This is a genomic window from Streptomyces sp. NPDC057099, assembly GCF_042671245.1.
GTDB classification, from domain to species: domain Bacteria; phylum Actinomycetota; class Actinomycetes; order Streptomycetales; family Streptomycetaceae; genus Streptomyces; species Streptomyces purpurascens.
Map to the genome: position 1 here is coordinate 1 of NZ_JBHUTX010000005.1, position 55,939 is coordinate 55,939.

At 70.8% G+C, this 55,939-nt stretch carries 51 protein-coding genes (1 of these 51 cut by a window edge); 25 read left to right on the plus strand and 26 right to left on the minus strand.

Annotated features, from left to right (window positions below; translation table 11 throughout):
- Positions 1-24: 24 nt before the first annotated feature.
- The 3 genes from ACFT4A_RS08540 to ACFT4A_RS08550 form a co-directional block, all read right to left on the minus strand.
- A complete protein-coding gene (locus tag ACFT4A_RS08540; protein WP_382827172.1) occupies positions 25-1,269 on the minus strand; it encodes a DUF5667 domain-containing protein in 1,245 nt (414 codons plus the stop codon).
- Positions 1,270-1,505: 236 nt separating this feature from the next.
- Positions 1,506-2,276 (minus strand): ECF subfamily RNA polymerase sigma factor, BldN family, encoded by a 771-nt coding sequence (locus tag ACFT4A_RS08545; protein WP_193482582.1) that lies wholly within the window; start codon positions 2,274-2,276, stop codon positions 1,506-1,508.
- Between the two features lie 349 nt (positions 2,277-2,625).
- Positions 2,626-3,543: an HAD family hydrolase gene (locus ACFT4A_RS08550; RefSeq protein WP_382827174.1), complete on the minus strand. Its 918-nt coding sequence runs from the start codon at positions 3,541-3,543 to the stop codon at positions 2,626-2,628.
- Positions 3,544-3,672: 129 nt separating this feature from the next.
- Between ACFT4A_RS08550 and ACFT4A_RS08555 the strand changes: the two genes are divergently transcribed.
- The 5 genes from ACFT4A_RS08555 (at position 3,673) to ACFT4A_RS08575 (ending at position 9,478) form a co-directional block, all read left to right on the plus strand.
- Positions 3,673-3,951 (plus strand): glutaredoxin family protein, encoded by a 279-nt coding sequence (locus tag ACFT4A_RS08555; protein WP_174569452.1) that lies wholly within the window; start codon positions 3,673-3,675, stop codon positions 3,949-3,951.
- Positions 3,952-4,264: 313 nt separating this feature from the next.
- Entirely contained in the window at positions 4,265-5,029 is a 765-nt protein-coding gene (locus ACFT4A_RS08560) for a redox-sensing transcriptional repressor Rex (RefSeq protein WP_382827176.1), read from the plus strand.
- Positions 5,026-6,798, plus strand: coding sequence for a glutamyl-tRNA reductase (locus tag ACFT4A_RS08565; protein ID WP_382827177.1), 1,773 nt, complete (start codon positions 5,026-5,028; stop codon positions 6,796-6,798). Before ACFT4A_RS08560 ends, ACFT4A_RS08565 begins: the two co-directional genes overlap by 4 nt.
- The gene (hemC, locus tag ACFT4A_RS08570; RefSeq protein ID WP_382827179.1) at positions 6,795-7,775 is read left to right on the plus strand and encodes a hydroxymethylbilane synthase; all 981 of its coding nucleotides are present in this window, start codon (positions 6,795-6,797) and stop codon (positions 7,773-7,775) included. The genes ACFT4A_RS08565 and hemC overlap by 4 nt, the downstream gene beginning before the upstream one ends.
- Positions 7,772-9,478, plus strand: coding sequence for a uroporphyrinogen-III synthase (locus ACFT4A_RS08575; RefSeq protein WP_382827181.1), 1,707 nt, complete (start codon positions 7,772-7,774; stop codon positions 9,476-9,478). The genes hemC and ACFT4A_RS08575 overlap by 4 nt, the downstream gene beginning before the upstream one ends.
- A gap of 181 nt (positions 9,479-9,659) precedes the next feature.
- Here ACFT4A_RS08575 and ACFT4A_RS08580 read toward each other — a convergent pair whose 3' ends face one another.
- A complete protein-coding gene (locus ACFT4A_RS08580) occupies positions 9,660-11,096 on the minus strand; it encodes an FAD-binding oxidoreductase (RefSeq protein ID WP_382827182.1) in 1,437 nt (478 codons plus the stop codon).
- Positions 11,097-11,418: 322 nt separating this feature from the next.
- Between ACFT4A_RS08580 and hemB the strand changes: the two genes are divergently transcribed.
- Positions 11,419-12,417 (plus strand): porphobilinogen synthase, encoded by a 999-nt coding sequence (hemB, locus tag ACFT4A_RS08585; RefSeq protein WP_382827184.1) that lies wholly within the window; start codon positions 11,419-11,421, stop codon positions 12,415-12,417.
- Between the two features lie 38 nt (positions 12,418-12,455).
- Here hemB and ACFT4A_RS08590 read toward each other — a convergent pair whose 3' ends face one another.
- Complete coding sequence (locus ACFT4A_RS08590) at positions 12,456-13,127, minus strand: DUF4232 domain-containing protein (protein WP_382827186.1); 672 nt, start codon at positions 13,125-13,127, stop codon at positions 12,456-12,458.
- A 226-nt stretch (positions 13,128-13,353) separates the two neighbouring features.
- Between ACFT4A_RS08590 and ACFT4A_RS08595 the strand changes: the two genes are divergently transcribed.
- Both ACFT4A_RS08595 and ACFT4A_RS08600 read left to right on the plus strand, forming a co-directional pair.
- Positions 13,354-14,736, plus strand: coding sequence for a helix-turn-helix domain-containing protein (locus tag ACFT4A_RS08595; RefSeq protein ID WP_382827188.1), 1,383 nt, complete (start codon positions 13,354-13,356; stop codon positions 14,734-14,736).
- Between the two features lie 213 nt (positions 14,737-14,949).
- Positions 14,950-15,852 carry an SAM-dependent methyltransferase gene (locus tag ACFT4A_RS08600; RefSeq protein WP_382827189.1) on the plus strand — a complete coding sequence of 301 codons (903 nt, stop codon included), beginning with the start codon at positions 14,950-14,952 and terminating at the stop codon, positions 15,850-15,852.
- A 22-nt stretch (positions 15,853-15,874) separates the two neighbouring features.
- Here the strand turns inward: ACFT4A_RS08600 and ACFT4A_RS08605 are convergent, their stop codons facing one another.
- Positions 15,875-16,660, minus strand: coding sequence for a DUF4253 domain-containing protein (locus ACFT4A_RS08605; protein WP_382827191.1), 786 nt, complete (start codon positions 16,658-16,660; stop codon positions 15,875-15,877).
- Between the two features lie 80 nt (positions 16,661-16,740).
- Here ACFT4A_RS08605 and ACFT4A_RS08610 point away from each other — a divergent pair, with 80 nt between their 5' ends.
- Entirely contained in the window at positions 16,741-17,241 is a 501-nt protein-coding gene (locus tag ACFT4A_RS08610) for a DinB family protein (RefSeq protein ID WP_382827193.1), read from the plus strand.
- Positions 17,242-17,378: 137 nt separating this feature from the next.
- On the opposite strand, the gene argS is transcribed toward ACFT4A_RS08610, so the two are convergent.
- Positions 17,379-19,133: an arginine--tRNA ligase gene (argS, locus tag ACFT4A_RS08615; RefSeq protein WP_382827195.1), complete on the minus strand. Its 1,755-nt coding sequence runs from the start codon at positions 19,131-19,133 to the stop codon at positions 17,379-17,381.
- Between the two features lie 141 nt (positions 19,134-19,274).
- Here argS and lysS point away from each other — a divergent pair, with 141 nt between their 5' ends.
- Entirely contained in the window at positions 19,275-21,017 is a 1,743-nt protein-coding gene (lysS, locus tag ACFT4A_RS08620; protein WP_382827196.1) for a lysine--tRNA ligase, read from the plus strand.
- 43 nt (positions 21,018-21,060) lie between these two features.
- Here the strand turns inward: lysS and ACFT4A_RS08625 are convergent, their stop codons facing one another.
- The 3 genes from ACFT4A_RS08625 to ACFT4A_RS08635 all read right to left on the minus strand — a co-directional run bounded on the left by ACFT4A_RS08625 (position 21,061) and on the right by ACFT4A_RS08635 (position 24,267).
- A complete protein-coding gene (locus ACFT4A_RS08625; protein ID WP_382827198.1) occupies positions 21,061-22,299 on the minus strand; it encodes a DUF2637 domain-containing protein in 1,239 nt (412 codons plus the stop codon).
- A gap of 112 nt (positions 22,300-22,411) precedes the next feature.
- Positions 22,412-23,293: a DUF3558 family protein gene (locus ACFT4A_RS08630; protein WP_382827199.1), complete on the minus strand. Its 882-nt coding sequence runs from the start codon at positions 23,291-23,293 to the stop codon at positions 22,412-22,414.
- 119 nt (positions 23,294-23,412) lie between these two features.
- On the minus strand, positions 23,413-24,267 hold the full coding sequence (locus tag ACFT4A_RS08635) for a DUF3558 domain-containing protein (RefSeq protein ID WP_382827201.1): 855 nt from the start codon (positions 24,265-24,267) through the stop codon (positions 23,413-23,415).
- 171 nt (positions 24,268-24,438) lie between these two features.
- On the opposite strand from ACFT4A_RS08635, the gene ACFT4A_RS08640 reads away from it, so the two are divergent.
- Positions 24,439-25,632, plus strand: coding sequence for an RtcB family protein (locus tag ACFT4A_RS08640; protein ID WP_382827202.1), 1,194 nt, complete (start codon positions 24,439-24,441; stop codon positions 25,630-25,632).
- 19 nt (positions 25,633-25,651) lie between these two features.
- Here the strand turns inward: ACFT4A_RS08640 and ACFT4A_RS08645 are convergent, their stop codons facing one another.
- A complete protein-coding gene (locus ACFT4A_RS08645) occupies positions 25,652-26,428 on the minus strand; it encodes an SDR family NAD(P)-dependent oxidoreductase (protein ID WP_382827204.1) in 777 nt (258 codons plus the stop codon).
- A 139-nt stretch (positions 26,429-26,567) separates the two neighbouring features.
- Here ACFT4A_RS08645 and ACFT4A_RS08650 point away from each other — a divergent pair, with 139 nt between their 5' ends.
- The gene (locus ACFT4A_RS08650; protein ID WP_382827206.1) at positions 26,568-27,005 is read left to right on the plus strand and encodes an ester cyclase; all 438 of its coding nucleotides are present in this window, start codon (positions 26,568-26,570) and stop codon (positions 27,003-27,005) included.
- A 20-nt stretch (positions 27,006-27,025) separates the two neighbouring features.
- Here the strand turns inward: ACFT4A_RS08650 and ACFT4A_RS08655 are convergent, their stop codons facing one another.
- Positions 27,026-27,361 (minus strand): YnfA family protein, encoded by a 336-nt coding sequence (locus ACFT4A_RS08655; RefSeq protein WP_328342006.1) that lies wholly within the window; start codon positions 27,359-27,361, stop codon positions 27,026-27,028.
- Positions 27,362-27,383: 22 nt separating this feature from the next.
- Complete coding sequence (locus ACFT4A_RS08660; RefSeq protein ID WP_382827209.1) at positions 27,384-28,208, minus strand: DUF6597 domain-containing transcriptional factor; 825 nt, start codon at positions 28,206-28,208, stop codon at positions 27,384-27,386.
- A 62-nt stretch (positions 28,209-28,270) separates the two neighbouring features.
- On the opposite strand from ACFT4A_RS08660, the gene ACFT4A_RS08665 reads away from it, so the two are divergent.
- The 4 genes from ACFT4A_RS08665 to ACFT4A_RS08680 all read left to right on the plus strand — a co-directional run bounded on the left by ACFT4A_RS08665 (position 28,271) and on the right by ACFT4A_RS08680 (position 32,346).
- Entirely contained in the window at positions 28,271-28,927 is a 657-nt protein-coding gene (locus tag ACFT4A_RS08665) for a TIGR03086 family metal-binding protein (protein ID WP_382827210.1), read from the plus strand.
- 22 nt (positions 28,928-28,949) lie between these two features.
- Complete coding sequence (locus ACFT4A_RS08670; RefSeq protein WP_382827212.1) at positions 28,950-30,026, plus strand: LLM class flavin-dependent oxidoreductase; 1,077 nt, start codon at positions 28,950-28,952, stop codon at positions 30,024-30,026.
- A gap of 73 nt (positions 30,027-30,099) precedes the next feature.
- Positions 30,100-30,909, plus strand: a complete 810-nt coding sequence (locus ACFT4A_RS08675; protein WP_382827215.1) for a response regulator — start codon at positions 30,100-30,102, stop codon at positions 30,907-30,909.
- A complete protein-coding gene (locus ACFT4A_RS08680) occupies positions 30,910-32,346 on the plus strand; it encodes an ATP-binding protein (protein WP_382827217.1) in 1,437 nt (478 codons plus the stop codon). It abuts the gene before it with no gap.
- 7 nt (positions 32,347-32,353) lie between these two features.
- Here ACFT4A_RS08680 and ACFT4A_RS08685 read toward each other — a convergent pair whose 3' ends face one another.
- The 5 genes from ACFT4A_RS08685 to ACFT4A_RS08705 all read right to left on the minus strand — a co-directional run bounded on the left by ACFT4A_RS08685 (position 32,354) and on the right by ACFT4A_RS08705 (position 37,485).
- On the minus strand, positions 32,354-32,587 hold the full coding sequence (locus ACFT4A_RS08685; protein WP_382827219.1) for a hypothetical protein: 234 nt from the start codon (positions 32,585-32,587) through the stop codon (positions 32,354-32,356).
- 131 nt (positions 32,588-32,718) lie between these two features.
- A complete protein-coding gene (locus ACFT4A_RS08690) occupies positions 32,719-34,359 on the minus strand; it encodes an alpha-amylase family glycosyl hydrolase (protein ID WP_382827221.1) in 1,641 nt (546 codons plus the stop codon).
- A gap of 26 nt (positions 34,360-34,385) precedes the next feature.
- Complete coding sequence (locus ACFT4A_RS08695) at positions 34,386-35,219, minus strand: carbohydrate ABC transporter permease (RefSeq protein ID WP_382827223.1); 834 nt, start codon at positions 35,217-35,219, stop codon at positions 34,386-34,388.
- Positions 35,216-36,199, minus strand: coding sequence for a carbohydrate ABC transporter permease (locus tag ACFT4A_RS08700; RefSeq protein WP_382827225.1), 984 nt, complete (start codon positions 36,197-36,199; stop codon positions 35,216-35,218). Before ACFT4A_RS08700 ends, ACFT4A_RS08695 begins: the two co-directional genes overlap by 4 nt.
- Positions 36,200-36,210: 11 nt before the next feature.
- Entirely contained in the window at positions 36,211-37,485 is a 1,275-nt protein-coding gene (locus ACFT4A_RS08705) for an ABC transporter substrate-binding protein (protein WP_382827226.1), read from the minus strand.
- 302 nt (positions 37,486-37,787) lie between these two features.
- Here ACFT4A_RS08705 and ACFT4A_RS08710 point away from each other — a divergent pair, with 302 nt between their 5' ends.
- A complete protein-coding gene (locus ACFT4A_RS08710) occupies positions 37,788-38,810 on the plus strand; it encodes a LacI family DNA-binding transcriptional regulator (protein ID WP_382827697.1) in 1,023 nt (340 codons plus the stop codon).
- Here the strand turns inward: ACFT4A_RS08710 and ACFT4A_RS08715 are convergent.
- On the minus strand, positions 38,792-39,592 hold the full coding sequence (locus tag ACFT4A_RS08715; protein ID WP_382827699.1) for a GNAT family N-acetyltransferase: 801 nt from the start codon (positions 39,590-39,592) through the stop codon (positions 38,792-38,794). The two genes, ACFT4A_RS08710 and ACFT4A_RS08715, sit on opposite strands and share 19 nt — an antisense overlap.
- A gap of 179 nt (positions 39,593-39,771) precedes the next feature.
- Between ACFT4A_RS08715 and ACFT4A_RS08720 the strand changes: the two genes are divergently transcribed.
- The gene (locus ACFT4A_RS08720; protein ID WP_031102696.1) at positions 39,772-40,008 is read left to right on the plus strand and encodes a hypothetical protein; all 237 of its coding nucleotides are present in this window, start codon (positions 39,772-39,774) and stop codon (positions 40,006-40,008) included.
- Between the two features lie 13 nt (positions 40,009-40,021).
- Here the strand turns inward: ACFT4A_RS08720 and ACFT4A_RS08725 are convergent, their stop codons facing one another.
- The 4 genes from ACFT4A_RS08725 to ACFT4A_RS08740 all read right to left on the minus strand — a co-directional run bounded on the left by ACFT4A_RS08725 (position 40,022) and on the right by ACFT4A_RS08740 (position 43,554).
- Positions 40,022-40,648, minus strand: coding sequence for an NADPH-dependent F420 reductase (locus ACFT4A_RS08725; RefSeq protein WP_382827228.1), 627 nt, complete (start codon positions 40,646-40,648; stop codon positions 40,022-40,024).
- A gap of 101 nt (positions 40,649-40,749) precedes the next feature.
- A complete protein-coding gene (locus ACFT4A_RS08730; protein WP_382827229.1) occupies positions 40,750-42,114 on the minus strand; it encodes a cation:proton antiporter in 1,365 nt (454 codons plus the stop codon).
- Positions 42,115-42,144: 30 nt separating this feature from the next.
- Entirely contained in the window at positions 42,145-42,336 is a 192-nt protein-coding gene (locus ACFT4A_RS08735) for an SHOCT domain-containing protein (RefSeq protein ID WP_382827231.1), read from the minus strand.
- Between the two features lie 183 nt (positions 42,337-42,519).
- Positions 42,520-43,554, minus strand: a complete 1,035-nt coding sequence (locus ACFT4A_RS08740) for an Lrp/AsnC ligand binding domain-containing protein (protein WP_382827233.1) — start codon at positions 43,552-43,554, stop codon at positions 42,520-42,522.
- Positions 43,555-43,758: 204 nt separating this feature from the next.
- Between ACFT4A_RS08740 and ACFT4A_RS08745 the strand changes: the two genes are divergently transcribed.
- The 3 genes from ACFT4A_RS08745 (at position 43,759) to ACFT4A_RS08755 (ending at position 47,124) form a co-directional block, all read left to right on the plus strand.
- Positions 43,759-45,312, plus strand: a complete 1,554-nt coding sequence (locus ACFT4A_RS08745; protein ID WP_382827234.1) for an AbgT family transporter — start codon at positions 43,759-43,761, stop codon at positions 45,310-45,312.
- Between the two features lie 69 nt (positions 45,313-45,381).
- Positions 45,382-46,569 (plus strand): M20 family metallopeptidase, encoded by a 1,188-nt coding sequence (locus tag ACFT4A_RS08750; RefSeq protein ID WP_382827236.1) that lies wholly within the window; start codon positions 45,382-45,384, stop codon positions 46,567-46,569.
- Positions 46,570-46,632: 63 nt separating this feature from the next.
- On the plus strand, positions 46,633-47,124 hold the full coding sequence (locus ACFT4A_RS08755; protein ID WP_382827238.1) for a hemerythrin domain-containing protein: 492 nt from the start codon (positions 46,633-46,635) through the stop codon (positions 47,122-47,124).
- Positions 47,125-47,136: 12 nt separating this feature from the next.
- Here ACFT4A_RS08755 and ACFT4A_RS08760 read toward each other — a convergent pair whose 3' ends face one another.
- On the minus strand, positions 47,137-48,105 hold the full coding sequence (locus ACFT4A_RS08760) for a LysR family transcriptional regulator (protein ID WP_382827240.1): 969 nt from the start codon (positions 48,103-48,105) through the stop codon (positions 47,137-47,139).
- Positions 48,106-48,277: 172 nt separating this feature from the next.
- On the opposite strand from ACFT4A_RS08760, the gene ACFT4A_RS08765 reads away from it, so the two are divergent.
- The 3 genes from ACFT4A_RS08765 (at position 48,278) to ACFT4A_RS08775 (ending at position 52,929) form a co-directional block, all read left to right on the plus strand.
- Positions 48,278-49,399 (plus strand): PrpF domain-containing protein, encoded by a 1,122-nt coding sequence (locus ACFT4A_RS08765; RefSeq protein ID WP_382827242.1) that lies wholly within the window; start codon positions 48,278-48,280, stop codon positions 49,397-49,399.
- Between the two features lie 106 nt (positions 49,400-49,505).
- Positions 49,506-50,759, plus strand: a complete 1,254-nt coding sequence (locus ACFT4A_RS08770; RefSeq protein WP_382827243.1) for an SLC13 family permease — start codon at positions 49,506-49,508, stop codon at positions 50,757-50,759.
- Between the two features lie 223 nt (positions 50,760-50,982).
- Positions 50,983-52,929, plus strand: coding sequence for an RICIN domain-containing protein (locus ACFT4A_RS08775; protein WP_382827245.1), 1,947 nt, complete (start codon positions 50,983-50,985; stop codon positions 52,927-52,929).
- An 18-nt stretch (positions 52,930-52,947) separates the two neighbouring features.
- On the opposite strand, the gene ACFT4A_RS08780 is transcribed toward ACFT4A_RS08775, so the two are convergent.
- Complete coding sequence (locus ACFT4A_RS08780) at positions 52,948-53,412, minus strand: GNAT family N-acetyltransferase (protein ID WP_382827247.1); 465 nt, start codon at positions 53,410-53,412, stop codon at positions 52,948-52,950.
- A 122-nt stretch (positions 53,413-53,534) separates the two neighbouring features.
- Positions 53,535-53,972, minus strand: a complete 438-nt coding sequence (locus ACFT4A_RS08785; protein WP_003974483.1) for a hypothetical protein — start codon at positions 53,970-53,972, stop codon at positions 53,535-53,537.
- Between the two features lie 673 nt (positions 53,973-54,645).
- Here ACFT4A_RS08785 and hemL point away from each other — a divergent pair.
- Positions 54,646-55,939, plus strand: partial view of a glutamate-1-semialdehyde 2,1-aminomutase gene (gene hemL, locus ACFT4A_RS08790; protein ID WP_382827249.1) — the 5' portion only. 23 nt of this gene lie beyond the right edge of the window; only the first 1,294 of its 1,317 coding nucleotides appear in the window; its start codon is at positions 54,646-54,648; the stop codon falls past the right edge of the window.

The following is a 55,939-nucleotide window of genomic DNA, read 5'->3' on the forward strand; positions in this document are numbered from 1 at the left end:
CCTCACAGGGGCGCCCAGCGCCGTCTAGTGCGCGTCCTCGCCGTCGATGCCCAGGCCGGGCAGCAGGCCGGGCAGCAGCGGTGGGAGCGTCACGTCCGGCTTGGGGACGGTCGGGCTGCCCTCCGCGGACGGTGAGGTGCTCGCCTCGCTGTCCTTCGGCGGGTCGAGGAGGCCGCCGGTGCTGCCGCCGAGCAGGCCGTCGCTGTCGCTGCCGGAGCCCGCCGAGCGGCTGGGGCTGCCACTGGTTCCGCCGGTGCCGCCCTTGTCGGTGCGCCCGCCGCCGCTCTTGCCGGGCTGGGCCGACCGGTCGGTGGCGGAGGAGCCGGTGGAGGCCGACTCGGAGGCGCCTCGGTGCTTGCCTTCGCCGCCGTTCTTCGCCGGGGGCTCGGGGAGCAGGGAGCGCAGCGGGGCGACATCCTCCTCTATGGCGTCGAACACCGACGACACCTGGTCACTGACGTCCCCGAGCTGGACGGGGAGCTTCTCACGCAGTTCGCCCCAGGCCTCGCGGTGGGAGCGGGAGAACGCCGACAGGGCCTGGATGGGGCCCAGGGAGTCCGGGTCGTGCTCGTACGCCTCGCTGAGCAGCCGGTGGCCTTCCGACGCGTCGTGCCGCATGCCGGACAGGGCGCGGCGGATCTCGCCCAGGGACTCGTGGTCCAGGGGGCCGCTGCGGCCGCGCTCCATCAGGCGGCGGGCTTCGCTGAGCCGGGTGGAGGCGTGGTCGAGGTAGACCCGGCCGCGCTCGTCGGCGCTGTCGGCGAGGCCGAGTTTCACGTCCTCGATGCCGCGCTTGAGGCCGTAGAGCGAATCGCCGGGCAGGGCGTCGGAGCTGGCGGCGGAGACTCCGCCGAAGGCGCTCGCGGCCACACCGACGCTGAGCCCGCCCGCGGTGAGGCCCTTGGCGAGCCGGGAACGCGGCCGGAACTTCTTCAGTGAGTCGGCGCGGTGGGCGCCACGGGAGCGCTGTCCGGGAACCGCTCGGTCCGTCGCCCCGCCTCCTGCGGTGCCCTCCTGGAGCATGGCCTCGAAGGCGGCCACCAGCTGGGCCCGCTGGACGACCTTGACCTCCGGGTCGAGCTCCGGCTTGGGCAGCGCGTCGAGACCGGAGGCCAGCGCCGTCAGGCGTGCCGGTTCGGTCTGTTCCGCGGGTGCCGGGGCCGGTGCCGAACCTTCGGGCTGCTCGGCCGCCGTGCCCTGCTCGGACTGCTCCTCCAGGGCCTGGGCGAAGGCGTTCGCCCGCCGGTGTGCCGATACGTTCGCGATCACTGGCGGCACCTCCTCTCGTCATGACGGTCGACTCCCCAGGGGGTCCTGAGGGTTGCACACCCTGACCTCAACCACCTGATCGAGTGATCGGGGTCGGCCAGGGGGTGACCACAGGGAGCCTGCATCCCTCACAACGAGCGGCGCGGCACTTGGGTTACGGACCCCGGCTGATCGGATGCCGAAGCCAACGAACCGTCACGGAACGTGAGTTGGATGTCGCCGAGCGTGCGGGCCGGTCAGCGGGCGTCTTCCGGGAGGAGCCGGGCGAGAGTGCGGACGGCCCGGTACTGGAGGGTCTTGATGGCGCCCTCGTTCTTGCCCATCACGCGGGCGGTCTCGGCGACGGAGAGGCCCTGGAGGAAGCGGAGTGTCACGCACTCCTGCTGCTGGGGGTTGAGCCGCCGTACGGCGTCGAGCAGGGCGGCGTTGGAGAGGGACTCCAGGACGGAGTCCTCGGGGGAGCGCTCGACCTCGTTGGCGTCGAGCATCTCGCCGGTGGTGACCTCGAGGCGGAAGCGGCTGGACTTGAAGTGGTCCGCCACGAGGTTGCGGGCGATGGTCACGAGCCAGGCGCCGAAGTCGCGGCCCTGCCAGGTGAACGTGCCGATGCGGCGCAGGGCTCGCAGGAAGGTCTCGCTGGTGAGGTCCTCGGCTGTCGCCTTTCCTCCGACCCGGTAGTAGATGTACCGGTACACGGTGTCGCTGTACTGGTCGTAGAGACGGCCGAAGGCGTCGGCCTCGCCGGCCTGGGCGCGCTCCACCAGGTCCATCATGCGGGCGCTGTCGCTGTCCGCCGCGGGCCGACGGGCGGTGGCCCCGCCGGACGGGCGCCCTCGTCTGCCGACCGCGGCGCTGCCGTCGGCCAGTGCATAGCAAGGGCCTACGGGTGCGGCGGTGGCGAATGCGGGGACGGCGTACGCGGTGGGGACGAAGCCGCGCAACAGGTCGAGGACCGTTGCGCGCAGCGTAGCCAGGCCCGAGGCGTCAACCCCGACGTGTGGGTACACGGGACTCCCAGAGGCAGAGCTTCCATCACGTGCAGTGCGGGACCTTTCACCCGTCGTAGCGACGGAGGGGTACCGGTTTGCGTCTGAGGAGAATAACGCTTCGTGCAGGCTCTGCTACACCGAGTTGCTCAAATCATCGATTACGTCGCTTCCGTAACCGATTGACGCCGGATCAAGTGCCGGATTGTGAACAGCTGTTGATCGGAAGGGTTCGGATTGCGGCGGAGTGCAGGGCGTGTTGTGGCCGTGTCCAGCCAAGAGGACTGGATACGAGGTTTTGGGGGTACGCCAGTTGGATTTACGGGCGTTGTCATCCCGCAAACGATGGTGTCCCGGATTGATCGGGTCGTCAGCGACGGCGGCGGTGCAGGGCGATCGCGGCCGCCGTGCCGCCCGCCACGGCCCCCACGCCGGCCGCCGCGGGGATGCCGACCTTGGCCGCCTTGCGGCCCGTGCGGTAGTCGCGCAGGCGCCAGTCCAGCTGGCGGGCGTGCCTGCGCAGCTTGGAGTCCGGGTTGATGGCGTAGGGGTGGCCGACCAGGGACAGCATCGGGATGTCGTTGTGCGAGTCGCTGTAGGCGGCGCAGCGGGTCAGGTCCAGGCCCTCCGCCGCGGCGAGCGCGCGGACCGCCTCGGCCTTCGCGGGGCCGTGCAGCGGTTCGCCGACGAGCTTGCCGGTGTAGACGCCGTCGACCGACTCGGCGACCGTGCCCAGGGCGCCGGTCAGGCCCAGGCGGCGGGCGATGACCTGGGCGATCTCGACGGGGGCCGCCGTCACCAGCCAGACCTTCTGGCCCGCGTCCAGGTGGGCCTCGGCGAGGGCGCGGGTGCCGGGCCAGATGCGCTCGGCCATGTACTCGTCGTAGATCTCCTCGCCGATCGACTGGAGTTCGGCGACGCGGTGGCCCTTGACGATCGACAGGGCCGAGTCGCGGGCCTCCTGCATGTGCTCGGGGTCCTCGACGCCGGCCAGCCGGAACCACGCCTGCTGCCAGGCGAACTTCGCGAGGTCGCGGGTCTCGAAGAACTTCCGCTTGTACAGGCCCCGCCCGAAGTGGAAGAGCGCGGCGCCCTGCATGACGGTGTTGTCCAGGTCGAAGAAGGCGGCGGCCCGGTCGTCGCCGTGGACCGGGAACTGCGGTTCCTCGGTCGTGGCGGAAGCTTCCTGCGTGGATTTGCGGGCTGCCTCCGCCGAGGCCTCGCCTGCCAAAACGCTCCGCGCCGTGGCGGAGCGCCTACGGGGAGTGAGCCATCCGAGAGCGGCCATGGCGTGAGCATAGCCAGTTTGTTCGGGGGTTCCGGAGTCGAGAGGTTTGGAGCCTGTGAACTCTCGGCGAGCGTGTCGTTAAAGACGCCGTTGGAAGAGCGGGGGCCGGCGTGTCGCGGGCGCGCGACAATGGCCGACATGAGTCCCCTCTTTCGCCGCACGCCCCCTCGGGACCGGCTCGTCACCCTGATCCGCAAGCCCGGATGTCATCTGTGTGATGACGCACAGGTCGTTGTGGAGAAGGTGTGTGGTGATCTCGGAGTCCCCTGGGAGCAGAAGGACATCACCGAGGATCGGGAACTGCACGACCAGTACTGGGAGCAGATCCCGGTTGTGCTGGTGGACGGCAGGCAGCACACGTTCTGGCGTGTGGACGAGGGCCGTCTGCGCAAGGCCCTGACCGACTGAGTCCGGCCGTCGGGCGACTGACCGAGCAGTCCAAAGCGGCCGTAAGGGTCGCTTAGGATCGAGGGTGACTGGTCTCGGGGGCGGGATACACAGAGGAGAGTGTGCGGTTTTGCCCCCAGAAGCGAAGGAACGGCGGCGCTTGTGCGCCGGTTCCCCGGGAGTGCGCCGGGGGCGCGTGAGCCCGGTCACGTTGGGCGGGCAAATCGGACACCATCTTTGTGCACGCGTTCACAAAGACATAGCCTGCTTTCGACGGGGCGGTCATGTAGGGACGTATGACCGCCTACAGCCCCGCTCTACCCGCAGGAGCACCGTGGCAACTGGCCGAACTCACCGACCGGCGACCCGCAGCCGAGGGATTCCCGAGGCCACCGTCGCCCGGCTTCCGCTGTATCTCCGCGCTCTGACCGCGCTGTCGGAGCGCTCGGTACCCACGGTCTCCTCCGAGGAGCTCGCGGCCGCCGCGGGGGTCAACTCCGCGAAGCTGCGCAAGGACTTCTCGTACCTCGGCTCCTACGGGACCCGGGGTGTGGGCTACGACGTCGAGTATCTCGTCTACCAGATCTCCCGCGAACTGGGCCTCACCCAGGACTGGCCGGTTGTGATCGTCGGTATCGGTAACCTCGGCGCCGCCCTCGCCAACTACGGAGGGTTCGCCTCCCGTGGCTTCCGGGTCGCCGCGCTCATCGACGCCGACCCGGCCATGGCGGGCAAGCCCGTCGCCGGTATCCCGGTGCAGCACTCCGACGACCTGGAGAAGATCATCCAGGACAACGGCGTGTCGATCGGTGTCATCGCCACCCCCGCCGGTGCCGCCCAGGCGGTCTGCGAGCGGCTCGTGGCCGCCGGTGTCACCTCCATCCTGAACTTCGCGCCGACCGTGCTGTCCGTGCCCGAGGGCGTCGACGTGCGCAAGGTCGACCTCTCCATCGAGCTGCAGATCCTCGCCTTCCACGAGCAGCGCAAGGCCGGCGAGGAGGCCGCCGCCTCCGACGGGGGCGCCCCGGCCGTCGCCGCCCGTAACCAGTCCGCCGATCAGGGGCCTGACGGGGACATGCCCGCCGTGATGCCGGCATGAGCCTTCTCGTCGTCGGACTCAGCCACCGCAGCGCCCCGGTCAGCGTCCTGGAGCGGGCCTCGCTGAACGCGGACGCGCAGGTCAAGCTGCTGCAGGACACGGTCGCCGCCGAGCCGGCCACCGAGGCCGCGGTGCTCGCCACCTGCAACCGCATCGAGCTCTACGCCGACGTGGACAAGTTCCACGCCGGTGTCGCCGAGCTGTCCACGCTGCTCGCCCAGCACAGCGGGGTCGGCCTCGAGGAGCTCACCCCCTATCTCTACGTGCACTACGAGGACCGGGCCGTCCACCATCTGTTCTCGGTGGCCTGCGGGCTGGACTCGATGGTCGTCGGCGAGGGGCAGATCCTCGGCCAGATCAAGGACTCCCTGGCCCGCGCCCAGGACCTGCACTCCGCGGGCCGCCTGCTGAACGACCTGTTCCAGCAGGCCCTCAGGGTCGGCAAGCGGGCCCACTCCGAGACCGGCATCGACCGCGCGGGGCAGTCCCTGGTCACCTTCGGCCTGGAGCAGCTGGCGCAGGGCGGTGACATACGGGAATGGGCCCGGGGCAAGAAGGCCCTGGTCATCGGGGCCGGATCGATGTCCTCCCTGGCGGCGGCCACGCTCGCGCGTGCCGGTGTCGCCGAGGTCGTCGTCGCCAACCGGACCTTCGACCGGGCCGAGCGCCTGGCCCACCTGCTCGAAGAGCAGTATGGACAACGCCTGATGGAGGGCGACGACACGGACGTGGCGGCCCGCGCGGTCCCGATGGAATCGGTGCCGGCCGAGCTGACACGTGCCGACGTCGCCGTCTCCTGTACCGGCGCGACCGGCCTCGTCCTGACGGCCGAGGCGGTCGCCACCGCGGCCGAGGGTCGTACGGCCGTGCTGTGGGCCGACGCCGACGGCGAGGAGCCGGACCGCACGGCGGGGCCCGACGGGCAGCGGGGCAACCTGCCGGCCACCAGCCTCGGCAACGAGGACGGCTGTCCGCTGGACCTGACCTCCGTGCAGAACACCGCCGGATTCTCCGTACTCGGTGAGGCGGCCGTGGCCGGGATGGCCGCCGCCGATCTCGAACAGCACGCGGCGTGGGTGGACAACGGCGCCGTGGGCGGCGCCCAGCGCACGGCGGGCGCAAGGCCTACGACGATCGACCCGCTCGACCCCGCCCCGGACGCCGACGCCATCGCCGCGCTCGCCGCGACCGTGGCCACCGTCGGCCGGATCCCCGAGCGGCGCCGGCCCGAGCCGGTCGAGGAGCCGCCGCGGCCGCAGCCCGTGCTCTTCCTGCTGGACCTGGCGATGCCGCGCGACATAGACGCGGCCGTGCACCGGCTCGCCGGCGTGCGGCTGGTGGACATCGAGTCGCTGGCGGAGGCCTCCGCGGGCGCTCCGATGGCTGCCGATGTGGACCAGGTCCGGCGTATCGTCTCCGACGAGGTCGCGGCCTTCGGGGCAGCACTGCGGGCCGCGCACATCACGCCGACCGTGGTCGCCCTGCGCACCATGGCCGCCGATGTGGTGGCAGGCGAGATCGCCCGGCTGGACGGGAGGCTGCCCGGCCTCGACGACAAGCACCGTGCGGAGATCACCCAGACCGTGCGGCGCGTGGTCGACAAACTGCTGCACGCGCCGACCGTACGGGTCAAGCAGCTCGCGGCCGAGCCCGGCGGCGCCGGGTACGCGGACGCGCTGCGGACCCTGTTCGACCTCGACCCCGAGACGGTGGCCGCCGTCTCCCGCGCCGAGGACAGCACTACCGAGAAGAACCGAGGGTCGGCATGAACGACACGCGGGGAGCGAACGAAACAGGGGCACTGCGGCTCGGTACCCGCCGCAGCAGGCTCGCCATGGCCCAGTCCGGGCAGGTGGCCGAGGCCGTGACCCGGGTGACCGGGCGGCCCGTGGAGCTCGTCGAGATCACCACGTACGGCGACACCTCGCGCGAGCAGCTCGCCCAGATCGGCGGCACCGGCGTCTTCGTGACCGCCCTGCGCGACGCGCTGCTCAAGGGCGAGGTCGACTTCGCGGTGCACTCGCTGAAGGACCTGCCGACCGCGCAGCCCGACGACCTGGTCGTGGCGGCCGTACCCGTGCGGGAGGACCCGCGGGACGTGATCGTCGCCCGGGACGCGCTGAAGTTCACCGACCTGCCGAGCGGGGCCCGCATCGGTACGGGTTCGCCGCGCCGCATGGCCCAGCTCAACTCGTACGCCCGCAGCCACGGACTGGACATAGCGACGGTCCCGATCCGCGGCAACGTCGACACCCGGATCGGATACGTGCGGGGCGGTGAGCTCGACGCCGTCGTGCTGGCCGCCGCCGGACTGAACCGGATCGGCCGCGGTGACGAGGTGACCGACTTCCTGTCGGTCGACACGGTTTTGCCCGCCCCCGGCCAGGGGGCACTCGCGATCGAGTGTGCCGCGGAAAACGCGGACCTCGTCGCCGCGCTCGCCGAGCTCGACGACCCGTTCACGCGGGTCGCCGTGACGGCCGAGCGGTCACTGCTCGCCGCCCTGGAGGCCGGCTGCAGCGCTCCCGTGGGCGCTTTGGCCGACTTGCTGGCCGACGGGCAGATTGTCAAGGAAATGCGCCTGCGCGCCGTCGTCGGTACGACCGACGGCACGCGCATGGTGCAGCTGTCCACCACCGGTCCCGTGCCCGAGACGCACGACGGGGCAATGGCGCTCGGTCGCGAACTCGCGGCCGAGATGCTCGCCCAGGGCGCGGCCGGTCTGATGGGGGAGCGAGCACATTGAGCCCCACCACCCTTTCCGCCGGTCCTGAACACGGGCACGTCACCTTCCTGGGTGCCGGACCCGGAGATCCGGGACTGCTAACTCTGCGCGCCGTAGAGGCGCTGGCGAGCGCGGACGTTCTCGTCGCCGAGCACGAGGTGCTCGACGTCGTACGTCAGCACGCCAGGCAGGGCGTCTCCGAAGTGCACACGGATTCGGATCCTTCCCAGGATCCGGCGCCGGGCACAGGAACGCCCCAGCTGACGGTAGTTGACGGCACGTCAACCACCGCCGCGGTCCCCGCGGTGCGGGATGCCGCACATCTTGTCATGGAGGCCGCGCGGGGCGGCAGGCGGGTCGTGCGTGCGGTGTCCGGTGACCCGGGCCTCGACACGTACGCCGCCGAGGAGATGCTGGCGTGCGCCGCCGCCGGGGTGCCTTTCGAGGTGGTCCCCGGTATCGCGAGCGCCGTCGGTGTGCCCGCGTACGCCGGTGTGCCGCTGCGCGACGCGCAGGGCGCGGACGTGCGGTTCGTGGACGCGCGGACGGCGTCGGACCGGTGCTGGACGGAGGTCGGGGCGTCGGACGGCACGGTGGTCGTGTCCACCACGCTGGACTCCGTCGCCGCGGCCGCCGGCGAGCTGGTCTCCGCGGGCCGCAAGCCGGACACCCCGATGACGGTCACCGTCGCCGGTACGACCACCCGGCAGCGCACCTGGACCGCCACGCTCGGCACGATCGCGCAGACGCTGAAGCAGGCCAAGGTGCTGCCCTCGCCGGACGGCGGCCGGCCGGTGATAGCCGTGGTCGGTGAGCGTTCCGCCGCCGCCCAGCGCGACCAGCTCGCGTGGTTCGAGTCCAAGCCGATGTTCGGCTGGAAGGTGCTCGTGCCGCGCACGAAGGAGCAGGCGGCGTCGCTCTCCGACCAGCTGCGCTCGTACGGGGCCGTGCCGCACGAGGTGCCGACCATCGCCGTCGAGCCGCCGCGCACGCCCCAGCAGATGGAGCGTGCGGTCAAGGGGCTCGTCACGGGCCGCTACGAGTGGATCGCCTTCACCTCGGTGAACGCGGTCAAGGCCGTGCGGGAGAAGTTCGAGGAGTACGGGCTCGACGCCCGGGCCTTCGCCGGGATCAAGGTCGCGGCGGTCGGCGAGCAGACGGCCAACGCGCTGATCGCCTTCGGTGTGAAGCCGGACCTGGTGCCGAGCGGGGAGCAGAGCGCCGCCGGTCTGCTGGAGGACTGGCCGCCGTACGACCCGGTCTTCGACCCGATCGACCGGGTGTTCCTGCCGCGGGCCGACATCGCCACGGAGACGCTGGTCGCCGGGCTGATCGAGCTGGGCTGGGAGGTCGACGACGTCACGGCCTACCGGACCGTGCGGGCCTCGCCGCCGCCGGCGGAGACGCGCGAGGCGATCAAGGGCGGTGGGTTCGACGCCGTGCTGTTCACGTCGTCGTCGACCGTGCGGAACCTGGTCGGTATCGCCGGCAAGCCGCACAACGTGACCGTGATCGCGTGTATCGGCCCGGCCACGGCGAAGACCGCCGAGGAGCACGGGCTGCGGGTGGACGTCATGGCGCCGGAGCCGTCCGTGCACAAGCTGGCCGAGGCGCTGGCCGACTTCGGCGCGAAGCGGAGAGCTGCCGCTGTCGAGGCCGGGGATGCGGTGACCCGGCCCAGCGAGCGGCGGCCGGGGGCTCGGCGGAGGCGGTCTACGACCTGAGGCGGGCTGGGGCGAGCCGGCCCGTAGGGCTTGGCCGGGCTTGATGGTGCTCGGCGTTGGGGCTGAGGGCGGGTGGGTGCGCAGCCCGGCGGAGCGGGGTGCCTCCCCCACTCTCGGCTTCGCTCGAGCGGGGGGACCCCCACCGCCCACCCGTGCCGCCCTGGGGGCACCTCCCAGGCCCTTAAGGCACTTGGGGAGGCACGCATGCCCGCAGCTGGGGTGGGTGTGGCAATGCGGGTGTTACCGCGTGGCCGTAGCGCAGTAGGTTCGTCGGGTCGTAGGTGGCCTTGTCGTGGCGTAGGCGGTCGTAGACCTCCGGGGTCCAGGCGCGGGCGATGTCCTGTTCGTCGCCCGGGGTGCCGTGGATGTTGACCATGGTGCGGCCCGTGCCGTAGGGGGCCATCGCGGTGTAGAGCCGGGCCGTCGCCTGTTCGAGGGCCTCGGCGACGGGCGGGGCGGCCAGGATGCCGACCGATTCGAGGAAGTACCGGGCGTCGCGGGCGCAGACGGCGTCCTCGACGGCGGACGCGCGGGCCATCGCGCCGCCCATGTGCCGCAGCGAGACGACCAGGAGCGGGTAGTCGACGCCGGCCGCGGGGCCGGCCTGCGCCAGGAGCGTGCTGATGGCCTCCGGGGACAGGTCGCGCAGGAGCAGACAGCACTCCCGTGCCGGGAGCGGGTCCTGGGGTTCCATGTGGATGCGGTCCAGGGCCGCGTAGTCCATTTCCTCGACCGTGTCGACGGCCACGGGGGCGGCTTCGCGGAGTGGGGCGATCAGGGACTCGCCCTCGGCCGTGTCGCCCGGCCAGGCGATCGCGACCCGGGCCCAGAAGCCGCCGCGCAGGGGCTCCGGGATCTGGGGGATGGGCGGCAGGCGCAGGACCGAGAACATGCTGCACATCTCGTCCGGGACGGTGCGGGTCCAGTCCGTCCAGGTTCGCAGCAGGGTCTCGGTGTGTTCGCCCGGGGTGTAGATGCCGCCGCCGTAGAGGCGGGCCAGCGGGATCAGGTCGGTCACGAGTGAGGTGACGACGCCTACGTTGCCCTTGCCGCCGCGCAGGGCCCAGAACAGTTCCGGTTCGTGCCGGGAGTCCGTCTCGCGCAGCAGGCCGTCCGGGGTGACGACCTGGAAGGAGCGGACCAGGTCGGCGGCATAGCCGTAGGCCCGGCCGAGGACGGGGAGTCCGCCGCCGAGGGTGTAGCCGGTGACGCCCGCGTCCGTGGAGGTGCCGCAGAGGCCGGCCAGGCCGTGCGGGGCGGCCGCGGCCATGACGTGGCTCCACTTCGCGCCCGCGGCGATGGTGGCCGAGCGGGCGGTGGGGTCGATCCGTACGTCGGTCATGCGGGCGGTGTTGATCAACAGGCCGTGGTCGATGGGGAAGTTGGCGCCGTGGCCGGTCCCCTGGACGGCCACGGGGGTGTCGGTGGCCTTCGCCCAGCGCATGGCGGTGACGATGTCGTCGGGGCCGGTGGCGCCTATGACGATGTCGGGGGTGTGGAGGGCGGCCAGGTTGAAGCCGGTGACTTCGTCGGCGTAGGCGGGGTCGCCGGGGCGTAGGACCGGGCCGTTTATCTCTGACAGGGCGAAGAGGTCGGGGGTGTGGTGGGGGGCGGTCATCGCGTCCTCCGTGGATGGGCGTACGGAGGGACGGCGGCGGCGATGGGGTTTGGCCGTCGGGGTCCTTGTCCTTTGGTTTCAGGATGGACCTGGGTGGGTGGGGGCGCATTGTGGGGCTGTGGGGTTCAAGGTGCTCGGCGTTGGGGCTGAGGGCGGGTGGGTGCGCAGCCCGGCGGAGCGGGGTGCCTCCCCCACTCTCGGCTTCGCTCGAGCGGGGGGACCCCCACCGCCCGCCCGTGCCGCCCTTAGCGGCACGATTGCCCGCAGTTACGCGACAGGGCGTCGGCATCGGGGCGTTTGGTGCGGGCGTAGCGTAGGTGGCATGACGACGTACGGTTCTTTTCCCGGTACTCGGCCGCGGCGTTTGCGGAGTAGCCCCGTCATGCGTCGGATGGTTGCCGAGACCCGTCTGCATCCCGCCGATCTCATTCTTCCGGCCTTCGTGCGCGAGGGCGTCAGTGAGCCGGTGCCGATCGGGGCCATGCCCGGGGTCGTGCAGCACACGCGCGACAGTCTGAAGAAGGCCGCCGCCGAGGCGGTCGCGGCGGGGGTCTCCGGGATCATGCTGTTCGGCGTGCCGGAGGAGTCGAAGAAGGACGGTCTCGGGACGCCGGGCACCGACCCGGACGGGATTCTGCAGGTCGCCCTCCGGGACGTGCGGGCCGAAGTCGGGGACGACCTGCTGGTCATGGCCGATCTGTGCCTCGACGAGACGACCGACCACGGGCACTGCGGGGTGCTGGACTCCGAGGGGCGGGTCGACAACGACGCGACCCTGGAGCGGTACGCCGAGATGGCCCAGGTCCAGGCCGACGCCGGAGCCCATGTGGTCGGCCCCAGCGGGATGATGGACGGGCAGGTCGGGGTCATCCGTGACGCCCTCGACCAGATCGGGCGGGAGGATGTCGCCATCCTCGCCTACACCGTGAAGTACGCCTCCGCGTTCTACGGGCCGTTCCGGGAGGCCGTCGGCTCGTCCCTGCAGGGGGACCGGAAGACGTATCAGCAGGACCCCGGCAATGTGCGGGAGTCCCTGAGGGAGCTGGCCCTCGACATCGAGGAGGGCGCCGACATGGTGATGGTCAAGCCGGCCGGGCCCTACCTGGACATTCTCGCCCGGGTCGCGGACGCCTCGGACGTGCCCGTCGCCGCGTATCAGATCTCCGGCGAGTACTCGATGATCGAGGCCGCCGCCGAGCGGGGCTGGATCGACCGGGACCGGGCGATCATGGAGTCCCTGACCGGCATCCGGCGGGCCGGTGCGCGGAACATCCTCACCTACTGGGCCACCGAAGCGGCCCAGAAGCTCAAGGAGCAGTAGGTCAGGGAGCAGCAGCTCAGGGATCAGTAGGTCAGGGATCAGTAGGTCAGGGCCTCGTCCATGTCCCGCAGCCAGTACGTGGCCGTCAGCGAGCTGTCGTAGTACATGCCCTTGGCCGGGAGGGTCGGGAGTGCGGAGGGGCCGCCGTTGCTGTTCGGCGTGCGGCCCTGGAAGCCCACCTCGAGCTTGCGGCCGGTGGTGCCGCCGTCGCCGCTGCCGTCGGCCGCCGACAGCGTCACGCCCGCGTATCCGGACTCGCCCGGGGCCAGGGTCGTGACCGCCTGCGGCTTGGAGTCCTCGATCGGCCGCGGCGCCCACTGCATCTCGTCGAAGCGCAGCACCGGGTAGTAGGTGAGGTCGCAGTACTTCGAGCCGGTGTTCTTGACCGTGATCAGCATGTGGTTGACGGGGCGGCGGACCGGCTGGGCGGTGACGGTGGTGTTGCTGCCGTTGCAGGAGACGCGGTTGGCCGGGTCGGCGGGGTCGGTGGGCTTCGCGGCCCCGGAGTTTCCGCCCTGCGCCTTGCCGGTCGTCCCGGACTGCGTGCCCTTCGCGTCGGTGGACGTCTGCTGGGGCGCGGTGGCAGCCGTCGTCGATGACGTCATCTGGGGCTTGGCCGCGCCCTCGTCCTGTGTGCCCGTGCCGTCCTCGCACGCCGTGAGGGCGAGGGCGGCCAGGAGGGCTACGGGGAGGGCGTGGTACTTGCGCATGAGTGGGTTCCCTTTCGGACAAAGGCGGTTGGCGAGAAGGCCCGAGCGAGCCGCCGACCGGTCGGCCGGGAGCGGCTGCTTGGATGACCAGAGCTTGTGCGGTGATCCGTCCCGGCCGCCACACCCGGCGGACCATCAGGGACGCTGGAACGCTCGTACGCGCGGTGACCTGGGGAAACGTCCCTGCCCTGGAACGGGTGAACGGGACATGGGGGATGGAGGAAGGGTGTCGGAAGGCACGGCCGCGGCGGAGTTCGCCGCGCTGCTGGGGGAGTTGAAGGAGCGTTCCGGGCTGAGCTACGGGGTGCTCGCCAAGCGGCTCCACATGAGTACGTCGACGCTGCACCGGTACTGCAACGGGGATGCCGTGCCCGCCGACTACGCGCCGGTGGAGAGGCTCGCCAGGCTGTGCAAGGCGTCGCCCGGGGAGCTCGTCGAGCTGCATCGGCGGTGGGTGCTGGCGGATGCCGGGCGGGGGCGCAAGGGGGGTGGGGGCTCGGCCGAGCCTGTGGGGGCAGAGGCAGAGGCAGAGGCAGAGGCAGAGGCAGAGGCAGAGGCAGAGGCAGAGGCAGAGGCTGCGATTGCTGACGCTCCGGCTTCGGTTGCCGACGCTCCGGCTTCGGAGGCGGTGCCCGTGGAGAAGCCCCGGTCACGGCGTCCTCGGCCCGCCCTCCTCGCCGGTATCGCCTTGGCGGTCGTACTCGGCGGGGTCGGGCTCGCCGTGGCCGTTCCCTCCGGCGGGGCGGACGACGACGGGCGTCGGGGTGCTGCTGCCGTGTCCGACGATGGCCGGACGCCGGACGGGGACACGGTCGCCTCGGCGTCGCCCTCGGGCAGTTCCTCCGCCGACACCGGCAAGGACAAGGACAAGGACAAGGACAAGGGGAAGAGCAAGGGCGAGGGGAAGGAGTCCGCCTCCGCGACCCCTGCCTCGCGCGCCCCCGCCGCCGGCGGTGACAGCGACCGGCCCGGTCGTGACGGCGCCCCCGCCGCCGGAGCTGTCCCCCTCACCGTGAACACCACCCCGCACGCCTGGGAAGACCCCTGTTCCCAGCGCTACCTGGTGAACCGTCCGCCGGGGCAGGTCGGGCCGCCGCCGCTGGAGCAGGACGCGCCCGCCTGGGTGGCGGCGAACGGGGCCGTTCCGTCGGGGAAGCAGTTTCTGAAGCTCACCGTGCAGGGCACCGGCAAGGAGACGGTGGTCGTCGACGGGCTGACGGTCCGTATGGCCGGCAAGCGGACGCCGCTCGCCTGGAACGACTACGCCATGGGCTATCCGGGCGTCGGCTGCGGCGGTGGCGTCCCGACGCGCTTCTTCACGGTCGCCCTCGACGCCGCGCGTCCCTCCGTCGTCCCGGAGGCGGGCCATGACGACTTCCCGTTCTCGGTGAGCCAGTCCGACCCGGAGGTCTACTACATCCGGGCCGACGCCTCCGCCTACGACGTCAGCTGGTACCTGGAGCTGAGCTGGTCCAGCGGCAGCCGGCAGGGCACGCTGACGGTGGACGACAAGGGCCGGCCCTTCCGCACGAGCGGGAACAACGGCCGTCCGGCGTACGAGTTCCCGCTGGGCGGCGACCAGTGGGTCGAGGAGGGGACCACCGAGTGATGGACGGACGGGGGTTCGTCGAGTTCCTCGGCCGGGATCCACAGTTTCGAGGATCGTCCGTCCGCCGGCCTGCTGGACCGGGTAGAAGATCGGCTGCTCGGGGAGCCGGGGCGGCCAAGCTCTCCACGGGCACCATCAAATCACTTGAGGCGTTAGGTTGTTGACCGTCGTAGTGGTTGCTGATTGAACCACCTACTCTTCAGGGAGACGTCCATGTCCGGTGACGCGCTCAGCCAGGATCCCGCCGAGCTGCAGAGGAGGATCGACAGCGGCAAGGCGCACCCGGCGCGGGTCTACGACGTCTTCCTCGGGGGCAAGGACCACTACCCGGCCGACCGGGCGGCGGCCGCCGCCGGGCTCGCCGCCAATCCGCGCGGGTACCTCGACGTCCGGCACAACCGCGACTTCCTGCGGCGCGCGGTGACCACGCTGGTGGAGCAGGACGGCATCCGGCAGTTCCTCGACATCGGCACGGGGCTGCCGACCGCCGAGAACGTGCACCAGATCGCGCAGCGCGTCGCCCCCGAGTCGCGGGTCGTGTACGTCGACAACGACCCGGTCGTGCTCGCGCACGCGCGGGCTCTGCTGACCAGTGGCCCCGAGGGTCGTACGGACTACATCGACGCCGATCTGCGGGACCCGGCCCGCATCCTCGAACAGGCCGCCAAGACACTGGACTTCGACCAGCCGGTCGCGCTGTGCCTGGTCGCGATCCTGCACTTCGTCGAGGACGGCGAGGCGTATCCGCTGGTGCGCGAGTTGCTCGACGCGCTGCCCGTCGGCAGCCGGCTGGTGCTCAGCCATCTCACCGAGGACCTCAACCCCGAGAAGATCCGCGCGGTCCAGCGGACCTACACCGAGCGGGGGTTCACCTTCGTGCTGCGGACCCGGGCGGACGTCGAGCGGTTCTTCACGGACAACTTCCTGGAGATCGCCGACCCGGGCGTCGTCCCGGCGCACCACTGGCGGCCCGACCACGCGGCCCCCGTCCCCGAGCAGCCGGAGGAGTCCTTCCTCGCCGGCCTCGACGACATCGAGCGGGTCCGCTACCGCGACATCAACGACGTCACGGACGCGGACATCAACGTGTACGCGGGGATCGGGGCCAAGGGCTGAGCCGGGGCCGCCGGGGGCGGGCTCAGTCCCACCAGAAGTGCCAGGTCGTCTGGTCGACGACCTGGCGCTCGGCGTAGGACCGCAGGGTGGAGTCGGTGCTCTGCCAGAAGTTGTCCGGGCAGAACGCGAAGTGCTCGGCGGCGACGGCCTCCGCCTCGGCGAGGGTGGTGGGCGGGGCGGCGACCGACACCAGCAGATGGTCGAAGGCGAGGGCCACGACCCGTATGCCGAAGCGGTCCTCCCAGGAGCGCAGCACCGCGCTGATACGGGCCGTGTCGCCCTCGTGGTTCGCCGGGCCCGTCCAGCCGATCGCGGTCGGGATGTCGGCGCTGCGGCGGGCCGGGACCAGGGCGAGGCGGGGGTCCTTGAGCGGAGCGCCGTCCTCGAGCAGCGAGTCCGCGACGCGCGCGGCGACCGCGTCCGGGTCCTGACCCCGAGCGGCCGGCGTGGCCGGCCCGGGCCATACGTCGTCCTCCGCCGCGCACTCCTCCCAGTACTCCGCCAGCACCTCCTCGGCGTCGTGATCCCCGGGGTAGGACACCTCGCCGGGCATCAACTCCCAGCTGTCCGGCCCGCCGTGCCCGTCCCCCACGTCGAGCACGACCGGCAGCAGCCCGACCCGCCGCGTCGGCTCCAGCGCCGACCAGCCACCCGGCAGCGCCCGTTCCTGCGCGCACCACAGCAACGGCTCGTGCCAGGGGCCCTCGTCGGTGCTGTCGACCAGCGTCCCGGCGGGCAGTCGAAGTCCCTGGGCGCGGCCGCTCGGGTCTGCCGCCAGGGTCGGAAGCGGGTTCGGAAGTGTCGCCATGGTGGTGACTGTAAATCCGACCACTGACAAGGGGACATCAGCGGACGCGAGCTGACCTAATTGCTCCGTACGGTCCTTCCATGACCACTTCCTCGGAGAAGACCGACCTGTCGTACGCACTCGCCGAGCAGCGGGAACTGCTGCTGATCACCGTGCGCGGACTCGACGACGAGCGGGCCGCCCGGCGTACGACCGTGAGCGAGCTGACCCTGGGCGGGATCGTGAAGCATCTCGCTCAAGGGGAGGCGGCGTGGACGCGGGTCATGGTCAAGGGCGACGGTGAACTGCCGGACGGGATGCTCGACATGGGGCAGTACCGGATGGCCGAGGGCGACACGCTCGACGGGCTGCTGGAGGCGTACACCGCGGCCGCGCGGGCGACCGACGAGGCCCTGGCCGGGCTGCCGGACCTGGACCACCGCGTGCCCCTGCCGATGACTCCCTGGTCGCCGCCGGAGCGCGAGTACTGGTCGGCGCGCCGGATCCTGCTGCATCTGATCCAGGAGACGGCCCAGCACGCCGGGCACGCGGACATCATCCGGGAGGCACTGGACGGGGCGAACAGCACGGCTCAGCGCTGAGGCCGGGGACCGGCGACACCGTCCGGGCCCAGGGGTCCAACCCGTGGGTCGGCTGCCGGTGACCAGCAGTCCGTCACAACGCCCGAGGGCGGCACTCCACGGGGGAGTGCCGCCCTCGGCCTGTCGTCACGGCCCGGTCAGAGCCGCTCGGGCGTCCGGATGCCCAGCAGGCCCATGCCTTGGTGCAGCGTCCGGGCCGTCACGTCGCACAGGAACAGGCGGTTCTCCACCTGCTCGGGCGTCTCGGCCTTCAGCACCGGGCACTTGTCGTAGAACGACGTGTACAGCGAAGCCAACTGGTACAGATACGCGGCCAGCTTGTGCGGGGCGTACTCCGCGGCGGCTTCGAAGACCGTGTCGCCGAACGCGTCCAGGTGCAGACCGAGCGCCCGCTCCGCCGGGGCGAGTTCGAGCTCCGGGTGGGCGGCCGGCTTCGTCTCGCCCGCCTTGCGCAGGATCGACTGGATCCGGGCGTACGCGTACTGGAGGTAGACGGACGTGTCGCCGTTCAGCGACACCATCTGGTCCAGGTCGAACTTGTAGTCCCGGTTCGGCGACGTCGACAGGTCGGCGTACTTCACGGCGCCGATGCCGACCTGCGCGGCCCGCTCCTGGATCTCGTCCTCGGTGAGGTCCTGCGCCTTCTCCCGCACGACCTCGGCGGCCCGCTGCACCGCCTCGTCCAGCAGGTCCTCAAGACGTACGGTCTCGCCCTCACGCGTCTTGAACGGCTTGCCGTCCGCGCCGAGCACCGTGCCGTAGCCCATGTTGTGCGCGGTGACGCCGTCGCTCAGCCAGCCTGCCCGGCGTGCCGTCTCGAAGACCATCTTGAAGTGCAGCGACTGACGGACGTCCACGACGTACAGCAGGGACGAGGCGTGCAGGTCCTGGACCCGGTTGCGGATCGCGGTCAGGTCGGAGGCCGCGTAGCCGAAGCCGCCGTCGGCCTTCTGCACGATCAGCGGGACCGGCTGGTCGTCCTTGCCGCGGATCTCGTCGAAGAACACCACGAGCGCGCCCTCGGAGCGCACCGCGACACCCGTCTCCTCCAGGAGGCGGGCGGTCTCGGGCATGCCCTCGTTGTAGGCGGACTCGCCGACGATCTCCTCGTCGCGGATCTCCATGTCGAGCTTCTCGAAGACGGAGTAGAAGTACACCTTCGACTCGTCCACGAACTGCTGCCACAGCTCGAGTGTCTCCTTGTCACCGGACTGCAGGGCGACGACCCGCTTGCGGGCCCGCTCCTTGAACTCCTCGTCCGCGTCGAAGAGCACACGCGACGCCTTGTACACCCGGTTCAGGTTGCTCATCGCCTGCTCGCCGTCGACGTCGGCCGCGGGGGCCAGCTCGCCGGGGTGCTCGAACAGGTACTGGATGAGCATGCCGAACTGGGTGCCCCAGTCGCCGATGTGGTGCCGGCCGATCGTCTTCTCGCCGGTGAAGTCGAGCATGCCGCGCAGGGCGTCACCGATGACCGCCGACCGCAGGTGACCGACGTGCATCTCCTTCGCCACGTTCGGCTGGGCGTAGTCGACGACCGTGATGCCCGCGTTCTCCTTCAGCGGCACGCCGAGACGCTCGCCGTCCGCGTGCCGCGCGGCGAGGTTCTCGGTGATCGCCCGGTCGGCGATCGTGATGTTGAGGAAGCCGGGGCCGGAGACCTCGACGTCCTTGATCACGTCACCGGTGACGATGTTGCCGACGACCTCCGTCGCCAGCTCCCGGGGGTTCGACTTGGCCTTCTTGGCGAGGGCCAGGATCCCGTTGGCCTGGTAGTCGGCCCGGTCGCTACGTCGCAGCAGCGGGTCGGCGTCGGCCTCCGGCCGGGTGGCCGACAGGGCGTTCGCGAGACGCTGCTGGACTTGATCGGTGAGCGACGTGACCGAGGTCATGGGATGGATGCCGTTCTCCTCGTGGATCGATAGACCCGCTCAGTATCCCACGGGGGGTAAAGCGGTTTTCCCGGGCGGGATGCCGTCTGGGAGAATGGGCACCGGCCGTTGACCGTACGGCTGCCCTGGAGAAAGAAGGACGTGCCGATCGTGGCTCAGAGCACCGAGACCACCGACTGGGTCTCCCGTTTCGCGGATGAGGTCATCGAGGAGTCGGAGCGTCGGGCCCCGGGCAAACCCGTCGTCGTCGCGTCCGGGCTCTCACCGTCCGGCCCCATCCACCTCGGGAACCTGCGCGAGGTCATGACCCCGCATCTCGTCGCCGACGAGATCCGCCGCCGGGGCCACCAGGTGCGGCACCTGATCTCGTGGGACGACTACGACCGGTACCGCAAGGTCCCGGCCGGTATCGCGGGCGTCGACGAGTCGTGGGCCGAGCACATCGGCAAGCCGCTGACGTCCGTCCCGGCGCCGGAGGGCTCCCCGTACGCGAACTGGGCCGAGCACTTCAAGGCCGCGATGGTCGAGTCGCTGGCCGAGCTGGGCGTGGAGTTCGACGGGATCAGCCAGACCGCGCAGTACACCTCCGGGGTGTACCGCGAGCAGATCCTGCACGCCATCAAGCACCGCGGCGACATCGACGCGATCCTCGGCCAGTACCGGACGAAGAAGGCCCCGGCCAAGAAGCAGCAGCAGAAGCCGCTCGACGAGGCCGAGCTGGAGGCCGCCGAGGGCTCGGGCGCGGCCGGTGAGGACGACGGCAGCTCCGGCACCGCCGGCTACTTCCCGTACAAGCCGTACTGCGGCAACTGCGAGAAGGACCTCACCACCGTCACGTCCTACGACGACGACTCCACCGAGCTGACGTACGCCTGCACCGCGTGCGGCTTCTCGGAGACGGTCCGGCTGAACGAGTTCAACCGCGGCAAGCTGGTCTGGAAGGTCGACTGGCCGATGCGGTGGGCGTACGAGGGCGTCGTCTTCGAGCCCAGCGGTGTCGATCACTCGTCCCCCGGGTCGTCGTTCCAGGTCGGCGGGCAGATCGTCGGGATCTTCGGCGGGCAGCAGCCCATCGGGCCGATGTACGCCTTCGTGGGCATCAGCGGGATGGCGAAGATGTCGTCCTCGCGCGGTGGCGTGCCGACCCCGGCGGACGCCCTGAAGATCATGGAACCGCAGCTGCTGCGCTGGCTGTACGCGCGGCGCCGGCCCAACCAGTCCTTCAAGGTCGCCTTCGACCAGGAGATCCAGCGGCTGTACGACGAGTGGGACCGGCTGGACGCCAAGGTCGCCGACGGCAGCGTCCTGCCGGCCGACGCCGCCGCGCACGCGCGTGCGGTGGGTACGGCCGCCGGTGAGCTGCCCCGGACGCCGCGGCCGCTGCCGTACCGGACGCTGGCGTCCGTCGCGGACATCACCGCCGGGCACGCGGACCAGGCGCTGCGCATCCTCAGCGAGCTGGACCCGGAGCAGCCGCTGACCTCGATCGACGAGGCGCGGCCGCGGTACGACAAGGCCGAGGCCTGGATCAACACGCACGTGCCCGCCGACCAGCGGACGATCGTGCGCGACGAGGCCGACGCCGAGTTGCTGAAGTCCCTCGACGAGGCCTCCCAGCAGTCCCTGCGGCTGCTGCTCGACGGGCTCGCCGAGCACTGGTCGCTCGACGGGCTGACGCATCTCGTCTACGGCGTGCCCAAGGTGCAGGCCGGGTTCTCCGCCGACGCGACGCCGAAGGAACTGCCGCCGGAGATCAAGACGGCCCAGCGGTCGTTCTTCGCCCTGCTGTACCACCTGCTGGTCGGGCGGGACACCGGGCCGCGGCTGCCCACGCTGCTGCTGGCCGTGGGGCAGGAGCGGGTTCGGGCGCTGCTCGGGGAGTAGCCGCTGATGTGAGGAAGGGGCCCTGTTCTCAGGGCCCCTTTTCTCATGCGATGTGCTCGTCCGTCATCTCCGCGTTGAGGCGGTTGGAGAAGCGGTTCACCATGCGCTTGGACTCGGCCTCTTCCAGGGTGATGCCGTAGGTCGCCTCGACGTCGGCGATGAATCCACGGGGGGTGGGGGCTCCGTTGCCGCCCTTCGTCGACTCGCGGAAGGCCCGGTAGTAGTCCTCCTCGGTCGGTTGCGGAGGGCCGCCGCCGTCGCCGAGTTCGCGGGTGCGGTTGGGGCCCACCGGGATGGGGAAGCTGCCGGTGTCTTCCGGGCTGGGTGCCTGTTCGACGGGAGGCTCGTACGGAGGCTCGTACGGGGGTTCATACGAGGGCTCGTACGGGGGCTCGTACTGCTCGGCCTCGTACGTCGGGTCGTAGCCGCCCTGGTACTCGACCTCGCGAGGGGTGTTGAACCAGGGGCTCTGGTCCGGTTCGGGTACGTCGTCCACGTACTCGGCGTTTCGGTTGCTCTCGAGCTGCGGGCGCTGCTCGCTGTGAGGTGCCGTTCGCTGTGGGTCGGCTTCCAGCGCCGACTGGTGCTGCTGCTGCGGCGCCGGGGGGAGCAGAGCGGGCTCTATGCCCGCCGCCGCCAGGCCCGCCGGGGCCGTCTCCGCGAGCGGGACGCCGTAGCGCGCCAGCCTCAGCGGCATCAGGGACTCCACCGGAGCCTTGCGGCGCCAGCTGCGGCCGTAGCGGGAGCGGAGGCGGGCCTGGTAGACGAGACGTTCCTGCTCCAGCTTGATGACCTGGTCGTAGGAGCGGAGCTCCCAGAGCTTCATGCGGCGCCAGAGGAGGAACGTGGGGCCGGGGGAGAGCAGCCAGCGGGTGAGGCGGACGCCCTCCATGTGCTTGTCGGCCGTGATGTCGGCGATCCGGCCGATCGCGTGGCGGGCCGCCTCGACCGCGACCACGAACAGGATCGGGATCACCGCGTGCATGCCGACGCCGAGCGGATCCGGCCAGGCGGCCGCGCCGTTGAAGGCGATCGTCGCCGCGGTCAGGAGCCACGCCGTCTGGCGGAGCAGGGGGAACGGGATCCTGATCCAGGTGAGGAGCAGGTCCAGGGCCAGCAGGACGCAGATGCCCGCGTCGATGCCGATCGGGAAGACGTAGGAGAAGTTCCCGAAGCCCTTCTGCAGGGCCAACTCGCGGACCGCCGCGTACGAACCGGCGAAGCCGATGCCGGCGATGATCACGGCGCCGGCCACGACCACGCCGATGAGAACGCGGTGCATCCGAGTCAGTTGTGGCGCGGCCACCCGTCTTCCCCTCCCCTTGCGTGCTGTTGCGCGCAACAGGGTGGCACATGTGTGCGGAGGACGGGTGGCCGGTTCCGGTCGGTGGTGTTCAGCTCTTCTTGGCGGGCGACTTCGAAGGCGACGCGGAGGAGCCCTTCGAAGCCCCCTTCGAGGGCTGCTTGGACGGGGACTTCGACGCCGGCTTCGACGGGTCGCCGCCGGCCTTGCCGCCGCCCGCGCCGTTCGCCTCGGCCACCGCGGCCACCGCTTCCTTCGCGGCCTTCTCGGCGTCCTTCGCCAGGTCGTCGGCGCTCGGGGACTTGTCGCCGGCCAGACCCGCGCCGTTGTAGTCCAGCGTCACGACGACGTTCTCGACGCGTGTCACGACCGTCTGCTGCTTGAAGGTGCCTTCCTTCTTCTTCAGGTCGTAGCGCACGGCCGTCGCCTGGTCGCCCGTGTCCGGCACCGGCTCCGACTTGACGCCCTTGGCGCCCTCGGAGGCCTGGACGTCCTGGACCTGCTTCTCGTAGTACTGCTGGGCCAGCTTCTCGCCCGAGCCGCGCGCGGCATCCGACTCGAAGCGCAGCATCGACACGTTCAGCCAGCGGAACTGCGAGCCCTTCACGCCGTTGTTGTCGAGGCTGTTCCAGGAGCAGCTGCCGCGCGTGGAGACATCGTCCGACTTGCCCTCCTTGCCGGACTTGCTCTTCGGAACGAGGTCCTTCAGCGTCTTCTTCGACAGTGCCTTGCAGGACTCCGGAAGCTTGTCGTACGCCGCCGCCTCGACGGTCGGCGACGGGCTCGCGGACGCCGAAGCCGCCGCGTTCGCGGCCTTGTCCGTGGTGTCGCCGGAGCCGGAGTCCGAGGAGCAGCCGGCGGCGACCAGCATCACGGGGACGACGGCCGCGCAGACAAGGGCGCGGTTGAGGCGCTTCGCTCGCTGGTCCTGCTGGTCTCGCTGTGCTCGTCGCTGCATGGTTCCTTCACTCATGACGCTCGTGGTTCCCTGCGGTCGGAACGGGGCCGAGTGGTCACCGTACGCGGTGAGGCGGAGGTGTGGCCTTCCTTCGGGTGCTTTGCGGGTGTGCGTGAAGGGGGCGTGAAGGGGCCTCAGTCGCTCAGCGAATCGGCCAGCTGGGAGGCCAGTTTCTGGGCCCTGTCCTGCAATTCCTTGCTGTCCGGGACGACGCCGACGGTGGCCGGCTGTTCGGCGTACTCGATGGTCACGATGACATTGGACGTGCGGAACGCCACAGTCACCGTCCGCTGCTTGGCCGTCGAACCGGAGCTGCTCAGCTCGTCGTCGATGAAGGCCTCGTCGCCGAAATCCTCCAGCACGCGGGGCTGGAGTTCGGTCGGGGTGGCGGAGGTGGACGTCGAGGGCGACGAGGAGCCCGAGGGGGAGGACGGGGAGGAGGTCGAGCCGGGGGAGCCGCTCGGGGCGGCGGAGGAACCGCCGGCCGGGGTGCTGCCCGCGGCGGGGGACTCCGAGGTGGCCGACTCGGTGGCCGTCGGCTCGGGGAGGTGGGCCCCGGCCTCCCGCTCCGCGAAGAGCTGCTCGGCCTGGTTGTCGTCGCTGACGGCGTTGTCGTAGGAGACGACCCGTTCGAAGTCGACGAGGAGGTGGTCGGTGGCCTCCCGGCCGTCGACCTTCCACTGGCAGCCGACCTTGCGGTCGGTGTCGAACGTGACCGTCGGCTCGCCCTCGTAGGCCTTCTCGCGCTGCTCGCCGTCGGTGATCTGCCGGATGCCGGGCAGGAGTTCGTCGAGCATGCTCTCGCCGACCGCGGTGCAGGGCTCGGGGAGCGTGCGGTAGCGGCCCGGCTCGGCGGCGGGCGAAGCCGTGCCGGTGTCGCCCGGGTTGGAGCCGTCCGTCGTGCCGCCGTCGTCCGGACTGCCGGTGCAGCCGGCCAGCAGGGCCGCGAGGAGCGCGGCGATACCGGGTGCGTACGCCTTCCGTTGCACGTGGTGGCTCCTCTCGGGGCGGATATTGGCTTGCCGTCGCCGGGCAGCCGATGAACACAATGTCTATCGCACGCACTGCCGTGAACGCCGGTCCGGATTCCCTTTCGTAGACCTTGGCTCCGGTATTTGCTCTTGAAGACTTCTGTTCGCTTACGGGGGATTGAGGACGTTATGTCGTATGTAGAGGTACCTGGTGCGAAAGTGCCGATCCGGATGTGGGCCGACCCCGCCTCGGTCGAGGAGGGCGCGCTCCAGCAGCTCCGGAACGTCGCCACGCTGCCGTGGATCAAGGGCCTCGCCGTCATGCCCGACGTGCACTACGGCAAGGGCGCGACGGTCGGTTCGGTCATCGCGATGCGGGGTGCGGTGTGCCCGGCGGCGGTGGGGGTCGACATCGGCTGCGGGATGTCCGCGGTGAAGACGTCCCTGACGGCGAACGACCTGCCCGGGGATCTGTCGCGGCTGCGGTCGCGGATCGAGCAGGTCATTCCGGTGGGGCGGGGGATGCATGCCGACGCCGTCGACCCGGGGCGGCTGCACGGGTTCGGTACGGCCGGGTGGGACGACTTCTGGGGGCGGTTCGACGGGGTTGCGGAGGCGGTCAAGTTTCGCCAGGAACGTGCGACCAAGCAGATGGGAACGCTTGGATCCGGCAACCACTTTGTTGAAATTTGCACGGATACGACCGGTTCTGTCTGGCTGATGCTGCACTCCGGTTCCCGGAACATCGGCAAGGAACTGGCCGAGCATCACATCGGCATCGCCCAGAAGCTCCCGCACAACCAGGGCCTGGTCGACCGCGACCTCGCCGTCTTCGTGGCGGACACCCCGCAGATGGCGGCGTACCGCAACGACCTGTTCTGGGCGCAGGAGTACGCGAAGTACAACCGCTCGATCATGATGGCGCTCCTCAAGGACGTGGTCCGCAAGGAGTTCAAGAAGGCCAAGCCGGTCTTCGAGCCGGAGATCAGCGCGCACCACAATTACGTGGCCGAGGAGCGCTACGACGGGATGGACCTGCTCGTGACCCGCAAGGGCGCGATCCGGGCCGGCTCCGGCGATTACGGCATCATCCCCGGCTCCATGGGCACGGGTTCGTACATCGTGAAGGGCCTCGGCAACGACAAGTCCTTCAACTCGGCCTCGCACGGCGCGGGCCGGCGCATGAGCCGTAACGCGGCCAAGCGGCGCTTCTCGACGAAGGACCTGGAGGAGCAGACCCGGGGCGTGGAGTGCCGCAAGGACTCCGGCGTCGTGGACGAGATCCCGGGCGCCTACAAGCCCATCGAGCAGGTCATCGACCAGCAGCGGGACCTGGTGGAGGTCGTGGCGAAGCTGAAGCAGGTCGTCTGCGTGAAGGGCTGACGCGCCGAGGGCACCGGCGTCACAGCTCGCGGTGGACCTTCGTGTTCGAGGCCTGGGCGCGGGGGCGGAGGACCAGGAGGTCCACGTTGACGTGGCTGGGGCGGGTGATGGCCCAGGTGATGGTGTCGGCGACGTCGTCGGCCGTGAGGGGCTCGGCCACGCCCTCGTAGACCTTCTCGGCCTTGGCCGCGTCGCCGGAGAAGCGGGTCAGGGCGAACTCGTCCGTCTTGACCATGCCGGGGGCGATCTCGATGACGCGGACCGGCCGGCCGACGATCTCCAGGCGCAGGGTCTCGGCGAGGACGTGGGCGCCGTGCTTGGCGGCGACGTAGCCCGCGCCGCCCTCGTAGGTGCCGTGGCCCGCGGTGGAGGAGACGACCACGACCGTGCCGTCGCCGCTCGCGTCCAGCTTGGGCAGCAGGGCCTGGGTGAGGTGGAGCGTGCCGATGACGTTCGTCTCGTACATCTGGCGCCAGTCGGCCGGGTCACCGGTCGCGACCGGGTCGGCGCCGAGCGCGCCGCCGGCGTTGTTGACCAGGACGCCGATCGTCTTGAAGGCCGTGGCGAACTCGTCGACCGCCGCGCGGTCCGTGACGTCGAGGGCGTACGCCGTGGCCTGGTGGCCCGCCTTGTTGATCTCCTCCGCCAGTGCCTCGATGCGGTCCTTGCGGCGCGCGGTGAGGACGACGCGGTAGCCAGCCGCGGCGAGCTGCCGGGCGGTGGCGGCGCCGATTCCGCTGCTCGCACCCGTGACGACGGCGATGCGGGAGGCTGCGGACGGGGCGGCGGTGGCCATGGGAGCTCCTCGGACGTGGGTGCGGTGTACGGGGCCATCAGAAGGCCCTCAGGGCTTCCGGCCAGGATAGGCGGGGCCCGCGGTGGGAGAATGAGGGCGGGTGGTCCCCTGCTTTTCCGGTTTTTCCTGGAGGTGGATCATGGGCGAGGCACGTGAGGTCATGGACCGGCTCACGGACGCGGTCACCACGCACGCCGATCTGAAGGTCATCGGCGAGCTGTACGCCGAGGACGCGGTCGCCTTCACCCCTGACGAGGGTGAGCTGCGCGGGCGCGACAACATCGTCGAGTACTGGCGGACGATGACGGAGGCGGTCCCCGAGGCGACGTTCCAGCCGTTGCACTCCTACGAGGTCGGTGACACGGCCATCGACGAGGGGTTCTTCAGCGGGCGCAACACCGGGCCGCTGGAGCTGCCCAACGGCGAGACGCTCCCGCCGACGCAGAAGGAGATCAGGATCCGCGGGGTGGACATCGCCACCGTGCGGGACGGGCGGATCGTCGACTACCGGCTGTACTTCGACGAGATGGATTTCCTGGGGCAGTTGGGGTTGCTGCCGCCCGACGAGCCGTTCTGAGCTCCCGGGCCGAGGGCCGGTCAGTCTCCTCGCGGGGCGTACATGATGACCGCCATGCCCGCGAGGCAGATCAGTGCGCCCGTGATGTCCCAGCGGTCCGGGCGGTAGCCGTCCGCGACCACGCCCCAGAGGATCGAACCGGCGACGAAGATCCCGCCGTACGCGGCGAGCACGCGGCCGAAGTGGGCGTCGGGCTGGAACGTCGCGACGAAGCCGTACGCGCCGAGCGCGAGGACGCCGCCGGCCGCCCACAGCCAGCCCCGGTTCTCGCGCACGCCCTGCCAGACCAGCCAGGCGCCGCCGATCTCGAAGAGGGCCGCGACGACGAAGAGGGCGGCGGAGCGGAGCACGAACATGGTGGTCAGCTTCGCATGCTCCCTAACGGCCGGCTCGGGTCTCCGCCGCGTAGGCCGTGGGAGGCACTCCCACCGTCGTCGTGAAGTCCCGTACGAGGTGGGCCTGGTCGGCGTAGCCGAGGTCGGCGGCGAGGGCGGCCCAGTCGACGTCGTCGCGGTGGCCGGCCTGTTCCAGGGCCTCGTGGATGCGGTAGCGGAGGATGACCCACTTGGGGCTGACGCCGACCTGGGTCGAGAAGAGCCGTTGCAGCGCCCGTACCGACAGGCCGCGCGCGTGGGCGAAGTCGCCGACGCGGCGTACGGTTCGGTCCGCGCGGATGCGTGCGACGAGGTCGATCGCGAGGTCCGCCTGAGGGTCCGGGGTGCGGGGCAGGGAGAGCAGGAAGGCGTCGAGGGCGGCGACCCGGGCGGCGTCGTCGGCGGGGGTGACGACCGCGCGGGCGGTGTCGGCGGTGACCTGCGGGAACACCTCCTGGGCTGCCAGTGTGCGGCCCGTCCAGCGGGAGACCGGCTCTTCGGGGGCGTACGGCCGGAAGCCGCCGGGGCGGAACTTCGCCCCGCAGACCCGGCCCCGGCCGGTCAGTTTCCTGGTGTAGAGGCCGAGCGCGACGCCGGTGACCTCGCCGTAGGGAGCACCCTCGTCCTCGTCCCACTGGAACGTGAGGTTGACGGACGGATGCGGGACGACGTGGGAGGCGTAGGGCGCGGGCAGGTCCCAGTCGATGAGCCAGTACCACTCGACGTACCGGCGCAGCGGCTCGGCGGGCTCGTGGCGGCGGAATCGCACGCGGTTGAGCAGCCCGGACGGGTCGACGATCCCGCGGGTGTCGTGGCGGGGGGCCTCCATGGCCGGATCGTACGTCGCGTTTCTTCAAGATGGGCGGTCGTGGCTGTCCCTACGGTCGGAGCATGGACACGAACCCTGTGAGGACGTACCGCATCGGTGAGCTGCTGGGCATGGCGCGGGAGCGGGCGGTGCCGGTGGTGCGGGGCATTCCCGACGCGGCGCTCGCCGCGCCCACGCCCTGTGCCGAGTACGACGTGCGGGCGCTGGTCGATCACCTCTTCCAGGTGATCGTGCAGTTCCAGCGGCTGGCCGCGAAGGAGGCGTCGGACTTCGGTGGGTCGCCCGACCCGGTCGCCGGGAGCCCCGAGTGGCGTGAGCGGTTCGCCCGGGAGACGGACCGGCTGGTGGCGGCCTGGTCGGCGCCGGGTGCCGAGGACGGCACGACGGGCGCGATGAACATGCCGGCGCGGCTGGTCGGATCGATGGCGCTGCTCGATCTGACGGTGCATGTGTGGGACCTGGCGCGGGCGACGGGCCAGGAGGACCCGGGTGCCGACGAGGCGGTCGTGGCGGAACTGTCCGGCGCGGTGGACGAGCTGGCGCCGACGGCCAGGAAGATGGGGGTGTTCGGGGAGGCGGTGCCGGTGACGGAGGACGCGTCGCCCCTGGAGCGGCTGCTCGGGCGGACCGGCAGGGACCCCTCCTGGAATGCCGCCGCGCCCGCTTCCTGGAATGCCCCCGCACCCGCTGTCGTTCCCCCGAGTACTGTTGAAGGATAAACAACCTGGAGGGTGAGCGACCATGCAGTTCGGGATCTTCAGTGTCGGCGACGTCACGCCCGACCCGACCACGGGCCGGACCCCGACCGAGCGCGAGCGGATCAAGGCCATGGTCGCCATCGCGCTCAAGGCCGAGGAGGCCGGGCTCGACGTCTTCGCGACCGGCGAGCACCACAACCCGCCCTTCGTGCCCTCCTCCCCGACCACGATGCTCGGCTACATCGCCGCCCGCACCGAGCGGCTGGTCCTCTCCACGGCCACCACCCTCATCACCACCAGCGACCCGGTGAAGATCGCCGAGGACTTCGCGATGCTCCAGCATCTGGCCGACGGCCGGGTGGATCTGATGCTGGGCCGCGGGAACACCGCGCCGGTCTACCCCTGGTTCGGGCAGGACATCCGGCAGGGCATCCCGCTCGCCGTCGAGAACTACGCCCTGCTGCACCGCCTGTGGCGGGAGGAGGGCGTCGACTGGGAGGGGAAGTTCCGTACGCCGCTGGAGGGCTTCACGGCGACGCCCCGCCCGCTGGACGGCGTACCGCCGTTCGTCTGGCACGGATCGATCCGCTCGCCGGAGATCGCCGAGCAGGCCGCGTTCTACGGCGACGGCTTCTTCCACAACAACATCTTCTGGCCGGCCGATCACACCAAGCGCATGGTCGACCTGTACCGCGCCCGGTACGCGCACTACGGGCACGGCACGCCCGAGCAGGCGATCGTCGGACTCGGCGGGCATGTGTTCATGCGGCGGAACTCGCAGGACGCGGTGCGCGAGTTCCGGCCGTACTTCGACGTCGCGCCGGTGTACGGGCACGGGCCGTCGCTGGAGGACTTCACGGCGCAGACGCCGCTGACCGTCGGCACCCCGCAGCAGGTCATCGAGAAGACGCTGGCCTTCCGCGAGTACGCGGGCGACTACCAGCGGCAGCTGTTCCTGGTCGACCACGCCGGGCTGCCGCTGAAGACCGTGCTGGAGCAGATCGACCTGCTGGGCGAGGAGGTCGTACCGGTGCTGCGCAAGGAGTTCGCCGTGGGCCGCCCGGCGGACGTGCCGGACGCGCCGACGCACGCGGCCCGGCTGGCTCGGGCGCGGGGGTGAGAGGGGAGTAAGAAGGACGCCCCGGCGCGGCGCATCCGGTCCCGGGGAGCCGGTCGCCAGGCACACTGGACGCGTGCCCCACACCGTGCTGCTCGCCGAAGACGACCGCGCCATCCGCAACGCCCTGGAGCGCGCCCTGACCCTGGAGGGTTACCAGGTCATGGCGGTCGCCGACGGTGTCGAGGCACTGGCGCAGGCCCACCGCAACCGTCCGGACGTGCTCGTCCTGGACGTGATGATGCCCGGCATCGACGGGCTCCAGGTGTGCCGGGTGCTGCGCGCCGAGGGCGACCGGACGCCGGTCCTGATACTGACGGCCCTCGTGGAGACCGCCGACCGGATCGCCGGGCTGGACGCGGGCGCCGACGACTACGTGGTGAAGCCCTTCGACGTGGAGGAGGTCTTCGCCCGGCTGCGCGCGCTGCTGCGCCGCACGAGCCCGGTGGGGGTGGGTGACCCCCTCGGTGGCGCACCGGTCGGTGGCGCACCGGTCGGCGGCGCACAGGCCGGCAGCGCACCCGCCGGTGGCGCACCCCTCGGCAGCCCGCCCGTGCCCGAGGCGCCCAGGCAGCAGCTCCCCGAGCGGTTCATCGAGGCGGCCGGCATCCGCATGGACCCGCAGGCGCGCCGGGCCTGGCGCGGCGCGCGCGAGCTGGAGCTGACCCGCACCGAGTTCGAGCTGCTGGAGCTGCTGGTCCGCAACGCGGGCATCGTCCTCGACCACTCGACGATCTACGACCGTATCTGGGGCTACGACTTCGGCCCCGGCTCGAAGAACCTCGCCGTCTACGTCGGCTATCTGCGCCGCAAGCTCGACGATCCGGACGGGCCGCAGCTGATCCACACGGTGCGGGGCGTGGGTTACGTGCTGCGGGAGGACTGAGTGGGCCGCCTCCGCCGGCTGCTGAGCGGGCGGCGGCCGAAGCTGGTCTCGCTGCGCACGACGTTCGCGGTGTCGTTCGCGGCGGTGACCGCGGCCGTGACGGTCCTGGTCGGCATCCTGTCCTACAGCGCGGCGGCCCGGCTGGTGCGGGTGGACCAGCAGACGGTGTTCGACGAGGTGGTGCAGGACCTGCGGGACGAGGTGCGGGAGAACCGGATGACGCCGGAGGACTTCTCCTCCGCCGCGCCGGGCCATGACCTCGTGCGGCCCGCCCGTACCGACGTGCAGGTGCTCGGCCCGGACGGCAGTGTCGTCGACCGGGGCAGTCCGGGACTGCCGGTGACCGGGGCCGATGTGCGGATCGCCGCCGCGGCCCTGTCCGGGCGGGTGGCCGAGCACAAGGACGTCGACGTGGGCGACGACGTCTACCGTGTCGCGACCGTCTCCCTCGGCGGCGGGCGGGGCGCGGTGCAGGTCGCGCAGGAGTTCAGCGACGTCGAGGACCTGCTGCGGGCGCTCCAGCGGCGGACGCTGCTGCTGATGGCCGCCGTCGTGGTCGCCGCCGGTCTGTTCGGCTGGTGGCTCGCCCGGCGCATCACACGGCGCCTGTTCGTCCTGACCGACGCAGCCGAGGACGTGGCCCGGACCCGCCGTCTCGGCATCCAGGTGCCGGTCGCCGGCCATGACGAGGTGGGCCGGCTGGGCCGGGCCTTCGACCGCATGCTGGGGCGGCTCGCGCAGTCCGAGGAGGACCAGCGGCGGCTGGTCCAGGACGCGGGCCATGAGCTGCGGACGCCGCTGACCTCGCTGCGGACGAACATCTCGATGCTCCGCCGGATCGACGAACTGCCGCCGGAGACCCGGGAGGAACTGGTCGCCGACCTCGGCCAGGAGGCCCGTGAGCTGACCGACCTGGTCAACGAGCTCGTCGACCTCGCGGCCGGGCAGTCCGACACCGAGCCGCCCCGGCGGGTGGACGTCGCCGACCTCGCGGAGGAGGTGGCGGGCCTGGCCCGGCGCCGCAGCGGCCGGCAGATCACGCTCCGCGCGAGCGGCGACACCACGACCGACGGACGGCCCGGGATGCTGACCCGGGCGCTGTCCAACCTCGTCGAGAACGCCGTGAAGTTCGACCAGCGCGGCACGGCCCCCGTCGAGATCGTCGTCGCCGGGCCCGCCCGGCCCGGCACGATCCGGGTCGAGGTACTCGACCGCGGCCCCGGCATCACCGACCACGACCTCGCCCGCGTCTTCGACCGCTTCTACCGCGCCGCAGACGCCCGCTCCCTGCCGGGCTCCGGCCTGGGCCTGTCCATCGTCCGCGAGGTGGCTCTCGCGCACGGGGGAGCGCCGTTCGCGGTCCGGCGGGACGGGGGCGGGACGGTGATCGGGTTCACGGTGGGCGGAGTGATCGAGGGCGGCCAGGGCGAGGAGTGAGCGAGTCTCAGCGCAGGGTGCGATACAGCCGGAACCGCCCGCCGTGCGTGAGCCGCACCCCGGGTGTCCCCGAGAACAGCTCGTGCCCCTCGTCGTGATCGCCGGCCTCGGCCGCCTCCTGGTGGGCCTCGGCGCTGGTCCACTCCGTGCAGAGAAGCACCCGGCTGCCGTCGACGCTGTGCAGGAAGTGGGCCGAGACCGCCCCGGGATGGCCGCCTTCGCGCGGCCGGGCCGCGATCACCGCGTCGGTGAACGACCGCTGCCGCTCGGGCCCGTCGACATCGAACGCGGCGCTGATCAGACAGCCCGGGACGCGCCTCTACCGCTCCTCGGCCAGGCTGCGGGAATGGTCAACTGCTTTCCACCGGAGGCCTACACCGCCAGCCACACCGCCTGGTCCGGCCCCAGCCGGTCGTTCTCCAGTGGGGCGCCGGACAGGAGGAGCCCGGAGTGTGCGGGCAGCTCGTACGGTTCGGCGGAGAGGTTGACCAGGCACACGAAGCCCGGGTCGCGGGTGAAGGCCAGCACCCCGTCCGGTGTGTCCAGCCAGGTCATCGTGCCGTCGCCGAGGGCGGGGTGGTCGCGTCGGATGCGCAGCGCCGCACGGTAGAGCTCCAGCATGGACGCCGGGTCGCCGGTCTGGCTCTCGACGGTGTGCTCGGCCCAGAGCGCGGGCTGGGGCAGCCAGGGGCCGGCCGTGGCGCCGTCGGGGCTGAAGCCGTAGGGAGCCGTCCGCCCGGACCAGGGGATCGGGACGCGGCAGCCGTCGCGGCCCCGGTCGGTGTGGCCGGAGCGTTCCCAGGTCGGGTCCTGGAGGACGTCCTCGGGCAGGTCCTCGACCTCGGGCAGGCCGAGTTCCTCGCCCTGGTAGACGTAGGCGCCGCCGGGCAGGGCGAGCATGAGCAGGGCGGCGGCCCGGGCCCGCCGGGTGCCGAGCTCGAAGTCCAGGGGGCCTTCCGGGCGGTAGCTCTCGTTGGCCACCCAGCGCTTGGCGGTACGGCGGCCGTAGCGGCTCGGGTGGCGCGTCACGTCGTGGTTGGAGAGGACCCAGGTGGCCGGTGCGCCGACCGCGCCGAGCATGGCGAGGGAGTCGTCGATGACCCCGCGCAGGTCCTTCGGGTCCCAGCTCGACATGAGGAAGTCGAAGTTGAAGGCGGTGTGCAGACCGTCCCGGCGGACGTACGCCGCCAGCCGCTCGGGCGTGTCGGCCCAGGCCTCGGCGACGAAGGAGCGGTCGCCGGGGAACTCGTCGGCGACCTTGCGCCAGGAGCGGTATATCTCGTGCACCTCGTCCCGGTCCCAGTGCGGATGGTCGACGTGCTCCAAGGGCGGTCCGGCGTCCGGGTCCCGGCGGGGCGGCAGGTCAGGCAGCTCCGGGTGCTTGATCAGACCGTGGGCGACGTCGATGCGGAAGCCGTCGACGCCACGCCCGAACCAGAACCGCAGGACGGACTCGAACTCGGCCCGCACCTCGGGGTGCTGCCAGTTCAGGTCGGGCTGCTCGGGAGCGAACAGGTGCAGATACCACTCCCCGTCGGGCAGCCGGGTCCAGGCCGGGCCGCCGAAGCAGGACATCCAGTCGTTGGGCGGCTGCGCCCCGTCGGCTCCGCGCCCGGGCCGGAAGACGTAGCGCTCGCGTTCCGCGCTGCCCGGCCCGGCGGCCAGCGCCGACTGGAACCAGGCGTGCCGGTCGGAGGTGTGGTTGGGCACGATGTCGGGGATCACCCGGATCCCGTGCGCGTGTGCTTCCTCGATGAACCGCTCGGCGTCGGCCAGGGTGCCGAACAGCGGGTCGATGGCCCGGAAGTCGGCGACGTCGTAGCCGTGGTCGGCCATGGGCGACTTGTACCAGGGGTTGATCCAGACGGCGTCCACGCCGAGGGACTTCAGGTAGGGCAGGCGGGAGCGGAGACCGGCGATGTCGCCGACGCCGTCGCCGTTCCCGTCGGCGAAGCTGCGGATGTAGACCTGGTAGATGACGGCACTGCGCCACCAGGGGGCGGTGGGGGACACGGGGCTCCTTCTGATGCGGGGCGGGACTACTTCGCGGCGCCGGCGGTGAGCCCGGCGACGATACGGCGCTGGAAGAGCAGCACCATGACCACCAGCGGGACCGTGACGAGGACGCCGGCGGCCATCTGGCTGCCGAACGGCGTCTCGTAGGTCGTGGCGCCGGTGAACTTGGAGATGGCGACGGTCGCGGTCTGCATACCGGGCTTGTTGGTCATCGAAAGGGCGATGAGGAACTCGTTCCAGGCGCAGATGAAGGTGATGATCGCCGTCGTGAAGATGCCGGGGGCGGCCAGCGGCACGATGACCTTGCGGAAGGCCTGGCCGCGGGTGCAGCCGTCGACCATCGCCGCGTGCTCCAGCTCGTCCGGCATCTGCCGGAAGAACGTGGTCAGGTTCCACACCGCCAGCGGCAGCGCGAAGGACATGCTCGGCACGATCATCGACTGGTAGGTGTTGATCCAGCCGATGTCCGTGAACAGCTTCAGCAACGGCACCACGATCGAGACGACCGGGAACATCGAGGTGGCGATGATCAGGGTGAGGATCAGCCGCTTGAAGCGGAACTCCAGCCGGGCCATCGCGTAGGCGGTGAACGTGGCGAGCAGCAGCGCCGCCGCGGTCGTGATCCCGGCGACGATCAGACTGTTGAGGAGCGCGCGCCCGAATCCCTGTGTGGGGTCGAACACGGCCCGGTAGTTCTCGAAGGACAGCGGGGCCGGGACGAGCGAGGTGTCGAAGATGTCCTCGGTGCGGCGGAGGCTGGAGACCAGCATCCAGTAGAACGGGGCCAGACAGTAGGCCACCACCGCGGCGATCCCCAGATACGGCAGCCACCGCCGCCACTTGACCGTGAGCGTCATGCCGCCACCTCCGTACGACGGCGCCTTCTCCTGCCGTCGCCCCCGACGAGGTCGGCGCCGAGCAGCCGCACGAAGGCGAGCGCGATCAGGAACACGTACAGGAAGAGGATCACCGCGTACGCGGAGGCCGGTCCGAAGCGGACGTTGGCCGCCTCGTTCTGCGCGAGCATCGACAGCGTCTCCACCGAGTGCTTCTGCGCGCCGACGAGGATGTAGGGCAGATCGAACATCCGCAGCGCGTCCATGCAGCGGAACAGCACCGCCACCAGCAGCGCGGGCTTCACCAACGGCAGGGTGATGTGCCAGAACTGTCGCACCGGCCGGGCCCCGTCCATGCGGGCCGCCTCGTAGACCTCCTTCGGGATCACCTGGAGGCCGGCCAGCACCAGCAGCCCGATGAAGGGCGCGGTCTTCCACACCTCGGCGACGATCACGGCGACCTTGGCGTGGAAGCCCTCGGTGGTCCACAGGATCTGCTGTCCGAGCAGCGCGTTGGCGACGCCGTCGCTGTTGAAGATCCACCGCCACAGCAGTCCGGAGATGGCCGTCGGCACCGCCCAGGGCACCAGGATCCCGGCCCGCACCAGGGCCCGGCCCCGGAACGCCTTGTGCATGATGAGCGCCATGGCCACCCCGACCACCGTCTCCAGGCCGACCGTGACGACGGTGAAGAACGTGGTGTTCCAGAAGGCGTTCCAGAACCGCGCCCCGGCCTCGCCGAAGATCTCGGCGTAGTTCTGGAGCCCGACGAACGGCTCGGTGTCGCTGATGAATCCGGTCTTCGGATCCAGCTCCTTCGCCCCGTACAGCGACTCCTTCAGCGCCATGAGCGTCGGGTAGAGCACGACGATCGTCAGCACCAGCAGCGTCGGCGAGACCAGCAGCGCGGCCAGCCGCCCCGAACCGGCGGTCGCCCGGCCCGGCTTCGGCGCCCGCCGGGGTTCCGTACGGACATCGGGCTCTGCCGGAGTCCCGGTCATGACCCCGGCCCTCACAGCGCCACCGCCTTCCGCAGCGCCTTCTGCAGGTCCTTCAACGCCCGCGCGCTGCTCTTCTCGCCGGTCAGCGCGGCGTACGTCTCCCGCTGGACCGCCGAGGTCACATCGCCGTACTGCACCACCCGGGGCCGCGGCACGGCCCGCAGGATGGACTCCTTGAGCACCGGCAGATACGGGTACTGCGCGACGAGCGCCTTGTCGTCGTAGAGGGAGGCGTACGGCGGGGCGACGGAGGCGTCCTCGAGGAAGGTCCTGGTGTTCTCCTCACTGGACATGAACTCGATGAAGTCCAGGGCCGTCGCCTTGTTCCCGGCGGAGGCGGACACGGCCATGTTGTGGCCGCCGAGGCTGGAGGCGCCGGGCCCGTTGAGCCCGGGCAGGGGAGCGGTGGCGAACTTGCCCTTGATACCGCTCTTCTGGGCCAGGGAGTACGCGTACGGCCAGTTGCGCAGGAACACCAGCTTGCCGGACTGGAAGGCCTGGCGGCCGTCCTCCTCCAGGTAGGTGATGGCCTTCCTCGGGATCGTGCCGTTTTTGAAGGAGCCGGCGAGGAAGTCCAGGCCCTTCCTGGCCTCGGGGGTGTCGACGTCCGGCTTGCCGTTCGGGTCGGTGACGGTGCCGCCCGCGGAGTTCACGGCCTCGGCGAAGTTCACCGTCAGGCCCTCGTACTTCTGGAACTGCCCGGCGTAGCAGGACATGCCCTTCGCCTCGGGCAGCTTCCTCACCTTGGCGCAGGCGGCGGTCATCTGCGCCCAGGTCGTGGGAGGTCGGGCAACGCCCGCCTTCTTCAGCAGGTCGGTGCGGTAGTAGAGCAGGCCGCCGTCCGAGCTGCCCGGCACCGCGTACAGACCGCCGCGGTACCGCGAGGTCTCCACCACCGGCTTCAGCATCCTGCCCAGCGGGAACCGCTGCTCGGGCAGCCGGTCGATCCACCGGTGGGCGGCGAACTCCGAGGTCCACACGGCGTCGAGGGACAGCACCGTGTAGGCGTCGGACTTCGTCTCCGCGTTCTGGATCATCTGCTGGCGCTGCGCGTCCGGGTCCGTCGGCAGCTGGATGAAGGTGACCTTCTCCTTCGGATGCGCCTTGTTCCAGCGGTCGAGCATCGGCTGGACGGTGCCCGTGGTGTCCTTGCCGGCCACGTATGTGATGGGCCCGCGCCCTTCGAACGACGGTGGGCCGGCCTGCCCGGAGCCGCTGCCGCAGGCGGTGAGGAGAAGCCCGGTGGCGGCGAGCGCGGTGGCTCTGCTGGTGGTTCTGGTCGTCATGTCTCTCCTGGTCGCGCGGAACCGGGGTCATGGCTGCTGCTGAGACTGCGTTGTCACGAAATGAATGAAGAGAATATGCAGGTCAGAGTGCTGACGATGAATCCTGCAGGGATCTCTTCTGGGCTGTTGGGACAACGCTTGCAAGCTAGGGGCGTGTTTTGCCGAAGTCAATGCGTTACGCGGGGGTAATCGGCTGACTGCTCGGGCTTCACTCCCATGAAAGCGCTGTCACCATCAGGGGTGGGGGAGCGAATCCCTGTGCTAACGTCCGGCTCATGCCTCCAGCTCAGCGGCACCCCACGATGGCCGACGTCGCCGACCGGGCCGGGGTCTCCACCTCCACCGTCTCGCGCACGCTGCGCGGCCTGTCCACGGTGTCGCCGGAGGTGCGCGCCCGGGTGGAGAAGGCCGCGCGCGAACTGAACTTCGCCGTGTCACGGCAGGCCGCGAGCCTGGTCACGGGCCGGACCGGGACGGTCGCGGTGATGGTCCCGACGCTCAACTCGTGGTTCATGGGATCCGCCCTGTCCAGCCTGGCCCCGCTGCTGCGGGCGGCGGGCCTGCAGCTGAACGTCTACGAGATCCCGGACCTGGCCGAGCGCACGGCCTTCTTCGAACACCTCCCGGCGCGCCGCAACGCCGACGCGCTCCTGGTGTTCTCCTTCGACCTCACCGACGAGGAGACGGCCCGGCTGGACGACCTCGGCATGCCGGTGATCTACGTCAGCCAGCACGTCGACGGCCGCCCGAGCGTCTACGTCGACGATGTGGCCGGCGCCCTGCACGGCACCCGGCACCTGCTCAACCTCGGCCACCGCCGGATCGCCTTCGTCCAGACGCAGGGGGCGAGCGGCTTCTCCTTCAGCTCCGACGAACGGCTGCTGGGTTACCAGCAGGCGCTCACCGAGGCGGGCGTCCCGCTCGACGACGGCCTGGTGGTCTCCACCCGGGTCGGCGACAAGCGCGCCGCCGCCGAGGCGCTCGGCACGCTGCTGAGCCTGCGCGAGCCGCCGACCGCCCTCTTCGCCGAGCAGGACGAGGTCGCCGTCGCCCTTGTCTGGAACCTGCGCAGGACGCGGATCGCCGTGCCCGAGCAGATCTCCGTCCTCGGCTTCGACGACCAGCCGCTGGCGGACTGGTTCGACCTGTCCACGGTCGCCCAGTCACCGTCGGACATGGGGCGCGAGGCAGGCGAACTGGCGCTGAAGCTCATCGACGACGCCGAGGGGGAGCACGGCCGGCATCTGGTCCTGCCGACGCATGTGATCCCCCGGTCCACGACGGCACCGGTGGCCCAACCGGCTGATCAGCCCTCGAGCGAGTAGAACCGCATCGGGGAGTTCGGCTCGAACCCGATGCGCGGATACACGGGCGCTCCGGCGGCCGTCGCGTGCAGGGTCGCCCGGGTCAGTCCGGTGGCACGACCACCCTCGTACAGCGCCTTGCGCGTCACCGCCTCCCCGTATCCCCGCCGTTCCCACTGCGGATCGGTGGCGACCATCATGACGAAGAGCCGCCCCTGTGCCGCCACCGTGGCGGCACAGCTCACGGGCGTACCGTCCCGTAGCCCCAGATAGGCGTGCACCTCGCTCTTCCACAGCGAGGACGTGGCGAGCCCGTCCCGCCCGTCTTCCAGCGGAAACCCGTACGCACGCGAGTTGATGTCCGCATAAGCCCGCAGCAGCTCGTCATCGGTGACGCGCGCGAAGGTCAGCTCGGGGTGGACCGGTTCGGGAAGGGGTAGCAGGTCTCCCGCCATGCCGGTGCCGGGAAACGCGTAGGCAAGCCCCGCTTCCCCGGCGGCCTCCCCGAGCACTGCCCGTGCCTCGCCGTCGAGGAGTCCCTCGAAGACCCATAAGAACCCGGACTGTTCCTTCGATCGCATGACCTCCGCCGCCTCGTTCAGCCGCTTCTTCAGAAGCCCCGCGTCCGCGCCGACGTCGGTCAGCGTCACGCAGTTCCAGAAGGCGAACCGGCAGTCGGCCCACCGCACGGCGATCCCGGGAAGGTCGCGGACATCCGCTTGCGGATCCCGGTCGAGGACCATCACCCGCCAGACGGCGGCGAGTTGCTCCATCGACTCGATCGATTCGGCGAGATCGCGCATATCACGGCTGTCGCGCATGAGTACCCCTCAGATCAGTGGCGGGACAAGGGAGTTGTCCGCACTCCGCACCCTGCCCTCCACAGACCTTTCTCATCCACACCCGGGAACATTCTCGATCGCGAATCGCGAGGCGCTCACCCCTACACTGAGCTGCGATTTCAAGATGATCGGAGCACGACATGCGTCGCCTCGCCACCGCTTTCGTGGCAGTCAGCGTCCTCGCACTCGCCGGATGCGCGCAGGACTTCGACAAGGGCCCGGAGGGCAAGGTCACCGAGAAGGTCAAGGACGGGAAGAAGTTCTACCTGGTCGTCGACCCCGCCAAGGCCGGTGACGAGACGAAGTTCAGGGTCAGCAAGTACGACTACCACGACTGCAACCGGGGCTCGAAGTACCCCAAGTGCGTCGGGGACTGAGCAGCAGCGTCCGCTAGACGGCCGGGCGGGTGACCACGTTGATGTTGAACGTGTGAGAGCCCAGCCCGCCCGCGATGCCCATGAAGAGCAGGGCGAAGTGCTCCTGTCCGCGTGCGGTGCGGATACCGCCGATGTCGAGCTGGGACGACGGCGGCCAGCCGAGGTCGGTGAGCAGCCGTCCGGTGGTCCGCTTCGCCTCGGTGTCGTCACCGGAGAGGAAGACGGTGCTCGGGCCGTCCAGATCGCCCGGGGCGATCATCACCGTGGAGTCCATGGTGCACAGCGTCTTGACGACGGGGGTCAGGGGGAACGCGTCCTGGATCCGTTCCCCCAGGCTGCTGTTGGGGTGCGAGAGCTCGACGAAGTCGTCGGAGAGGCCGACCCCGACATCGATCAGCGGGACACCGGCCAGCGCCGGGGCCCCGATCGAGTGCAGCAGCTCCACGGAGAAGGTCCCCGGGGTGGCGTTGACCAGGACCTCCGCGTGAGCGGCCGCTTCGCTCAGACTCCCCACGGGGAGCCCGAGGTCCGTCCGTTCCCCGGGTCGGCGTGAGCCGAGGAGGACGTCATGCCCCGCGGCCCTCCAGCCGTGGGCGAGTGCTCGGGCGACGTTGCCGGTGCCAAGTAGTCCGATACGCATGGCTGGGACGCTAGCCGCCGCCGGGACCACGGCGAATCGGGCCCCGGGCCCGGGTGGCCCGGCACGAAAGACCTAGTCCGGTGGTCGCCCACCCGGGACCCTCACGTCCGCCGTCGCCCTACCGCGCCGTGGGCGCGCGCCCCGGCCTCTCCGCCCCCGGGCAGGTCCTCGCGCAGCGGCCGCCGCTCGGCGGCCTTCCGGTACCAGGCGCCGTACCGCTTCGCGAGGACCACCGCTGACATGCCGTGCAGCAGGATGCTGAGCGCGACGGTGACCGCGATCACCCGGCCGAGCAGCTGAAGGCCCGGCACGTGTTCCTCCACCAGGAGAAGCCCGAAGACGACGGAGGCGAGCCCGCGCGGCCCGAACCACCCGATGTAGGCGACCGTGGGCAGGGCCAGGCCGGTCCCGGCCAGGGAGAGGACGACCGGCAGCATCCGGACCACGGTGAGGCTCAGCACGGCGTAGACGATGATCCGCCAGTCGAGGTCGTCCAGCGTCGGCCCGAGCAGGACGGCACCGAAGACCAGGAAGCTCAACGAGGCGAGAAGGTCGGCGAGATGCCCGGCGAGACCGGCGGAGTCGTCTACGGCGGCCGGTGGCTCGGCCGGTGCCTTCGCCGAATCAGCCGGTGCCTTCGCCGCATCAGCCGACGCCTTCGCCGGTCCGCTCCGCCGTACGGAGACACCGAAGGCGAAACCGGCCACCCAGGCCGCGATGAAGCCGCTCCCGTCGAAGGCGACGGCCACCGCGTACGAGCCCACGGCCACGGCCAGGACGAAGGTCTGCCGCCAGTCACCACCGATCCAGCCCCGCGCACGCGACCACCGCAACAGCCACCCGCCGAGCCCTCCCGCGACCAGTCCCCACGCGGTACTGAGCACCAGCGCCCGCCAGAAGACCCCGGCGGCTCCCTCCTCCGAGGCCATGGTTCCGGGCAGGGCGGCGAGGAAGAGGACGAAGAAGGGCAGCGCCATACCGTCGTTGAGGCCGGATTCGACGTTCAGGCCGCCGCGCACCAGCGGGGGCACACGCCGGTCGGAGACCGCCGTCTTGCCGAGCGCGGCGTCGGTCGGGGCGAGCACCGCACCGAGCAGGGCCAGTTCCCACAGAGTCAGCCCCGGCAGCAGGGGCCACGCCAGCAGCCACCCGGCTCCGATGGTCAACGGCAGTCCGATCCCCAGCAGGCGGCCGGGGAGGAATCCGCCCAGGCGCAGATCCCGTCGCCGTACGGACATCGCGTCGGTGAACAGGACCAGCGTCAGGGCGGCTTCGACGAGGGTGAGCACGGGGCCCGCGTCGTGCTTCAGGTCGAGCAGGCCGAGCCCGACCGGGCCGATGGCGATCCCGCAGCCGGTGAACACCATCGGCCCCGAGATGACGGTGGTGGCCAGCCGCCGGGAGAAGAGGGCGTACCCCGCCGTCACGGCGGCCACGGCCGCCCCCGCCCACACGCTGCCGCTCACCGTGTCCCCGGTGGGTCGCGTCGCGGGCGGTTACGGGTGGAGGACCTTCTCCTCGGCCTGGCGGAACTCCTCGTCGGAGATGTCGCCGCGGGCGCGGATCTGCGAGAGCTTGGCGAGCTGGTCCGCCTCGTCGGCGGGGCCGGTGGCGCCGACGGTCTCGCGGATGTAGCGGTCCGTCTCGTCCCTCCGGGCCTTGACGTGGTCCTGTTCCCGCTTGCCCATGCCCTTGCCCCTGGCGACGACGTAGACGAAGACGCCCAGGAAGGGCCCATGGCTTCTCCCGCAGACGAGGAAACAGCGCTTACTGACAGGTATTTCCCACTTGTCAACATTAGCGAGGGCGGGCGGTAGCCGCATGGCCGGCGCCGGCGGCCGCCCGGACGGGCCAGGAGCGGCAGGTCATGGCTACTGCGGCGTCAGCAGCGTCGGCGCGTGGAACTCCCCGAGTCCCGTGACCCGGTCCCGGTCCAGCCAGTAGCGGCGCGGCTCCGCGAGCATGACGGCCACGCTGACGGCGGTGACCCCGGGGATCCTCGCCAACTCGCCGTCGATGAAGCGGGCCAGGGCGGAGCGGTCGGCGACCAGGCCGGTGGCGAGGACCGACAGGTCGCTGGCGACATGCGCGGCGAGGCGGGTCTGGGGGAGCTGGTCGATGCGGCGCATGACCTCGGGGGTCTCGCCGGGCTCGACGCGCAGCCGCAGCATGAACGGGGTCCGGAAGCCGAGCCACTCCGACACGATCTCCAGCCGGGGCTGGACCCAGCGCTCGTCCAGGACCCGGCGTACGACGCGGTGCGCGGTGGAGGTGGCCAGGTCCGCGGCCCGGGCGATGCTCGCGGCGGAGGCGCGGCCGTCCCGCAGCAGCAGGGCGACGACCGTGCGCTCGGACTCGCTCGGCGGCCGGTCGGGGGGCGTGGCCGTCGCGGTGCCCTCCGGCCGCGTGCCGGTCAGCTCCAGCAGGCCGGCCCGCTCGCCGCCGGTCAGGAACTGCGGGTCCCAGGTGATGCCCCGGCGCAGGGTGCTGAGCGCGGGCAGGGCGTTGACGCGGCGGACGCCGGGGACCGAGAACATCCGGTCGATCGCCTCGCTCGTGGCCGCCTCCGAGGGGGCGTGGACGACGGCGTAGAGGGGGTAGTCGCCGGAGATCTGCGCCAGCAGCTGGAGGTGAGGGAGGGCGCGCAGCCGGTCCAGGACGGCCAGCGGGGTCTCGCCGGTGATGTCCAGGAAGACGTGGACCGGCATCGCCGTGGAGTGCATGCCCCAGTCGGCCTGCCCGATGACGCGCACCATCCGGGCCTCGTGCAGCCGGTCGAAGCGGCGCTTCAGCGTGCCGGCGTCGGCGGACAGGATCCCGCCGATGTCGTCCCAGGTCGCCCGGGGGGCCAGGTGCAGCGCCCCGATCAGGCGCCGGTCGAGCTCGTCGAGGAGAGGGCGCGTCATGGTGCCCCACCTTAGACCGCGAGCAGCTGCCGATTAATCCCGCTGTTACACACAGGGGCTAGAGAATCTCTCACTTCGCTGTCATGGTTTGCGGAAACGTCCCCCCGTCGACGTCCCCCGGCGTCCCCCGAAACGTCCCCGACGTCCCCCAGCGCGTCCCCACGCGTCGCCTCGCAACCTCCCCTCATGCGCGAAGAGGTACCCATGAGCGCCACCTCCACCGACCCCCGGCCCACCGAGCCCCCGTCGAGAGCCCTGCGTGCCGCGTTCCGCGCCTTCGCGGCGATCGAGAAGGTCGGCAACAAACTGCCCAACCCCTTCTGGCTGTTCTGGATCCTCGCCGGGGTCGTGATCGTCCTCAGCGCGATCCTCGCGGCCGCCGGTGTCGGCACCGTGCACCCCGGCACGCACGACACCATCGAGGTGCGCAGCCTGCTCGGCAAGGCGGGGCTGACGACGATGGTCGAGGACGCCGTCGACAACTTCGCGACCTTCCCGCCGCTGGCCACCATCCTCATCGTGGGCTTCGGCATCGCCGTCGCCGAGGCCAGCGGCCTGTTCACGACCCTGCTGCGCCGCATGGTCGCGCGGGTACCGGGCAAGTACCTCACCTTCGCGCTGTCGATGACGGCGATGGTCGCGCATGTCGCCGGTGACGCCGCGTACGTCACGCTCATCCCGCTCGGCGCGCTCATCTTCCGCGCGGCCGGCCGCAGCCCCGTCCTCGGCTGCGTCGTCGCCTACGTCGCCATCTCCGCCGGCTACGACGCCTCACCGGCGATCACCACCACCGACACCCTGCTGTCGTCGATCTCCACGGCCGCGGCCCACACCATCGACCCGGACCACGTCGTCACCCCGGTCGCGAACTACTTCTTCGGCCTCGCCTCGTCCGTCCTGGTCGCCCTCGTCATCACGGTCGTCGTCGAGAAGGTCATCGCCAGACGCTCGGACCTGGACCCCGACGAGCCGGTCGAGGCGCTGACCGCCGAGGAGCTGAAGGCGGTCGAGGTCACCCCGGAACAGCGCCGCGCCCTGCGCCGGACCGGCATCGCCGCGCTCGGCTTCGTCGCGGTGATCGCGGCAGCCATGGTCCCGGCGGACTCCCCGCTGCGCGGCGCGCACGGCTCCCTGGTCGAGTCCCCGGTGATCACCGGCATGTCGGTCGTGCTGTTCCTGTTCTTCTCCCTGCTCGGCTGGGTCTACGGGCGCGGCGTAGGGACCTTCCGCACCGCGAACGACATCGTCGACGCGCTGGTCGAGGGCGCCCGCAGCTACGCCCCGATCCTCGTGCTGTTCTTCGCGATCTCCCAGTTCCTCGCCTACTTCAAGTGGACGAACATCGGCAACGTCATCGCCATCGAGGGCGCCGAGACGCTGAAGGGCATGCACCTCAGCGGCTGGACCGTGCTGGTCGGCATCGCCGTACTGATCACCTTCATGAACCTGGTCATCACCAGCGGCTCCGCCCTGTGGGCGCTGGCGGCCCCGGTGCTCATCCCGATGCTGATGCTCATCGGCATCGAGCCGGAGACCACCCAGGCCGTCTACCGCGTCGCCGACTCGGTCACCAACTGCGTGACCCCGATGAGCCCCTACTTCGCCATGTGCCTGGGCTTCATCCAGCAGCACAAGAGGTCCGCCGGCATCGGCACGCTGGCCTCCTTCACCATCCCGATCGCCGCCGTCGTCTGGATCGTCTGGGTCGCCTTCTTCGTGGCCTGGTACCTGCTCGGCATCCCCTTCGGCGTCGGCTGACCCGACCCACCCCCACAGCCCGCACGACACCGTCGTACGAGACGTGCGACAGACACGAGAAAGCCGGTCATGACCACATCGTCACCCGCACCCGCCGCCGTCACCGCCCGCGCACGGGAGGTCTCTTCGGAGATCGTCACCGACATCCTCGCCCTCGTCCGTCAGGAGACCGGGAGCCACGACCTGCCCGGACTCGCGGCGGGCCTCGACCTCCTGCGGGAGCTGACCGTCCACAGGCTGGGGAAGCCCGACCGCGAGCGGCGGTACGACGGAGGCGCGTGCGGTGACACCCTCACCCTGACGTACCAGGGCACCGGACCCGGGCACGTCGCCCTCGTCGGCCACTACGACACGGTGTGGCCGACCGGCACGCTCGCCGGATGGGAGCAGCCGCCGGCCGGACCCGACGGCCGGGAGAAGCTCAGCGGGCCGGGCATCTTCGACATGAAGACCGGCCTGGCCCAGGGCATCTGGGCCCTGCGGCTGGCCCGCGAGAGCGGGGCGCCCCTGCCCACCGTCACCTTCCTCTTCAACGGCGACGAGGAGATCGGCTCCCTCTCGTCCCGCCCGGTGATCGAGGAGACCGCCCGGAAGGCCGACGCCACGCTGGTCCTGGAGCCCACCGCCCATGGCGCGGTCAAGACCGCCCGCAAGGGCTCCGGGATCTTCCAGGTCACCGCCACCGGGGTCGAGGCGCACGCCGGGCTGGCACCGCAGGACGGGGCGAGCGCGATCACCGCGCTGTCCGAGTTCGTCCTCGCCGCGGCGCGGATCGCCCGCCCCGAGAAGGGCACGACCATCAACACCGGCCTGATCAGCGGCGGTTCGGCCACCAACGTCGTCGCGGGCCGGGCCAAGGCCAGTGTCGACATCCGGGTCAGCAGCGAGCCCGAACAGGACCGTGTGGACGCCGAGTTCGCCGCCATCGAGGTCAGCGATCCCCGCGTCCGCATCGAGGTCGACCATGCCTGGAACCGGCCGCCCATGACCCTGAACGCCGCCTCCGCCCCGCTTCTCGCCCTCGCCCGTGACGTCGCCCGCGGGCAGGGCCGTGCCGACCTCGCCACTGCCGCCGTCGGCGGTGCCAGCGACGCCAACTTCGTCGCGGCTCTCGGCCTGCCGGTCCTGTGCGGGATGGGCGCGATCGGCGACGGTGCCCACGCCCGGGGCGAGTTCATCCACCCCGACACGGTGCCCGCCCAGACGGCCCTGGTCGCCGGTCTGCTGGCCCGGCTGACGGAGCCGCCGCGGGGCTGAACGCGGCGGGCGGGGGTAGGCGGTTCCGGCAAGGTTCCCCCGAACGGAAGTGATGCCCGCCCCATGACCGAGACACGAGACGTCGTCGAACTCATCCTCCAGGACCACAGAAGGATGGAGGATCTCTTCCATCTGATGCGCAGCGTCGAAGCCGACCGGGCAGCCGCCCTGCGGGAGTTCGCCGATCTGCTGATCGCGCACGCGCTGGCCGAGGAGTCCGAGGTGTACCCCGCCCTCGAGCGCTACCAGAACATCGACGACGACGAGCTCGAGCACGGCGAGGAGGAGCACGAGGAGGGCAACAAGGCGCTTCTCGAACTCCTGGAGGTCGACGAGGTCGGCTCCGCGGAGTGGGACGAGAAGCTCGAAGAGCTGGTCAAGGCCATCACCCACCACACCGACGAGGAAGAGCGCACCATCCTCAACGGCGCCCGCGAGAACGTCGCCATGGACCACCGGGAGGAACTCGGCGGGGCGTTCCTGGCGGAACGGGAGCGCCTGCTGAAGGAGGGCTGCGGCGCGGCGGACAAGGTGCGCCGCCTCGTCCGCTCCTGACCGGCGGCCGGGTCAGACGCGCCCGTGCCCGCCCCTTCGCACCGCGCCGAGCTGGGTGCGGTCCAGGTCGGCGCCGGTGAACTTCTGCGCCACGGCGCGCAGGACGTCTGCCATGGCCCGGGCGGGCGGTGTGGCTTCGCGTGACGCGGCGCGGGCGAGCAGGATGCGGCGGGTGGGGGCGGGAACGTCGGATCCGAACGGCAGCAGGCGGACGTCACTGCGGCGGCTGGTGAGGGCGAGCCGCGGTGCGAGGGAGATGCCCAGGCCGGCCGCGACCATGGCCTGGGCCTCCTGGTAGTCGTGTGAGGCGTAGGCGATGCGCGGTTCGAACCCGGCCCGGTGGCAGCTGCGGCGCAGGACGTCGGCGACGGGGTGGTTGTCGGCGCGGGTGATCCACTCCTGGTCGGCGAGATCGCTGAGGCGCAGCGAGGGCAGGGTGCGCAGCGGGGAGTCGGCAGGGACGACCAGCACGGTGGGGTCGTCGAGCAGGTGGGTGAGCACCAGGGCGTCGTCGTTGACGCGGTTCCACTCGTAGTCCCAGAGTAGCGCCTTCTCGACCTCTCCCGTGTGCAGCATCTCGCGCAGCTGGTCGAGGACCCCGGCGCGTACGACGGTCCGCACACCGGGGTGGCGGCGGCTGAACCGGGTGAGGGCGAGCGGCAGCAGCGAGGCGCTGGCCGTGGGGAACGAGCCGAGCCTGAGCGTGCCCTGGTCCAGGTCGGCGAAGGCGTCCAAGTCGGCTTCCGCTGCCCGCAGTTCGCGGCGGATGGCCTGACCGCGCTCGACCAGGGCGGCGCCCGCGGGGGTGGTGCGAATACCGCGCGGCAACCGTTCCACGAGGGGCTGTCCGGCCTCCCGTTCCAGCTGGGACATCTGCTGGGAAGCGGCTGACGTGGTCATGCCCAGCGCCTCGGCGGCGGCGGTGAGCGAGCCGCGCTCGGCGGCCTCGGTGAGCAGCAGCAGACGACGCACGTTGAGCATGTCTGCGAGTTTAGCTCCACTTAACTGAGGTGAAGAAAACTGCCATTGTGCCCAAGTCTTGCGGCTGCGAAGGTCTTCGCATTCGCCGGAGCGGTTCACCGGGACGCAACGCACCCGTAACCGTCCGCCCCGGCCTTCCCCTTCCGTCTGTGAACCAGGAAGAGCCTCAGCCGTGCACATTCCCGCGACCTTGGTCCGTGGTGGCACCAGCAAATGCTGGTTGTTCAGTCAGGTCCATGTCCCCACCGAACGCGGTGAGCTGGAAAAACTGCTGGTCGCCGCGTACGGCTCCACCGACCCCGTGGAACTGGACGGGGTGGGCGGAGCGACACCGACCACGTCCAAGGCGGCCGTCGTCGGCGTTTCCCCCACGCCCGGCGTGGACGTCGACTACCTGTTCGCGCAGGTCGGCATCGGCACCGGCACGATCGAGTGGACCAGCAACTGCGGAAACTGCGCCACCGGCATCGCCCTGTACGCCGTCGCCAAGGGACTGGTGCCCATCAGCGGCGACCGGACCCGCGTGGTGATGCGCAACAGCAACACCGGCGCCGTCCTGGAAGGGGTGGTGGACACCACCGGCGGCGTGGTACGTCACTTCGGTGACCAGACCGTGCCCGGCACACGAGCCGGCGGCGTGGCGGTGGGGCTTACCTTCCTGAGCCCGGCCGGCAGCACCACCGGCTCCCTGCTGCCCACCGGACAGGCGGCCGAAGAGCTGCGACTCGGCACCGCGGAGCCGCAGCAGGTGACCATGGTGGACGCGGGCGCCCCCGTGGTCCTCGTGGACGCCCCGGGCGCCGGGCGCTCCGGGGCCGAGTCCCTGGAGCAGGTCCGGGCCGACGTGCCCTGGCTGCGCGCGGTCCGCCACACGGCCGCGCCGCTGATGGGACTGCTCGCCCCGGGCCAGGAGCCCGGCGACGCGGTGCCCAAGGTCGGCCTGGTCGGCCCCCCGGTTCCGTACACCACCACGCTGGGCGAGCAGCTCACCGCCGAGGACTACGACGTCTCGGTCCGCATGCTCACCATGAACGCCCCCCACCCGGCGATCGGCCTCACCTCCGCGGTCGCCGTCGCGGCCGCGGGCCTGCTCAAGGACACCGTGGTGTCCCGGGCCGCGGGCGGGCCGACCGGCGAGTGGCTGCGCCTGGGCACCCCCGCCGGTGTCGTGGCCGTCCGCTGCTCGGACCTGCGCGACGGCGTCCCCGACCGCGTCACCGTGCAGCGGGCCGCCCGACTGCTCGCCGACGCACGTATCTACGTACCGGAATCAGGAGCGCGCGACGCCGCCTGAACCGGGATGAATCTCCCCGGACGGTCTCCCCCCAGCCGTCGCCCCGGGGCAGCCCCGCGCCCCCGGGGCGCGCTCTCCCGTCCCCTCCCCGCACCAAGGAACAAAGATGTCTCCTGAAGTGATCTCCATAGGCGCACTGCTGGTGATGTTCGTGGTCGGTACCGTGCTCCCGATCAATCTGGGCATTCTCGCCTTCGTCGCGACCTTCACCGTCGGAACCGCCTCGCTCGGCCTCACCGAGGACGAGATCTTCGAGGGCTTCCCGGTGAAGCTGTTCGTGACGATCGTGGGCGTCACCTATCTGTTCTCCGTCGCCCGCCGCAACGGCACCATCGATCTGCTCGTCGCGGCGGGAGTACGGCTGGTGCGCGGGAAGGTCGCGCTCATCCCCTGGGTGCTGTTCCTGGTCGCCGCGCTGCTGACGGCGTTCGGCACCTTCACCCCCGCCGCCGTGGCGATCCTCGTGCCGATCGCGATGAACTTCGCCTACCGCTACAAGCTGAACCCGCTCGTGGTCGGCATGATGGTGATCAGCGGCGGCCACGCCGGAGCGTTCTCCCCGCTCGCCGTCTCCGGTGCGCTGGTGCTCGGCATGGTCGACAAGACCGAGCTGGACGTCTCACCCGTCGCGCTGTTCACCGCCAGTTTCGTGATCAACCTGCTGCTGTCGCTCCTGACGTACGTCCTGCTGGCCAAACGCCCGGTCCCGCTGCTCGACCAGGACGAGGCGGCGGACGAGGACGAGGACACCGCCGTGTCCGGCAGGCCCGACTGGCGGCAGTGGCTGACCCTCGCCTGTCTGCTCGGCCTCGTCGTGGGCGCGCTCGGCTTCCAGCTGGAGATCGGCTTCCTGGCCCTGGTCGCGGGTTCCCTGCTGGCGCTGGTAGACATGAAGAGGCAGGAGAAGGCCGTCGACGGCATCAGCTGGGCCACGCTGCTGCTGGTCGCGGGCATGATGACGTACATCGCCATGCTGGAGAAGGCCGGGGTGATCGAGGAGATCTCCGAGCACGCCGCCAACCTGGGCGCACCGCTCGTCGTCGCCCTGCTCCTGTGCTTCACCGTGGCCGTCACCTCGGCCTTCGCCTCCTCCACCGCGATCCTCACCGCGATCATCCCCATCGCCGTGCCGCTGCTGCTCTCCAGCCACCTCAGCGCCGCCGGGCTGATCGCCGCCCTCGCCGTGTCCACCACCATCGTCGACACCTCGCCCTTCTCCACCAACGGCGCCCTGGTCCTGGCCAACGCCCGCGGCGTCGACGCCCGCCGCTTCTACCGCCAGGTCATCGGCTACACCGGCGGCATCGTGGCCCTCGGCCCCGTCGTGGCGTGGGGTGCGCTGGTTCTGCCCTGGTCGTAGCGCAGGGGTGCGACAGCGGGACGGCATCGTGGCCGATAGATCGGGTGAATAAGGGCGCTAATCGGGTGACTCAACCCCAACGCCCGAGCGCATCCAGCAGTTCAGAGCCGGGTTCTTGTCGAACCCCTGGACAGACTCCGAACCGGTACCCCTTAATACATCCGATGTGTCACATCAGGTCAGCCCCACCGCAGTCCATGCCGTCGAGCCACAGGAGTGGGCCATGTCCTCACGAAGGATGACTCGCCGTACGTTTCTCGGCGCCGCGGGTGCGGCGACCGCCGCGACCGCCCTGCCGATCGTCCCCGGCTTCTCCGGCCTCGTGCCACAGGCAGCGGCGGCGGACACGCAGACCGGCCTGAGCGAGATGGTCGACATGCGGTTCGGCATGTTCAACCACTTCAGCCTCGGCACGTTCACGAACGAGGAGTGGGCGGAACCCAACCAGAGCCCCGCCCTCTTCGCTCCCCCGAGTGTCGACTGCGCGCAGTGGGCCGACGCGGCGGCCGCCGCGAAGATGAGCTACGGCATCCTCACCACCAAGCACCACGACGGCTTCGCCCTGTGGCCGAGCGCCCACGGCACCCAGAACGTGGCGAACAGCTCGTACCGGCAGGACGTCGTGCGGGCGTACTGCGACGCCTTCCGGGCGAAGGGGCTGAAGGTCGGGTTCTACTACTCGATCTGGGACCGCACCTTCGGCGTCGAGGCCTGGGAGAGCCGGCACAAGGTGACCGGACTCGAAGTCACCGACGCCGTCCAGCCCGCCGACATGACCTTCATACTCGGCCAGATCACCGAGCTGCTCAGCGACTACGGCACCATCGACATCTTCATGACCGACGGCTACGCCTGGCAGATGGGCCAGCAGGCCGTGTCGTACCAGAGGATCCGCGCCCTGGTGAAGGAGCTCCAGCCGGACTGCGTGATGATCGACATCGGCGGACTGGTCGAGCCGTTCCTCAGCGACGCGATCTTCTTCGAGGAGCCGCTGGGCATCACGGCACCGGCCGGCAACACCTACGCCGGAATGCAGGGGCAGACCATCAGCAACGGCTGGTTCTGGCACCCCTCCACCCCGACCGAGAGCCTCATGAGCAAGGCCGCGATCCTCTCGCACCTGGCCGACCTGGAGCCGAAGTACACCTCGTTCATCCTCAACTGCCCGCCCAACCGCGACGGTCGGCTGGACACCAACGTCGTCAACCGCCTCGCCGAGGTCGGCGCGGCCTGGAGCCCCGACACCTCCAGGCCACCCCTCCCCGCCCAACTGCCGCGCGCCGAGCACCCCGTCACACCGGTCAACGCGTACGCGACTGCCTTCCACACCGGCGAGGGGCCGCTGCACGCCATCGACGGACTCAGCGACGTCCGCTACGAGACCTGCTGGTCGACCTGGAGCCTGCCCCTGCCCCAGTCGATCACGATCGACCTGGGCGGGGTGTGGAGCAACATCTCCACCCTCGAGTACCTGCCCAAGCAGTGGAACCGCACCGACTCCATCGACGGCGACATCACCTCGTACACCATCCTGACCAGCACCGACGGGACCACGTTCGCCCAGGTCGCCACCGGCACCTGGGCGGGCAACGGCAAGACCAAGCTGGTCGAATGGCCCGCCCGGAAGGTGGGCTTCGTACGCATCCAGGTCGACGCGGCCACCGGCGACTACGCCAACATCGGCGGCCTCAGGATCGGCGGCCGCACCGCCAAGCCCGCGCTGATCTCCACCACACTGCCCGGCAAGGGCACCGTCTACCGGCTGGTCGCCCGGCACAGCGGCAAGGTCGCCGGTGTGCCGGGCGCGCACACCGCCAACGGCACCTACATCCATCAGTGGCCATGGCGCAACCGAGCGAACCAGAAGTGGACCTTCACCAGCACCGGCGACGGCTACTACAAGATCAAGGGCGTGGGCAGCGGCAAGCTCCTGGAAGTCGCGGGCCTCTCCCGCGCGGACGGCGGCAACGCCGACATCTGGGCAGACGCCAACGCCCCCCAGCAGCACTGGGCCGTCACACCCACCGGTGACGGGCACTACTTCCTCACCAACCGCTACAGCGGGCTCTCCCTCGGCGTCGACGAGGGCAGCACCGCCGACGGAGCCGACCTCGAACAACAGCCGTACGTGTCGCAGGAACGCCAGCAATGGCGGATCGTCCCTGTCTGACCAGGGCTCGGTGAAGGCTCAACCTCGCAGAGTCTTGACCATGACCGCGTACACCGGCGAGTCGGCGAACGGCTGCTGTTCGCCGACCTTGGCGTACCCCCACGCCCCGTACAGCTCCCGCACCTTGGGATGCGTCACGTCGACGAGCAGCACCGCGAGATCCTCAGCGCGCCCCTCCAGCAGAGCCTCGTGAAGCCGCTCGGAGACGCCCTGCTTGCGCCAGCGCGGGCGCACCATCACCTCGGACACGGCGTAGGTGGTGGTGCGGCCGCTGATCGGCTCGTAGCCGGCGGACCGCCACCATTCCCGGCCGGTTGCGAGCGGGGCGCCATAGGCGAAGCCGGCCGGTTCCTCCGCGTCGTACGCGACGACGCAGGAGAAGCCGTTCATGCCGCTCCAGTGGTCCACGAACCAGGCGAAGCGCTGGTGGAAGGGGTCGTCCATCTGGTCGGCGTAGGCGTCGGCGTGTACGTCGATGAGCATCTGCCGGAAGTCTTCGGGGAGGGTTCCGTGCGGGACGGCGTTCACCGAGGGCGAGCTGGCACAAGACAAGGGCGGAGCCCAAGAGCCCCGCCCGATCAACCAACCCTCACAGAGCTCCCAGCTCAGGGCCACACCAGGCAATAAGGCTGATGCCCCGCCTCATGCAGCCGATGTGAGAAGTCCTGCCACTCGTGCAGCAGTTGGTACACATTGAACGCATCCCGAGGCCCGCCCCGGTCCGGCACCGTCGACCAGATGAAGGCCGCCGCGCCCACCGCCTCCTCGCCGATGCCCCGGAGGGGGTCGACGACGGTCATCGGGAGTTTGACCACGGCGTAGTCGGGGTGGAGGACGACCAGTTCCAGGGGCGGGACCTTGTGCAGGGGGACGCCCTCGATGCCCGTGAGGACCATCGCCGCCATGGTCTCCGGCTTGATCTTGGTGAACATGCCGTTCATGCCGAGCTCGTCGCCGCCGAGTTCCTCGGGGCGCATCGAGATCGGGACGCGGGCCGCCGTCGCACCGTCGGGTGCGCCGAAGTATTTGTACGTCACCCCCACCCGGCCACCATTCCTGCTCCCCGCACGAAGATCGTCCACCCGGTGTTCAGCCTGAAATTCATCCACGCGACGCTCACCCCGACGTTCAGCCCGAAGATCGTCCAGCCGATGTTCAGTACGTCCGTCGGACCGCTCCGGTTCACTCTGCGGGCTCTGCGTCTGACGAGTTTCCTGGGTGTCCTCCGCCTCGCGCCGGTGCTTGCCCCGCCTGGCACGTCGAGGACCCAGGTCATCGGTCCCCTCGCCCAGTCCGCCACCGCGATGCATATCTCCACCCGACTGCTTTTTCTAGGACGCGTCGCCCCCGCCGCGCAACCCGATCATCGTGTCAGTGACCTCCCCCGCGGCCGCCCGCCGAAACGTGCGCCGAAACATCTGTCCGCAGGATCTTCGCAGCCTCTGACCACCCTGGGCCGTTTGATCTGTGTGTATCAGGTCCAGTCTCGCAGACGGCCGGGAATCGCGGGCTGGATGAGGGTTCGCCCACACCTTGTGAGTCCGCAGCGGCGTCCGGAGCAGCGTCCACTGAGGAGTCCGCAGCGCGTCCGCCGCGGCATCCCCCGGCGCCCCTCCGCCCCGTAATCTCCCCTGGCCTACCCTGAACAGGTCACTGAACAGGTCACGGGCACCCGGAGCCCGACAACGTCGGAGAAGGTCGGAGAAGTCGCAGGTCATGAGCGAACTGGCATATCCGTATGAAGCACCGGCCTCGCAGGCTCTGTTCGACCGCGCGGCGGCCGTCACGCCCGGCGGTGTGAACTCACCGGTACGGGCCTTCCGCGCCGTCGGCGGCACGCCGCGGTTCATGGTGTCCGGAACCGGCCCGTATCTGACGGACGCCGACGGACGCGAGTACGTCGACCTCGTGTGCTCCTGGGGGCCCATGATCCTCGGGCACTCGCACCCCGAGGTCATCGCCGCCGTCCAGGACGCCGTCGCCCGCGGTACGTCCTTCGGTACGCCCGGTGAGGGCGAGGTCGCGCTCGCCGAGGAGATGGTCGCCCGGGTCGGACCGCTGGAGCAGGTCCGGCTGGTGTCCAGCGGCACCGAGGCGACCATGTCGGCGATCCGCCTCGCGCGCGGGTTCACCCAGCGCACCAAGGTGATCAAGTTCGCCGGGTGCTACCACGGCCACGTCGACTCGCTGCTCGCCGCGGCCGGCAGCGGTGTCGCCACGTTCGCGCTGCCCGACACCCCGGGCGTCACCGGCGCCCAGGCAGGCGACACCGTCGTCCTGCCCTACAACGACCTCGACGCCGTACGCGAGGCCTTCGCCGCCCACCCCGGCGAGATCGCCTGCGTGATCACCGAGGCCTCCCCGGGCAACATGGGCGTCGTACCGCCCGCGGACGGCTTCAACCAGGGGCTCAAGGACATCTGCTCCGAGAACGGCGCCCTCTACGTCTCCGACGAGGTCATGACCGGCTTCCGGACCAGCCGCGCCGGATGGTTCGGGGTCGACGGCGTCGTCCCCGACCTGATGACCTTCGGCAAGGTCATGGGCGGCGGCTTCCCCGCCGCGGCCTTCGGCGGGCGCGCGGACGTCATGGCGCACCTCGCTCCGGCCGGGCCCGTCTACCAGGCCGGCACGCTGTCCGGGAACCCGATCGCCACCGCGGCCGGCCTCGCCCAGCTGCGGCTGCTCGACGACGCCGCCTACGCCAAGGTCGACGCCGTCTCGAAGCGGATCCAGGGCCTCGTCACCGACGCCCTGACCAAGGAGGGCGTCGCGCACACGCTGCAGAACGCCTCCAACATGTTCTCCGTGTTCTTCACCGACCGGCCGGTCAGGAACTACGAGGACGCCAAGGCGCAGGAGTCCTTCCGCTTCACCGCCTTCTTCCACTCGCTGCTCGCCGACGGTGTGTACCTGCCGCCGTCGTCCTTCGAGTCCTGGTTCGTGTCCACCGCGCACGACGAGCGCGCCCTGCAGCGGATCGCCGACGCCCTCCCGGCAGCGGCCCGCG

Excerpts from the sequence above, each read along its gene's own strand:
- ACFT4A_RS08550 (WP_382827174.1), bottom strand. The coding sequence starts at position 3,543 with ATGGCCGCTCTCGGATGGCTCACTCCCCGTAGGCGCTCCGCCACGGCG.
- ACFT4A_RS08555 (WP_174569452.1), top strand. The coding sequence starts at position 3,673 with ATGGCCGACATGAGTCCCCTCTTTCGCCGCACGCCCCCTCGGGACCGG.
- ACFT4A_RS08565 (WP_382827177.1), top strand. The coding sequence starts at position 5,026 with ATGAGCCTTCTCGTCGTCGGACTCAGCCACCGCAGCGCCCCGGTCAGC.
- hemC (WP_382827179.1), top strand. The coding sequence starts at position 6,795 with ATGAACGACACGCGGGGAGCGAACGAAACAGGGGCACTGCGGCTCGGT.
- ACFT4A_RS08580 (WP_382827182.1), bottom strand. The coding sequence starts at position 11,096 with ATGACCGCCCCCCACCACACCCCCGACCTCTTCGCCCTGTCAGAGATA.
- hemB (WP_382827184.1), top strand. The coding sequence starts at position 11,419 with ATGACGACGTACGGTTCTTTTCCCGGTACTCGGCCGCGGCGTTTGCGG.
- ACFT4A_RS08590 (WP_382827186.1), bottom strand. The coding sequence starts at position 13,127 with ATGCGCAAGTACCACGCCCTCCCCGTAGCCCTCCTGGCCGCCCTCGCC.
- ACFT4A_RS08600 (WP_382827189.1), top strand. The coding sequence starts at position 14,950 with ATGTCCGGTGACGCGCTCAGCCAGGATCCCGCCGAGCTGCAGAGGAGG.
- ACFT4A_RS08605 (WP_382827191.1), bottom strand. The coding sequence starts at position 16,660 with ATGGCGACACTTCCGAACCCGCTTCCGACCCTGGCGGCAGACCCGAGC.
- ACFT4A_RS08610 (WP_382827193.1), top strand. The coding sequence starts at position 16,741 with ATGACCACTTCCTCGGAGAAGACCGACCTGTCGTACGCACTCGCCGAG.
- argS (WP_382827195.1), bottom strand. The coding sequence starts at position 19,133 with ATGACCTCGGTCACGTCGCTCACCGATCAAGTCCAGCAGCGTCTCGCG.
- ACFT4A_RS08625 (WP_382827198.1), bottom strand. The coding sequence starts at position 22,299 with ATGCACCGCGTTCTCATCGGCGTGGTCGTGGCCGGCGCCGTGATCATC.
- ACFT4A_RS08630 (WP_382827199.1), bottom strand. The coding sequence starts at position 23,293 with ATGAGTGAAGGAACCATGCAGCGACGAGCACAGCGAGACCAGCAGGAC.
- ACFT4A_RS08640 (WP_382827202.1), top strand. The coding sequence starts at position 24,439 with ATGTCGTATGTAGAGGTACCTGGTGCGAAAGTGCCGATCCGGATGTGG.
- ACFT4A_RS08645 (WP_382827204.1), bottom strand. The coding sequence starts at position 26,428 with ATGGCCACCGCCGCCCCGTCCGCAGCCTCCCGCATCGCCGTCGTCACG.
- ACFT4A_RS08650 (WP_382827206.1), top strand. The coding sequence starts at position 26,568 with ATGGGCGAGGCACGTGAGGTCATGGACCGGCTCACGGACGCGGTCACC.
- ACFT4A_RS08655 (WP_328342006.1), bottom strand. The coding sequence starts at position 27,361 with ATGTTCGTGCTCCGCTCCGCCGCCCTCTTCGTCGTCGCGGCCCTCTTC.
- ACFT4A_RS08660 (WP_382827209.1), bottom strand. The coding sequence starts at position 28,208 with ATGGAGGCCCCCCGCCACGACACCCGCGGGATCGTCGACCCGTCCGGG.
- ACFT4A_RS08665 (WP_382827210.1), top strand. The coding sequence starts at position 28,271 with ATGGACACGAACCCTGTGAGGACGTACCGCATCGGTGAGCTGCTGGGC.
- ACFT4A_RS08670 (WP_382827212.1), top strand. The coding sequence starts at position 28,950 with ATGCAGTTCGGGATCTTCAGTGTCGGCGACGTCACGCCCGACCCGACC.
- ACFT4A_RS08695 (WP_382827223.1), bottom strand. The coding sequence starts at position 35,219 with ATGACGCTCACGGTCAAGTGGCGGCGGTGGCTGCCGTATCTGGGGATC.
- ACFT4A_RS08700 (WP_382827225.1), bottom strand. The coding sequence starts at position 36,199 with ATGACCGGGACTCCGGCAGAGCCCGATGTCCGTACGGAACCCCGGCGG.
- ACFT4A_RS08705 (WP_382827226.1), bottom strand. The coding sequence starts at position 37,485 with ATGACGACCAGAACCACCAGCAGAGCCACCGCGCTCGCCGCCACCGGG.
- ACFT4A_RS08710 (WP_382827697.1), top strand. The coding sequence starts at position 37,788 with ATGGCCGACGTCGCCGACCGGGCCGGGGTCTCCACCTCCACCGTCTCG.
- ACFT4A_RS08715 (WP_382827699.1), bottom strand. The coding sequence starts at position 39,592 with ATGCGCGATCTCGCCGAATCGATCGAGTCGATGGAGCAACTCGCCGCC.
- ACFT4A_RS08720 (WP_031102696.1), top strand. The coding sequence starts at position 39,772 with ATGCGTCGCCTCGCCACCGCTTTCGTGGCAGTCAGCGTCCTCGCACTC.
- ACFT4A_RS08725 (WP_382827228.1), bottom strand. The coding sequence starts at position 40,648 with ATGCGTATCGGACTACTTGGCACCGGCAACGTCGCCCGAGCACTCGCC.
- ACFT4A_RS08735 (WP_382827231.1), bottom strand. The coding sequence starts at position 42,336 with ATGGGCAAGCGGGAACAGGACCACGTCAAGGCCCGGAGGGACGAGACG.
- ACFT4A_RS08740 (WP_382827233.1), bottom strand. The coding sequence starts at position 43,554 with ATGACGCGCCCTCTCCTCGACGAGCTCGACCGGCGCCTGATCGGGGCG.
- ACFT4A_RS08745 (WP_382827234.1), top strand. The coding sequence starts at position 43,759 with ATGAGCGCCACCTCCACCGACCCCCGGCCCACCGAGCCCCCGTCGAGA.
- ACFT4A_RS08750 (WP_382827236.1), top strand. The coding sequence starts at position 45,382 with ATGACCACATCGTCACCCGCACCCGCCGCCGTCACCGCCCGCGCACGG.
- ACFT4A_RS08755 (WP_382827238.1), top strand. The coding sequence starts at position 46,633 with ATGACCGAGACACGAGACGTCGTCGAACTCATCCTCCAGGACCACAGA.
- ACFT4A_RS08760 (WP_382827240.1), bottom strand. The coding sequence starts at position 48,105 with ATGCTCAACGTGCGTCGTCTGCTGCTGCTCACCGAGGCCGCCGAGCGC.
- ACFT4A_RS08770 (WP_382827243.1), top strand. The coding sequence starts at position 49,506 with ATGTCTCCTGAAGTGATCTCCATAGGCGCACTGCTGGTGATGTTCGTG.
- ACFT4A_RS08775 (WP_382827245.1), top strand. The coding sequence starts at position 50,983 with ATGTCCTCACGAAGGATGACTCGCCGTACGTTTCTCGGCGCCGCGGGT.
- ACFT4A_RS08780 (WP_382827247.1), bottom strand. The coding sequence starts at position 53,412 with ATGCTCATCGACGTACACGCCGACGCCTACGCCGACCAGATGGACGAC.